Below are 57671 nucleotides of genomic sequence, written 5' to 3' on the forward strand. Positions count from 1 at the left end.
TCTCCACGCTGGTATGCATCATCCCATGCAGTCACATTCGGCGCATAAACCTTGGCACCACGTTCTTTAAGAGCACTTTTAACACCATAAAAGTAATCGATACCTAAAATATCGCTAAAGCCCGAAACACCATGAACTAGAACGATAGGGTATTTTGTTTCGTAGGCGTCGCAATCCTGCCACCACCAACAAATTGCACTTGCTTGAGCACTAAAGACCATCAGTGCCGTGAGTAAAAGCCAGCTTTTAGCTTGGCCAAATTTATTATTTTTAGCTTTCATATTGTTTTGCCTATTATTTGTTTTTATTAATCAGGGTCGCTTTATTCAATAGCGCTTAAGACTAGCTTGACAAAAAACCAATCAAAAAAGGTTCTACAAGATCACAAACGAACATTTTTTAACCAATTATTTTCTAAACCAAAGCTTCTAGCACTATAAATAATGCGCATTCAGTTTTTCTAGACCAGAACCACTAAACCAGAACTACTAATTCTTACCGCATATAAAGAATTATCTAAATCCAATAGTATGTATTGAGCTTGTTATATTTATTTCTCATGTTTTGTAGCAAAGTTTATTGAAAAACTATTTTTGCTACAGAAAACGTTTCTACAAACCAATCCTCTCACAGCTCAAAACCAGAGCTCAAGAAGCGCAACCGCTAACTTAGACCCCGTTATTATTTTCAACAATTCCCCCCATTTGGGTGATTGCTCTCAAATCACCAAACAATTATAAATAAGCACCCAAGCTAAAAATTTTCTGTAAATTGATCCCTGAACCTTAGTTCTTTAGAATTGCTCCCTGCGCTTAAACGACCTAAGCAATCTGACCACTAATCGATATACTTCCCTGCTTGGAGCTTCTATGACAACCCTCACGCTGTTTATCAGCGACAATTGGCTAAACCTACTAGCCATTATCTGGTTTTTAGTTTGCTTTAATGGCTATATGAAATACGCCAGTGCTCGAAGCTACCGAAGCACCGAAGACTCTCCGAGCCTTGCATCCGAACTTCACCAGTACCGGTTTCAGTGGATGCTCCGGGTCCTGACTAGAGAAATGAGAATCGCTGACAATGCTGCAATTGCGAACCTTGAAAAAGGTGTTTCTTTTTTTGCATCAACGACCATGCTTATTCTCGCTGGCTTAATAACCATCTTAGGCTCAACTGAAAAAGCAATACACCTCATAGAAGGGCTCCCCTTCGCAGTCCCCACCGATCGCTCGGAATGGGAGATCAAAGTCATTACGTTAATTTTTGTTTTTGTCTATGCCTTCTTCAAGTTTACCTGGAGCTTACGCCAATATGGTTTTGTAACCATTATGGTTGGCGGGGCGCCAACCCCTAGTGAAGACTGCAGTAATGAAGAGAGGGAGGCGCTTGCTTCACGCATGGCTTCCATGGCCTCCATGGCCGCTAACAACTTTAATAGTGGCTTACGCACTTACTATTTCTCTATCGCCATGCTGACCTGGTTTATCAACCCATGGGTATTTATGGTCGCCAGCACCCTTATTGTCTTTATTCTATTTCGTCGTGAATTTAAGTCATCCACACTTAAAATCCTGGTGGGTAAAGAAGAGCTGTCTCAAGCAATGCGCTAAAACTCAATAAAAAACAAAAAGTCACAAGTCTATTCTTTACCGATCGCGGGCTTTTTCTATACTCATTAGAACAAATATAAAACAAAGGCAATTGACCCGTAGGAGTTACAGGAATGTCTTTAGAATCGCTATTTAAAGGAAGCCCAAATTTACCCAACATCCCGAAAGTGGTGCAAGAACTGATCAAGCAGTTTAATGATCCTCATTCCAATGTTGATGAGATTTCAAAAAAAATACAGATGGACCAGGTCCTTTCTGCCAAAATTATGCGTCTAGCCAATTCCGCGCGCTATGGTGCAGGACGTAAGATCGCCTCAATCGACTCTGCAGTTGTGATGCTCGGCATCGATACCCTGAAAACCTTAGTCGTTGCCTCTGGTATTACTGGTGCTTTCCAAGACATCCCGGGCTTTGATAAAAAACAGTTCTGGCGTGATAGTTTCATGGTTGCCAGCATCAGCAAGCTAATTGCTAAACACACTGACTCAGACCCTGAAACAGCCTTCACAATCGGCATGATGCGTAACATCGGCGAGCTACTAATTCATATTTATCATGAAGAGTCTGCCGTTAAAATTGACAAGCTAGTTGAATCAGGCGCTAATCGAATTGACTTACAAGACAACCAGTTTGGCTATGACTTCACGCAAGCAGGCTCGGAACTTGCCAAACGCTGGAACTTCCCAACAGAAATTGTAAATGGAATACGTCAACAGGCTGCCCCTAACGACTTTGAAGAGTATTCCGCTTATTCAAGCATCGTTTACTTGGCCGACTACTTAAATGAAGCGTTTAAAGCCGAGCAAGAAAAGCAAGAAATTTTATCTCAGTTCCCGGTGGACATTGCTAAGCCAATTGATATCAATCTGGTATCTTTCTTCGAAGAGTTAGTTGAGCTTGCAGAAGCGGAAGATGATATTGAAGAGTTATTGAAAGACTAAGTCAGATAATCTCTCAAAAAGCGCTCATTTGAGCGCTTTTTCTTTGCCTAATAGAAAACCGAAAAGATCATTTTTTTGAATCGGCTACCATTAAAAACCATAACCTAAAGAAACATAAGAGGTTTCATCCATATGTAAGGCTATCAACTGGACCACCCAAAAACGCAAACCTAGCTCTAGACCTAAGCCTTCAATCTCGTTCTCATGCTGTCGTAGATTATCCTTGTCCAATATTAAATAAGACAAGCCCATATCAACTCCCATCAAAGAGAAGCCACTGGTGTAACTGAGGTTAATCTTTTCACCAAAATGCCCAAAACCACCTCGTAAAGTGATTCCTTCGTGCGCTGCACCCTGACGTTTAAAAAATGACATTCCCATATAATGGGTACGGCCAATCAAGTTATCATCAACAACATAGGTATAACGAGGCGTCCACCCCTCCAGGTCAGAGATATTTTTCCAGGAGAAGTCCTCCACACTTAAGTCGTCGAGCCCTAAGTGTTCCAACTTGAATTCAGCAAAAGCCAGTACCGGCGTAAGAACAAGAATCAGAGTAAGCAGTAGTTTTTTCATAAGATCTATTAGTGCATCCTTGACGCTAGCAAAGCCAGGGCGACTTAAATGCAAACGCTTTAAGCCAGCAACCCGAAACAACAAAGACTGAAAGACTACTATATAGTGAAGCCCTAAACCAAGAAGCAGCCACTCTAATTTTGAAGCAGTCGAAGTTTTAATAAGCATTGAGAGGGAAAACGGTAAGATTCAGGCAAAAAAAATCCCGGACAATGTCCGGGATAAATAAGTACACATGAAATCTAAACCTAAATTGAAGAAAGACGGGCCTGAATCGTCTCACCTAAATTCGATATAGTAATCATAGCCAATAAGTTATGAGCGGTCTGTTGGTAAACAATTGCAAAATGTAACGAATTGTTAACGTCTTCTATATTAATTTACTTGGTTTTATGGCAGAGAATAACGATAATGGTCGTTTCTTCTATTTGTGATAGACCTTCCATTATGGAAATAGAGCAGCTATTTACTCTAATAAAAAGCTTGACCAGCCAATCGAACATTAGAGAACTTGTCACAGCACTCGATGACATTCTTATCAATAATTTCGAACGCGTCGATTTGTCAGTTTATGAGCTACAAGCTACACGGCGCTCCAATCATAAAACGACCACACTTATCGGCATAGAGTGTAGCGGGAAGTCCAACGACATCTATTTAAATAACGACATGGACATGCTGTCGGCTTATATTTCTAAAGAAGAGGTATACAAGGTTGAAAGCAGAACGCGTTTTAAAATCGTCATTCCGGTAGTGTTATATGACAAAAGCGTGTCTCACCTGGTTGTTTTGCGCCACCGCTACGAGAACCAGGATATTAAAAACACTCTCGTAGGCTTTCTGCAAATCGCTGTCGATATCTTTCGCAACTTGCACGAAAAAGGCCATGACCCGCTTACACGCATCTTAAATCGTCAAGCTTTTGACCAAGTCTCTTCCGACCTTGCCTTTTCACAACACAATGTACTGCATGCAAAGGATACCAGCTTTAAAGCGATTGCCATTCTAGATATCGATAAATTCAAATCTATCAATGATCGCTTCGGCCATGCAATTGGTGACGAGACGCTAGTTCTATTTTCACAGACAGTCAGGTCCGTCCTCCGACAGCAAGACCTGTTTTTCCGCTACGGTGGTGAAGAGTTCGTGGTATTGGTAAAAGACGTTCAGAAAGAGCAAGCTTTGGTTGTTCTCGAACGCTGCAGAGCAGCGATAGAGGCTCGCCGCTTCCCTCAGGTTGGCCAGGTTACCGTTAGCATCGGCTTTGCCGACCTAAGCAAAAACGACCACCCTGTAGAAACACTCTCCAAAGCAGATAAAGCGCTCTACTACGCAAAACAAAATGGTCGTAACCAGGTTAACTCGTATGAAGTGCTATTAGAAAAAGGCTTACTTGAAGCCGTTGAACCCGTAGAGAGCTCTATCGACTTCTGGGATTAATCTCTGACGATCTAGACTCTGCCCCCAAAACAAACCATAACAACTAGAACAACTGTAACACTTATGCTTCAACCCTACTCTCTGATCAACTCTCACGGGAAGCCTCATTTAGGACGCTTCAAACACGCCGTCAATGAAATTAATATCAATGACGCAGATTATCGAACACCAATGAACAAACGCGCCAATAAGTGGCAGCGCCATTTCAATTTTAAACGCTTTCAATATTTCGGCGGCATAAGTGGTGACCTGATATTTGGCTGCGCATTAGCTGACTTACGCTATTTGGGCGCAGCTTTTGTCTATATCTATCGAACTTCAGATAAAAAAATGCTTACTTGGCAATTCAAAAAACCTTTTGCACTCGGGCTAGATATGACGAACCGTCCCGATAATGGCATATCAAGCTTCAAGTCAGGCAAGCATAGTATCAAAATGCGCTACCAACTTAACTCACAGGGCGAGCGGCGCAAAATACTCGAGATTGATTTTGGCTCGGAGCTCAACATTCAGGCCGAAACCATAGAGAAACCAAGCTTTGAGGAAATGGCTCTTTGTACACCGACCGCAGTCAATGGCTGGGTCTATGCTCAAAAAACGGCAGCACTTCCTGCTAGCGGTGAAGTTCACTGTGCTCTCGGCAAGTTCAAGCTAAATGAAATTGCTTGTTATGGGCATCATGACTTTTCGGCTGGGTACATGCGTCGAGAAACATTCTGGAACTGGGCATGCTTTTCCGGCGCATCTTACTCCACAGCCGATAGATCAGAAGATAAGCCACCGCTCGGGCTCAATGTGTCTTGGGGCGTCAATGAAACAGGCTATTCTGAAAACTGCTTTTGGGTTGGCGATAAGCTCCATCAACTACCTCAAGTTCAGTTCAGATATGACCGGGATGAAGAAAGCTCCGCGTGGAGAATCAGCTGTGAAAACGGACAGCTTGATCTAAGCTTTGTGCCTGAAGGAATGCATAAGGAACACCTCAATGCCGGTTTCATGGCCACAAACTTCAAACAAATATTCGGCAAGTTTAAGGGGCACTTAATCACCGCTGAAGGCAAACGCTACGAGATTGAATCTCAATATGGTTTTGTCGAAGATCAGTACTCTAAGTGGTAAACGTCCATACTAGACAATTTAATTACGACACATCAACAGCAAAAATAGACTTTTGATTTGACGCCTCTAGACATTAAGGGTACAACTGTAAGCTATATTACAGGAGTCTATTATGACTAAGCGCCAAGCAAACAAAACCAAGCACGACACAGCAAATGATAAAAGTGAGCTCCCCTCACTCTCAAAACAGCTATTAGAGCTACATTTAAAGCACGAACTTGAGTGCTTTAACTCCGATCGTTTTATTGAGCTATGCGATTCAGAGACTGAGTTTTTACTGAAAGCTGTAGGAGAAATCCATCTAAATAAGTTTGTCAGCGCTAAACAAATCAAACAAGTTATATACGAAAACGTCGTTAGCTCAAGTATTCCAGGTGCCATCGCCGAAGTTGCGGGTGAGGCAGCCGACACTCTATTTACATCAAAAAAACATCAAGAAACCTTACTGAACCAAATCATCAGCAAAAAAGACTTTGAAGAATTCATAGACAAAGCTTTAGAGCTAAAGGAGCAGCGAAACAAAGGCATAGACAAAGTAATTGAGCTACCGATATATGCCGAATTAATATCAGGCATTCTTTACCAAGCTATCCTTCGCTATATTTATGAAAGCAACCTAATCAGCAAGAACATTCCGGGCGTGTCCTCAATGCTCAAGATGGGAAGAAATGTAGTCAGCAAAGCTGCGCCAAAAATTGGCTCCGGAGTAGAGGAGAGCGTAAAAAGTTTTATTATCGACAGCCTCGACTTTATCCTGGACGAAAGCAAGAAGTTTCTAGAAGGCTCAGTAAGCGATGAGCAATTGCGCGACTCTGCAATGGAGCTATGGGAAGCGATTGAAAATAAACCCATGTCTGAATTTCAACAAGGTATGGACAGTTTAGATCTATCTGAATTTATCGCCTTAGGCTATGACTTCTGGCTTAAGTTTAGAAAAACAGATTATTTCATCAGCAGTTATGAAACCATCGTAGACTACTTCTTTAAGCGCTACGGCAGAAAAAACCTCGACGTCTTGCTCGAGGAATTTGATGTCTCAAAAGATAGAATTATTGCGCCCATAAAAATATTCGCACCCAAGGCTTTAGAAGCATTTAAAGAAAACGGCATTCTAGAGGAGCTTCTGAGACGCCATTTAGAAGATTTCTATAACTCTCAAACCGTCATAGATTTACTAGATTAGCCTATAAAATATTAAGGCGGGAAATTCCCGCCTTAATAGGTAGAAATAAGAAGCTCTACCCTACAACTTTTTTCTGTTGCTTAGATGCCTGACTAACTTATAGAAGAGAGGCGTTAAGAGTAAGCCAAAAACGGTAACCCCAATCATACCTGCAAATACAGCAACACCCATCGCCTCACGCATTTCTGCACCCGCTCCTGAACCCCACACCAAGGGCACCACCCCCATAATAAAAGCAAGCGAAGTCATTAAAATGGGGCGTAAACGCAAGCGGCTGGCTTCAAGCGTCGCCTCAAGCAACCCCATGCCACTATCTTCTTTCTCTTTGGCAAACTCAACGATAAGAATGGCGTTCTTCGCAGCCAGCCCAACCAGCACAATAAAACCTATTTGCGTGAAGATATTGTTAGTCAAACCCCACAAAATAATACCCGTCATCGCTGACAACAAAACCATTGGCACAATCAAGATAATCGCCAGTGGCAACGACCATGACTCATACTGCGCGGCCAACACTAGGAAGACCAGTAAAACAACCAAGGGGAAAATATAGATAGCCGTATTACCCGCTAGAATCTGCTGATACTTCAGATCTGTCCATTCATAAGCCATCCCATTTGGTAAAGAGCGGTCGAGAATAGCTGTGATGGCTGCTTCTGCTTGACCAGAACTATAACCGGGCTTGGCTTGTCCATTTAGGTCAGCCGCCGGATAGCCGTTGTACTTAGAAACGCGGTTTGGACCAGCGCCGTGCTGCACCGTTACAAACGAAGCAAGCGGCACCATTGATCCCTCACGGTTGCGCACTTTTAGCTTTTCCAGCTGCGTTTCATCTACTCTAAAGGCTTCATCGGCCTGCACATTGACCTGATAAGTGCGACCAAATAAATTGACATCATTGACATATACCGAGCCCATATAGGCTTGCAAGGTATCAAAAATATCTGATATCGCTACACCATGAACTTTAGCCTTCTCTCTATCAACGTTAATTTCTATTTGCGGTACATTAACCTGAAAGAAAGAGAAAACCTGTGTTAACTCTGGCGTTTGCCAGGCTTGGCCTACAACCTTTTGTGTTTCCTGAAACAAGCGTTCATAGCCCAGGTTTGCCCTATCCTCAATCTGCAGTTTAAAGCCACCAGTAGTGCCTAAACCGATAACGGGAGGCGGAGGAAAAATAACCGTAAAGGCTTCATCTATTCCCATAAACTGCCCCCATAAGGCACCAGCAATCGCGTCAGCACTCATATCAGGTGCTTGGCGTTCGTCAAAATGCTTTAGGGTGACAAAGACAACCCCCTCATTCGAGGATACCGTGAAGCCGTTAGGTGATAACCCGGGAAAAGCGACTGATGATTCTACTCCCGGATGCTCCAGGGCGATCGCTGACATTTTCTTAATCACCGCTTCAGTGCGATCCAAGCTTGATGCATCAGGTAACTGTGCAAAGGCAATCAAGTACATTTTGTCTTGAGCAGGAACAAACCCGGTGGGAGTTGTCTTAAATTGGTGCGAGGTTAATACCATCAAGCCTGCGTAAATCAAAACAACAATCACAGAAAGCCGGATTATGACTTTCAGTAAGGAGGTGTAACCTTCAGTCAAGGCACTAAAAAATTTATTAAACGGGCCAAAAATAATCTTACCAAACAAGGCGTCAATGATACGGCTCAGTCGGTCTTTCTTTGCATCATGGGGCTTTAATAACACCGCGGCCAAAGCCGGGCTAAGAGTTAGCGAATTGAAAGTCGATATAATTGTTGAAATAGCGATGGTTAGGGCAAATTGCTTGTAAAACTGCCCAGTCAAACCAGAGATGAAGGCTGTTGGAATAAATACAGCACTTAATACCAAGGAGGTAGCAATAATCGGCCCGGTCACCTCTCGCATAGCTTGCTTCGTGGCTTCAATAGAACTCTTTCCTAAAGCAATATTTCGCTCTACGTTTTCAACCACAACAATCGCATCATCTACTACGATACCGATAGCCAAGACTAATCCAAAAAGCGTTAGTGCATTTAAAGAAAAGCCAAACATGGCCATCACTGCAAATGTCCCAACTAAAGAAACAGGTACTGCAACTAAAGGAATAATTGATGCTCGCCATGTCTGCAAGAACAGTAAGACCACAATCACAACAAGCACCATGGCTTCAAGCAAAGTCATCACAACCGCTTCGATAGAACCTCGCACGAAAATGGTAGGATCATAGACGATGTTGTAATCAACACCCGCAGGGAAAGTCTTCTTCAATTCTTCCATACGCGCACGAACATCGTCTGAGATCTGGATCGCATTTGAGCCAGGGCGTTGAAAAATTGCAATGGCTGCGGCCTGCTTGTTATTTAGCAAGGATCTTAGCGCATAGGAATTTGAACCTAATTCAACTCGCGCGACATCTTTTAAGCGCGTGATGGCTCCGTTATCGCCAACACGCAGTACAACATCCTCAAATTCTTCTAAAGTCTCTAAACGACCTTTTACCTTTATCAACAGCTGAAACGGTGCTGCTTCCGCTCCGGGCGGCGCGCCAATTGTCCCTGCCGCGGCCTGACGGTTTTGTTCCCGTATGGCATTGATCACATCGCTGGTGGTCATACCCATCGCAGATACCTGCTCAGGATTCAGCCAGATACGCACAGAGTAATCCCCTGCACCAAATACTTGAGCATTTCCAACACCTTCTAGGCGAGCAAGTTCATCGCGCACTTTCAAGTTAGCAAAGTTAGACAGGTACAACATGTCATAGCTATCGTCAGGTGATAACAGATGCACGACCATCGTTAAGTCAGGTGAAGATTTGGTTGTGGTCACCCCCAAACGTTGAACGTCTTGCGGCAGCCTGGGAATCGCTCGCGAAACACGGTTTTGGACTTGTACCTGCGCATCATCGACATCAGTACCCAGCTCAAAGGTAACAGTAATTGCCAAGCTACCATCTGAGGTTGCTTGTGAGGACATATAAAGCATGCCTTCAACACCATTAATCGCCTGTTCCAATGGCGTAGCAACAGAGTCCGCCATCACTTCGGGGTTTGCGCCAGGATAGCTAGCATTAACCACAACGGTTGGCGGAACAACCTCTGGGTATTCTGTTATCGGCAATTGAAAGACGGCGATCAAGCCAGCTAGGAAGATCATCATCGAGAGCACGCCAGCAAAGATCGGGCGGCTAATAAAATATTGTGAAATACTCATTTTGGCTTGCCGCTCCTAGCCTTGGCTATTGTTAGTGGCTGGCGCCATATCTGCATCACTAGGTGATACCGGCATTCCAGGGAAAACATTTGGCAAGCCCTGCCCCTTGATAACAATCTTTTCACCAGCTTCCAGGCCACTCTTAATCGCCCTCAAACCCTTGAATTTAGGACCCAACTGAACAGGGCGATATTCCAAGATGTTGTTTTCTCCTAAAACCAATACATATTTATGACTAAGGTCTGTCACGACAGCTTTCTCATCAACAAGAATTCCTGGATAGCTCGCACCTATCTGCATATTAATCCGCGCAAACATCCCTGGCGTGAACTTACCATCTTCATTGCTAAATACTGCACGCAGTCGTATTGTACCCGTACTGATATCAACCTGATTATCAACAAAATCGATCACTCCCTGATGCGGATATGTAGTTTCACCCGCCAACCCCATAAATACAGGAATATTCATTTCATCCAAACGCTTGCCTTCTCCTAAGCTACGCAAACGAGCAAAGGTTTTTTCGTCAACATCAAAATATGCATGTGTTTTATCAGTAGAAACCAAGGTAGTCAGCACTGTGCTACCTGCAATGACCGAGCTCCCTTTTTTCACACGGGCATTAGAAACCTGGCCATCAAACTCAGCTTTTACGGTGGTGATTGCATCGAGGACTTTAGTTCGTTTCAAGTCTGCCTTCGCACTTTCTACTGCGGCAATAGCTTGAGTTAAGCGGGTGCGACTGTTATCGAGCTGCTCTTGAGAAATCGCGCTTTTCTTACGTAAACTTTCTGCTCGTTTTAAATCACGTTTAGATAATTCTATTTCCGCTACATTGCGTTTAACTTCCGCTTCCAGGCGCTGAACTTCTGCACGCACCGTTCGATAATCTACCTGAAATAGCAAGTCACCCTTCTTGACATAAGCTCCATCTTCAAAGCCTACCGATAGTATGTAACCAGAAGTGCGCGGCATGACGACAATACTGTCTGAAGCTTCTAGACGACCTGTATACTCCTTCCAGTCACTAACCTCGCCCTGTATTACCTCTGCAACGGTCACAGGAGGTGGCGGCATTGCGGCCATTGCTGCTTCAGGGTTTTCTTGATCTTTACCATTTTCACTACAAGCAACAACTGTTAAGCAAGTGACTATAACGACAAATAACCTGCTGATACCAAACCTTAAATTAAACGTACTCATTCGTTCTTCCATTACTTGTGTATTAATGTATTTGTTATAGAAACGGAGATACTACCAACTTCACCCAACGAATCCAGTACAGTGCTAGAATATGGCCTTTCAGAAAACTGATTTCTTTTTATAGAACAATCGTTATGCAAATGCCCGATACACAAGCTACTGAGCAATTATCCATTATCTTCCAAGATAAGTTCCTAATTGCTATACAAAAACCTGCAGGTTTACTGGTACACAAAAGTCCCATCGACAAGCATGAAACTAGCTATGCTATGAAAATATTGCGAAACCAGATTGATCAGTGGGTCTATCCGGTACACCGTTTGGATAAACCGACATCAGGGCTACTCCTATTTGCTCTGCATTCCGAGATCGCCTCTCAGCTTAGCTCAGATTTTGAAAACCGCTTGGTCAATAAGACATATCAAGCAATCGTTCGCGGGTATACTCCCACCAATGGAGAGATCAATCACCCTCTAAAAGAAATCGCAGTTTTCAAACACATGCAAAAACAACTTCAAAAAAAAGACCCTAAAGAAGCTGTCACACATTATGAACGAATGTGCAGTTTTGAGCTGCCATTCTCAGATGGGCGCTTCCCCAGTTCACGATACAGCCACATCCAACTGAAGCCCACAACCGGCAGAAAGCATCAAATTCGGCGCCACCTAAAACACATCAGCCACCCAATTATCGGTGATGTAAAATATGGGAAAGGTGAGCACAACCGTCTATTCAAAGAAAATTTTGATAGTCATCGTTTATTATTGGCAGCGACCAAACTTACGTTCAATCACCCAGTGACGGGGCAAAACGTGACATTAGAATGTCCGCTAGAAGAGAGCTTTACAAAGGCACTTACGAACTTGACACCTTACGAAGCAAAGCCTGATTAATAGTCAGGCACAAAAAAACCGATACACTTTCATGTATCGGTTTTTAGAACTTAGCTTTGCTTAAAGTGCAGCGTCCAATTCTGGAACAGCTTCAAACAAATCAGCAACCAAACCGTAATCAGCAACCTGGAAGATAGGAGCATCTTCGTCTTTGTTGATTGCAACGATTACTTTACTGCCTGACATACCTGCCAAGTGCTGGATAGCACCCGAGATACCAACAGCGATGTAAAGGTTAGGTGCAACAATCTTACCTGTTTGACCAACCTGCATATCGTTAGGTACGAAGCCAGCATCAACAGCGGCACGTGATGCACCTACAGCAGCGCCTAGCTTGTCAGCAACAGACTCAAGAATCTTGAAGTTGTCGCCATTTTGCATACCACGGCCACCAGAAATCACGATGTCAGCAGCAGTCAACTCTGGACGATCAGACTTAGCCATTTCTTCACCAACGAAGGTAGAGATGCCAGCATCCTGAACGTTATCAATAGCTTCAACAGCAGCAGAACCACCTTCAGCAGCAACAGGATCAAACGCAGTACCACGAACAGTGATTACTTTGATGCCGTCAGAAGACTGAACAGTAGCGATCGCATTACCTGCATAGATAGGACGAACGAAAGTATCAGCTGATTCAACTTTGATGATGTCAGAGATTTGCGCCACATCCAACAAAGCAGCTACACGTGGAAGGAAGTCCTTACCCGTAGTGCCCGCAGAAGTAACGATGTGAGAATAACCTTTACCAAGATCAGCAACTAGTAGAGATAAGTTCTCAGCTAGAGAGTGACCGTAGGCTGCATTATCTGCAACCAATACTTTAGCAACACCTTCAGCTTTAGCAGCTGCTTCAGCCGCCGCACCACAACCTTCGCCTGCAACTAGCACGTCGATGTCACCACCGATCGCTTTTGCTGCACTCAAAACGTTTAGGGTAACTGGCTTGATGCTACCGTTATCATGATCTGCAATTACTAGTATACTCATGTTAGATCACCTTCGCTTCAGTCTTAAGTTTGTCAACCAATTCAGCAACATCGGCAACTTTAATACCTGCTGAACGCGTAGCTGGCTCTTCAACCTTGGTAATCTTCAAGCTAGCAGCAACATCAACACCCAGGTCAGCTGGAGTTGTCATTTCAAGCGGCTTTTTCTTCGCTTTCATGATATTTGGAAGAGAAGCATAACGTGGCTCGTTCAAACGCAAGTCAGTTGTTACAACTGCTGGCAAGTTCAAACCAACTGTCATCAGACCACCATCAACTTCACGAGTAACATTTACTTTGTCGCCATCAACAACAACTTCAGAAGCAAACGTACCTTGAGGCATACCAGTCAATGCAGCAAGCATCTGACCAGTTTGGTTGTTATCAGAGTCGATAGACTGCTTACCAAGAATTACTAGCTGTGGCTCTTCTTTTTCAACAACAGACTTAAATAATTTTGCAGCTTGTAGAGACTGAACTTCTTCGTCAGTTTCAATCAGAATACCGCGATCCGCACCTAGCGCCAGGGCTGTACGAATTTGCTCTTGAGCAACTTTAGGACCAATAGAAACCACTACGATTTCACTTGCAACACCCTTCTCTTTCAAGCGAACCGCTTCTTCAACAGCGATTTCACAGAATGGGTTCATTGCCATTTTGATATTAGTAAGATCTACACCTGAATTATCAGGCTTAACTCGAACTTTGACGTTATAGTCAATAACTCGTTTAACAGCGACCAGAACCTTCATAGATTCCTCGTTAATTAACAATTGAATTTAGAGGTCTTATCATTCTTCAAAGTTTTACTTACCCAAGCATTCGCTAACTAATAAAAATTAACAATGACCGGTAAACCCTGAACAACGACCTAGATAGACCCAGATACAGGCGCGAAGCAAAAATATAATTTACACTACTTTAGTCCATTCGGGCTCTTAAGCGGTGTTTTATCAGCATTTAACCCTCGAAAAAACCAGCAAATACTCACTAGCCTTCCAAGATTAAATAAAATACAGCTTTCGCGAAGCGCATGATTCTGCCGATAAATCGCTTTTAGGTCAATAGTTGCACATTAAATCGCACCTATTTCAACACTCTTTTTCTATATTTTTATGCTCTAAATCAATTGCGAATACCAGGATAACAACTACCTTTTACATACATTGAATAAACAGGTAAAATTCAAACGTTTGTTTGAAACTCTCTTTGCAGCACAGGAAGCTAAAGTGGCTATATATTTAGTCAACATGCTAAAAGAGAGGTATTCATCACTACTTCCGTCACTGCCATATTGTGAATTAGCATAGTCAGAAAGACTGGGGGTGCGAATTTCAGCGAATAACTGTATAATTCGCGCGCCGTAAAAAAGCGGAAACTAAAAACTGCGCTCTGGTCCAGCTAAACAGGCTTAACATCAGGACGCTATATAACGTATATGCACGAGGAGACCTATTGTGGAACGTGAATCGATGGAGTTTGACGTACTCATTGTCGGCGGTGGCCCCGCTGGATTATCAGCAGCCTGTCGTCTAAGACAAATCGCTGAAGAGACTGGTAATGAAATCAGCGTATGCGTTGTAGAAAAAGGATCTGAGGTTGGCGCCCACATCCTGTCTGGCGCAGTTCTAGAACCAACAGCGTTAAATGAGCTGTTCCCTAATTGGAAAGAAATGGGCGCACCATTAAATACCGCTGTAACAGGTGATGAATTTTACTTCCTGACCAATCAGGAAAAGTCGGTAAAACTTCCAAACGCTTTTATCCCTAAACCTACACACAACGATGGCAACTATATTGTTAGCCTTGGCAACGTTTGCCGCTGGTTAGGCGAGCAAGCTGAAGGACTTGGCGTAGAAGTATACCCAGGCTTTGCTGCAGCAGAAGTTTTATACCATGAAGATGGTCGTGTAAAAGGTGTTGCTACTGGCGACATGGGCATCAGCGAAGACGGCCAACAAAAAGACTCTTACATGCCAGGCATGGAGTTACACGCTAAATACACAATGTTTGCTGAAGGTTGTCGTGGACATCTTGGCAAAGAAATCATCTCTAAGTTCAACCTAGATGAGGGAAAAGATCCTCAGCATTACGGTATCGGCATCAAGGAACTTTGGGATATCGACCCAGCTAAACACCGTGAAGGTACTGTTATGCACGGCCTGGGTTGGCCACTAAGCGAGTCTTCATCCACAGGCGGCTGGTTCCTTTACCACATTGAAAACAACCAAGTAGTACTCGGTTTAATTACTGACCTTAGCTATAGCAACCCACACGTATCACCTTTTGAAGAGATGCAACGTTGTAAGCTTAACCCTGTACTAAAAGATGCCTTAGAAGGCGGCAAGCGTGTTAGTTATGGCGCTCGAGCACTGATTAAAGGCGGCATCAATGCACTTCCCAAGATGTCATTCCCTGGCGGCATGTTAATTGGCTGTGACGCAGGAACAATGAACCCGCTGAAAATCAAAGGTTCTCACACAGCAATGAAGAGTGGCATGCTGGCTGCAGAAGCTGTTGCAGAGAAGCTTGCTGGCGGTGCAGAAGGCGAAGAAGCGACCAACTTTGAAGCGAAGTTCAAGAACAGCTGGCTACACGACGAACTGTACAACACGCGTAACTTCGTTGGCGTTATGCATAAGTTTGGCACTTACCTTGGTGCGGCTTATACATTTATCGACCAAAACATCTTTGGTGGTAAACTGCCTTTCAGCTTCAGCGATAAAACTTACGACCATGCTGCACTTAAGCCAGCAGCAGAATGCAAAAAGATCGACTACCCTAAGCCGGATAACAACATCACCTTTGACCGTCTTACTTCTGTATTCCTATCGAATACAAACCACGAAGAAGATCAAATGTGCCACTTAAAGCTTAAGGATGACTCTATCCCTCTTGGCCACAACCTGACTAAGTTTGATGAGCCTGCACAGCGTTATTGCCCAGCAGGTGTATATGAGATTGTAGAAGAAGATAACGGCGATAAGCGCTTCCAAATCAACTCTCAAAACTGTGTTCACTGTAAGACCTGTGATATCAAAGACCCTGCACAAAACATTACCTGGGTCACACCAGAAGGCGGCGGCGGTCCAAACTATCCGAATATGTAGATTCATATTCAAAGAAAAAGGCAGCCTAGGCTGCCTTTTTTATTTCCTTATGGGAAAGCGCTAACTAATGCAGCGACCCACCATCTGGCTGACCATCTTGAAGCGCAAGTTCTCTTCTTGCTCGCTCCATATCCAACTCATCAACGGGGCCACTCAAGTAATAAGGTAAGGTCGTCACACGCTGACTCAATTCTATCACTTTACTTTCAACCAAACGTTCAACTACTGAGTAAATAGTTTTCTCCAGGTTATCGGGAGGCGTCGAGTACTGAGCAGACAAGTGATCAATCAACTGCTGAAGGGTATGAAAGCCATCCGCTAACGAAACAACCAAACCTAGCCAGTCATCCAAAGGCGTTGTGTTGTCTATGTTTAAAATATCTACCAGAGCAACTCGCCCCTCTTTAGATGAGAAAGGTGCAATACGATAAAAAAACTGACTATTATCCATAAGTTCATATTCCAAGTAATCTTTGACGTATATTTAAACCTAATATCCACTTAACATATATACCCAATTTGAACCTTCACCTACCACCTCAGAACCTCAGTCTTCGAACACTGGTTCCTCAAACTCTTCAAACTCTTCAAACTCTTCAAACTCTTCAAACTCTTCAAACTCATAATGGTCTTTTTCATCCCTTTCATAATCAGATTACCGGCGACTCACCGTCCAAGAAATATAATAATCGATGGTATGGCAGAGCCTCTATACAGAGACTTATGGACAAAGGCTTCATGTTGGGCGCCAGCTATTACTTCAAGCAAGCATCTTCTATAACAAGAGAGCCGATCAGAAAGCTCGGATTGAGCACAACTTGGGTACCTAATCGAAAGCGCAGTTACAGCTTGCTCTCCGGATTTGGTTTGAGCGAATCCAGCTCAGACTGATCCCTGGGTATCCAAAGTAGCTTTAAGTTCTAAATTCAGTTGAGGTCCAAACAACTGAGCTCAACAAGGCAAAAATAAAAAACCCGCATAAGCGGGCTTTTGAATATCACATTAAGTTTGGCTTATTGCCAAATAATCTTCTGCTTACTGCCATACCATCCGTCTTGAGAAGGTGCGTAAACATCTTCGATTACATTACGCTTAATTTTCATTGTCGGCGTCAGGAACTCATTTTCAATCGTCCACTGCTGATTCACAACAACCATAAATTGCAGCGCCTCATGCGGGTCAACCGAAGCATTAACCTCTTTCATTAAGGCTTCCAATTCCGGCTCAACCTGCTTACGGAAAGACTCATCACCCTGCTTAGCAAAAGTTTCATCCGAAAGCATCAACAAAGCATAAGGCTGAGGCTGTTCAGCACCAGCAACACAGACCATCTCTAAAGAATCATGACCAACAATCTTGTTTTCAATTGGCGCTGGAGCAACATACTTACCTTTACTGGTCTTAAAGATTTCCTTAATACGACCAGTAATACGCAAGCGACCCATGCTATCAATTTCACCCTTATCACCAGTCAGCAAGAAGCCATCCTCGGTAAAGGTTTCTTTGGTCTTTTCTTCGTCTTTATAGTAGCCCATCATCGTAGCAGGGCTCTTGACCTCGATCTCACCAATTTCTGAAATACGCTGTTCAACACCCGGCATCGGCTCACCTACATAACCAACCTTTGAGCGGCCTGGCAATGAGATATGAGAATATGCAAAATTCTCAGACATACCGTAACCTTCTAGCAATTCCAGACCCAGGTTACGATACCAATTAATGATATCACCTGATAACGGCGCCGAACCACTTCCAGCAAAACGGCAGTATTCCAAGCCCAGAGCAGTCAATACTTTCTTCTTGACCAAACCAGACACAATTGGAATCTTAAGCAAACGATTTAGTTTCTTAGGAGGCATCTTCTTAAAGATACCTAGTTGGAACTTGGACCACAGGCGTGGAACAGAAATAAAGACCGTTGGTTTAGCACGACGCAAGTCGTCCAGGAAGGTATCCAAAGCATCAGCAAAAAATAACTGAGCACCTATATGGATAGAGGACTGCTCAACCGCAAAACGTTCAAACACGTGCGCCAGTGGCAAGTAAGATAACATTCTATCAGTAGGCTTTATATCCAAAGCTTGTGCAACACCGCTTGCTGCAATACCTAAGGCCTCAAATGACAACATAACGCCTTTTGGCTTGCCGGTTGAACCCGATGTATAAACAATCGTCGCTAACTCGTCAGCATCCCGAACAGTATCTTCTTGTATCGGAGCATGCTCAGCAACCAGGTTATCCCAGCTTGGGTAATCTGTTTTTGGACTTAGAGGATAAGAAACACAAGGTAAATCATCTGGCACACCAGGTTTCATCATTTCCCAGTCGTCCAGTTTACCAACAAATAACAACTGCGTTTCACTGTGCTCAAGGATATACTTAACCGTTTCAGCATTTAGCGTAGGGTAAAGAGGTACACATATATGACCCGCCATCCAGATCGCCAGATCACTCATGATCCAATGCGCACAGTTCTTCGAAAGAATACCGATTCGACTTTTTGGTGGTAAATCTAAAGATTTAATATAGCTAGCCATCCTTCTGGCCTCGCCAACTGCTCGGTTCCAGGTATATTCCTGAACCACGCCGTTACCCATTGGCTGAGTTAGATAAATATCATCCGCTTTTGCTTTTTCCCAGCGATATACCTGCTCAAGAGGCAGCTTTACTTTCTTCAAAGAGGTCATGGTGATGTCTGTAGCCCTATTGTATTTAGTTTAGAAATTCCGTCTTTCAACTTAGATTTATACCCGAAGCTGATCATAATAAAAGGTGTGAACAAAAATTAAAATAAAAAACTGTAAAACACCCGAAAAACTTAGTAATTTATGGCTCCTTTATGCAGATAGCCAATACTCACAACTACTCAGTAAACACATACGGAATGATCTGATTGTTTTTTGAGGTCTCATGAAAGCCGAAGTAACAGAAAACGACTCGGAGTCACGCTCCCATTCAATCAATAATAGTCAAAGCGTGCTATTCTGCAAGCAGTGCAAGCATGGCCACATGATACCCTCATCCGAAGAGGGCGACCCAGGAGCCCATAAAAGAACTTATTTATATATATAAGTCCAAGAAGCTTTTAATTGCGTCACGCACGTCACTGCCACTATCCCCTAGTAACAAGACATTCAAAACAATAGATACCACCATCACAACCGCAAGCAGTATCGTTAACCAATTCACTCGCTGATACTTTATTACTGTCTCTTTTTGAACAATTTCCGGGGCATCTTCTCGAGGAGATTCAATGACTTTCGTCTTTTCCTCCTCCTGAAGCGGCAAAAGCTCGGACAAGACAGACTCAACGCTTTGCGGTCTCTGTTCTCGGCGACGTGACAGCATGCGACCAACTATTTGCTGAATATCAACGGGTAATTTAATGAATATCTGGGTCTTAACCAGGTTGCCATCCTTAAATGCTGGAGGAACCCCCGTTAATGCATGATAAAAAATTGCGCCAAGCGAAAAAATATCAGATAACTCGTCCTTTCGATCATCAGCATCTCCATACCAGTTACCATCTCGCTCTTTGACACGATAATGCTCATCCAAACCAAAGTCTGTCAATTTAACCTGGAAATCTGAAGTCAACAAAACATTGCTAGGACGCAAATTGCCATGGCAAACCCTATTTTGATGCGCAAACGCCAAACCTCTACAAATTTGAACCGCCGTATTCAAAAACATCTGCATTCCCATAGGTTCAATCAAGCGGTCCTGCAGACTGCCACCCGAGACATATTCCATAACAACAATGAATACACTATCGTTCTTGGATGTTCCTAGAATATTAACCAGATTCGGATGCTTCAAACTGTGAAGCATTTTTGCCTCACGATACCCCGTAAAAGTAGAGGTACGCTTCTTAATTACCAGAAGCTTGTGAGAGGACTTATCTTCATACAAATAAACCGCGCCAAATTTGTCTTCCTGCATAACATCAAGTAAGCCAAATTTTTGCTGAATAGAGGCTAAGCCTTCTCCTGCCCGATTCACTTGTTCCTCAGCAATATGCTGACCTTTCATCGCCAAAAGCAACTGAGTCCGGACCTGCTCTACAGACTGAGGACGTTCAGCAGGGTCAACAGCAAGACACTGATGAATAAGGTTTTCAAGGGCTGGAGTTATATTGGCATCAATCTGAGCCATTGGAGGCGCATTGGGTAGTGGCAAGGTACTGGTGAATAATTCATACATCACCACTCCCAGCGAATAAACGTCACTCAAAGTAGAGGTAAAGGCGATGCCTTTGTGCTGCTCAGGAGCCATATAGGCTTCTGTTCCCATGATTAAGCGCGTTTCATCAGGGTTCATATCTTTATCGGCTTCAAAAAAAGAAGCGATACCGAAATCTAAAAGACGCGCAAAGCCCTCTCTATCGATGATGACATTTGCCGGTTTGATATCTCGATGAATAACATCAAATTTATGCGCATAGGCGATTCCTTTACACATTTGAATAGCGATATCGACTTTTTGGTTAAAATCAAACTTCCGCTCAGTAATCGCGTCCGCTAAGTTTATGCCCTCAACGAATTCCATCACGAATACAGGGCGCCCCTTGCTTGTCGTTCCACGATCGATAACATGTATTATGTTGGGGTGGTTCAAACGGGCGATAATTAAGCTTTCTCGCTTAAAACGCTTTATGACTGAGGGATTATCTGAAAGCGTTGCCGACAGAACTTTAATCGCAACTGGACGATTCAGCGACAACTGCATACCACGATATACCGTGGCCATGCCTCCTTCACCAATTTTGTCTTGGTACGCGTAACGACCCTCTTTCATATTGTTCTTCCGTCCTTAGAAACTAGATAAAGAAAATCAAAAACACTATTGCGAACAAGACCAAAGCCAACATCATCGACCTACCTTTGAGATGACGCAAATAAGCTCTTTTATCAAACGCGTGGCGGTAAGTACCTTCAAGCTTAGGCGGGACGATGCTTGCAGTTTTGTTTTTAGATTTAGAGTTAAAATCCGACGCCCGAATTTGACGGACATCTTCCTGAAACTGAATTAAAGAAAAGCTCACGTTATCTGGTGCGCCTGCCTCCAACACCAAATCTAATAGTGTCTCTCCAGCCTCATCCAAAGAAGGGCTATCACAAACTGTTTGAAAGATCGTACTTTCTTCCAATGGACCAGACAAACCGTCTGTACATAAAAGCAGGATATCACCTTCGTGCAATTCGCCTAAAACCTTGGGAATTTTTTCCAGATTCATCTGTCCCATCGCTTGAGTCAGCTCATGCTGCCCAGCATGAGTCCGAGATTCACCTTCAGAAATAATACCCTGTTGAAGTAACTCATTAGCAAGATTGTGGTCTGTGGATAATTGAGACAGACCCTCACTATCTATCAAATAGGCACGACTATCCCCAACCCAGGCTAGCTCAAATTGATGCCCATGAAACAGACTAACCACAACAGTGCTAGCCATTCCCTCCAATTCTTGCTGACTTCGTGCCGCAGATATCAGTGCAGAATTTGCATCTTCAACAGACTCTCGCAGCGACTTTCCCTGACGAATCCGTCGTTCAATTGTTTGAACGACTAATTGACTCGCGACATCACCATGCGCATTTCCGCCGACGCCATCAGCAACCACCCACAGGCCCAGAGTTTCATTGGCTACAACGCTATCTTCATTTCTTTCACGAACCAAGCCCTGATGGCATACGGAGGTTGATTTCAACATGATGGGTCAGTACACACCTTATTACTTTATGGATACCACACAGCCTCCGTAGTTATCCGAAGCTTATGGCATATATTTTTTGTTTTCCTTAGCTTCAGTATAGCCAGCTCACAAAGACTAAGCACCTGAAAATACTAAATTTCTATTTCGTATATTATTTTTTCAATCAGTTACATAAATCTTAAGGGGAAAATTCGAAGAGCTGGAACTTAAGACTATACTCAACATAACGTGGAAAATTTAATACTTATCACCAGTCAATAAACGAGTACAAGAGTTCTATGCTTAAGCTTCAGTTCAGGGATCGCCGAAGAGAGTCCGTATGGTTAGTTGATCAGAATTTTACGATCGGTAAAGCTGCGGACAACAGCCTAATGATAAACGAGAAAGATATTCTCGACCATCATATCCAAATTACCAACACACAAGAAAAACTGAGCCTAAATAATGTCTCGTCGAGCTCAAACGTGTTACTCAATGATAAGCCTGTCGCGACGAATACAAGCCTCAAAGCTGGAGACGTCATCACCATTGGCTCTATTGAACTGGAACTAATCGACCCAAAGTCTGTGAATGAACAGAGCAATGCAGGTTCCACGACAAACTACTCTGCGGGTTGGTCTATCTACTCTAGCGCAAGCTGGCTAGACCAAAGCCGTTTTGTCATCAATAAACGCGTCGTTATTGGTCGAGACCCAAGCTGCGACATAACGCTACCTCTGGAACACCTTTCCAGAAAGCACGTAGCATTAGAAGTTAAAAGTGGCCAGCTATACATGGAAGATCTCGACTCCTCCAACGGCACCTTTTTAAATGGTAGACAAGTAAAACAATCAGCTGTTAAAAATGGCGACAAAATCAAGCTGGACGTATTAACCTTCGAAGTAAACGGACCGGCTCACGACCCCAACAAAACGATTATTCGCAGTGCGTCTGACAGCACCCCGCCAAGCACTGAAAAGACATCCAGCTCGCGCTTGTCGACAAAGATAGAACAACCCGAAAAGAAGCCAGTTAAGAAACCGGCACCAAAACAGACAGCAAAACCGAAACCCAAAGCCGCAAAGAAACGATTGGCTTCGAACGGCAAACAAGAATGGATATCGGGAGATAGTAAACCCACGAATAAAAACAAGAGCAGCTCAATGACAGGAATCATCATTGCTTCGATCATTGCTATTGCCGCTATCACTGCATTTATTTACTTTCAGTGATAAGAGCTCGTCATCTATAGAGGGCCTTGAAAGTTGCTATAAATCTTGCTGTAAAGATTGTAGCAACTTCGTCATTGCATCCCGAAGCTCATCCACAACCATTTCATCGTAATCTATTTTGATCCAGCGTTGGTGCTTATCCGAAGGATGAAGCAACCAACAAGCATATTCTAGACTTGAGCAACCGGCGCCAATAAAAGGATCTAACCCGGCAACCTGTAAGCTTGTTGCACTTAGCATCGGGGCACCATCTTGATAGCTCTTTTCCTGAAGGGTCACTCCACCTTTCACCACACCAAGGTGATACACCAAACCTTCTTTTACTCCGTTTTTTTTGATCCTAGAGCCTGTATAGGGATGCGCATTCAAGAGACTATTTATCTGCATGCTTAGCGCTTCAACCGGATCCTGTGTTAAATATAAGGCTTGCAGTGATTTTATATAGCCGTCTCTTTGGGGCAATTCCACCATTTCTATAGACGTTTTGTTTTTTTGTCCTGAGCCCTCAAGGCTTTTCTCTGCCTCTTCAGCTTCTGTTATCAAGCGCAAAGCTTGCTCATAGAACTGCCCCTGACTACCTGAACTAATAACATAGCGTTCAAGCACCTGACGCGCACTGTGAAACTCTTGTTTGCGGATTTTAACCAAACCCTCGAAATAATGAGACTCAAGCGGTTGCGGCACGTCTAACTTACGCATAAGTACTAGCTGACTCGTCGCATGCTCCCAGTTCCCATTTTCCACCGACTCCTTTAAGGCCAACAAAAGACGCTCGACCTCATGCTCTGGCGGCAAACCTGAGCTATTTACAATCCCTACCTGCAAGCATAAAAATAAAAACAAACATAAGTTTCTCATTGATGACCCTGTCAAAGCATACAAGTTTATTGTCACGCATAGATAGCATAGCAAAGATCGAGATCCTTAGTGTCTACCACCAAGCAAATCTTTGTTTTTAACGCAATGAAAAACGGTTCAGGGGACGAGTACAAGAGCAAAAACACTCTCAAGCTTTTGCAAAAGCTGACTAAAGCAGAAAAGATGCAGAGACTAGGAAGTAAGCTAAACTACGAAGCGCATACGAGGCGTGCCTCGTCCAACATAGCGTGTACAACTTTATCAGACATAACCTTATCACTAGGGTCCGAACTGTCACTTTCAGGCCCAACCGTAATAATACTATCGTCTTCTACAAGCTCCTCAATAGAGGCCATTTCAGTTAACACAGGTAAGTTATCTGGTTCCGCTACGCCCTCATCAAGAATGACTGGCGTGATTTTGGTCTGTGATTCAACAACAATCACCTCATCACTCTCACTCTCGGGCACTAGCTGGTCAAGCCCTTTCGACGATGCAAGTGATTGAACGGTAGGCAGATCTTCAGGTTCAAGCGTCTCTTTAGCTGACGACACTTCTTGCTCAATTGGACGCTTATACGCCTGAATATCAACCTGGGCAGGCTCTGAAAAGAACTCACCAATATAATCATTCAAGATCTGACCGTTAGAATTTGCTTCTTGGGAGCTTAAGGGAGCATCGTCATCATTCTTATCTGAGGCGCTTGCTGAACAATGATCTACAATCTCAGTGCCTGCAGAGCTCATGTCCTGCTCAGCGACCAATAACTGAGGTTTCGGGGAAGCCCCCTGACTTGAAGAGGATATATTGATTCGCACACTCATTCTGCGCGCAGAAGTCTCGACCTGAGACAGTTCGCTCTGAGCTCGTTCCATGCGAGTAGAATTCAGATAACAGCGATAAACCTGAACAATCAAAACCCCCACTAAAATGAGGGTAGTCGCCTCAAACAAGTGGATAAGTGAATTCATGAACATCATCTTCCCTTTCTATAAGGTCTAGAAAGCCCGACAATCAAGTTGCTAGCGTTAGATCATCAAGCTCACGAGTACAAGTCTTATTTTTATATAGCTAATAGTTACTACCGATGACTAAAATATATCCAAATGCACTTTATCAAAAACTAGACAATAGGTCATGGGTGAAAACCGAACTTTTTTCACTTACATGTAAAAAAATTGATCTAAAGCAGATTACTTATTAAACAAACTTCATCTATTTCAGGTTTTTATTTGCTACCTTCAGGCAAACCATCTAACAGAACACGATCCAGGCGCTCTAGTTCGACATCCTTATTTAAAGGTTCCAATTGAGGCATACGCTTATTCGCTTCAATTGACATTTCTTGAAATCGTTCCACTTTCCCATGAAGGCCTTGTTGTCCGACAAGCGATATAAGTACGTTATTATAGTGATTATTCGAGCTAAGCAAGCTGCCACCCAGTTTCTGCAGCCTCTCTGCCACAACACACACATGGTTGTATATCTCACCCGCTTTTTCACTTAAGGCCAATGCATCATTTTGGCTGTTCTGAAGACGCCAGATATTTGAAACGGTTTTTAGTATCGGTAAAAGCGTTGTATGGGAAACTAGAATAATATTTTCGCGATAAGCTTCTTCATAAAGCTCAGGACTATGCTTAAGCCCTTCTATATATGCGGCCTCCAATGGCAAGAACATCAAGACAAAACTTGGGCAGTTAATTCCTTTAAGACGACTGTAGTTTTTCTCTGATAGCTCTTTAACATGCACTCTCAATGCTTGAATATAATTATTCATCGCTAATTCGCGTTGAGCTTCTGTTTCAGCCGAAATAGCAGATTCATACGCCACCAATGAGGCCTTACTATCGATAATCAAATGCTGATTGTCTGGCAGGTCTATTAAAAAATCTAAAAAATACGCTCGCCCTTTGTCATCTTTAAGGTGAACCTGCGTCCGATAATGCTGATCTTTTACTAATCCGGCGACCTGTAAACTTCTTTCTAGTTGCACCTCGCCCCAATTACCCAAGGTTTTCTTATCGCCTTTGAGTGCAGTCGTCAGGTTCTGGGCATCCTGAGACATCTGCGCATTAAGGTTTCGCAGAATCTCCAACTCCTTCTTTAGACTACCAGCCGATTCATGATTTTCCTTCTGGATACCGTCTACCCGATGACGGAACTCGGTAATTTGTTCTCTAAAAGGTTTTAGCACGCCTTCGATAGACAACTGGTTATCCTTGGTAATGCGTTTTCCCTTTTCGTCAAAGATGCGGTTCGCCAAATTCTCAAACTCTGACTGAAGTGATTTTTTCTGAGACTCAAATTGCTCTCTCTGTTGAATCATTGCGCGATCACGCTCTTCAATAACCGCCTCTAGACGGGCATTATTTCGATTCAAGTCAACCACCTGAAGCCTGGACGACTGAAGCTCGTCATGTAAGTTTAAACACTGTTCACCTTGAGCCTCTAAACGTTCCAGCAAAAGAGCCTTATCACTTTCTAGAGCTGAGTATCTGCTCTGTTCATCACTTAGCTTTCCAAGGTATAGCTTTCGAAAATAAGCCAGACCACCTATAACAATAAAGGATAAACAAGCGATAAATAACTCTAGGTTCGCCAGTAAGTGCTGTTCCATTTAGTTAGCCTTAGATAAGTGAAAACATTTGCCGCTACGTCGGCAAAAAGAAGTCTGTACGGTATCCCAAAAACCATACTATCAGAGTCTGAGAGACCAATAATCATTGCTATTCAATAGATTATAGAAGACACCATAAATTTTGGCCCATTTAATGCTTCCCTAGCTGGTAATCGCGCTAAAACCTTAGACAGCGCTTTGAATATACCTTTGACACTTTAGTATAGCTGCCATGAAAATTTTTCTACAACGATGCTGGATAGTGCCGCTAGTTCTATTACTCAGTGCCTGTAATGGAGGCTCGTCTGGCAAATCTTCGCCCCAAAATCATCAACCTGTAGCCAATGCAGGTGAAGACATGACGGTCACCGAAAAACAATTAGTGACCTTAGACGGTTCTGCCAGCCATGACCCAGACGAAGACGATATAAACTACAAGTGGATTCAGGTTGACGGTCCCTTCGTGGAACTCAGCTCAGACGAAGATGACTCACCGAGCTTTATTGCCCCTGACGGAAGTACAACCCTGCGCTACCAGCTACACATTAGCGACGGGATCAACTCATCTGTCCCTGATACCGTCACGGTAACTGTACTAGAACAAGCTGACAACAACACCCACTCTAATCCTGATAGCAGTTCTGACCCTGACACCGGCTCTGACCCTGACAGCGGCTCTGACCCTGACAGCGGCTCTGACCCTGACAGCGGTTCTGATCCTGACAGCGGCTCTGACCCTGACAACGGTTCTGATCCTGACAGCGACTCTGACCCTGACAACGGTTCTGACCCTGACAACGGTTCTGACCCTGACAACGGTTCTGACCCACAGACCTCAAATACACAGCCTATCGCCCATGCAGGTGATGACCAAAACGCTAACGGGAACAGCTTGGTCACGCTGGACAGTTCTCAAAGTCTTGATTCTGATGGCGACACGCTAAGTTATTTATGGACTCAAGTTAGCGGCCCAAGCATAACACTCAATGATACAAGCATCGCTTTTCCCAGCTTTGTTGCACCCAATATTGACGCTAACTACGTCTTTTCCTTGCATGTTAACGATGGTCTTGAAAGCTCCGAAACTGATGAGGTGAGTATTACAGTCACTGCAATCAATACTAATCAACCCCCTATGGCCGATGCGGGCCCTGACCAACAAGCAAACGGGAATGACATTGTCGTCGTTAGCGGCGCAAATAGCACCGACCCGGAAGGAAGCAGCCTGAGCTATACCTGGCAACAGGTTTCCGGCCCTGTGGTTACAGTTCTAGATTCAGAGCAAGCTCAAGCTTCATTCATAGCACCGGAAAATGGTGGCGAAATTGAGCTTAGCCTAACCGTCAATGACGGCGAGTTAAACTCTGTAAGCGATAGCATTATTATTTCTGTTCAAGCTATCAGCACTGCATTGGTCGCTCACGCAGGCGCTGACCAAACAGTCAGAAGCAATACATTGGTTTCACTAGATGCCAGTGAAAGTACTCATAGTGAGCACCTGAGTTTAAGTTACGCCTGGCGTCAGACAGGTGGCCCAAGCGTCATTCTAAGCTCGGTGTCAGAACTACAACCACAATTCCAGGCACCTGAAACTGATTCGACTAGCACCCTTATCCTGACTTTCTCATTGGTAGTCAGTGATGGCGAAGCAAATTCTGCGGCTGACGAAGTGGTAATCAGTGTCAGCAATGCCAATTCGGCACCTTTCGCCAATGCGGGCCTATCTCAAAGCACTGAAGGCGGAGATTCTGTAACACTGGATGGAAGCCAAAGCAACGACCCCGAAAATGACACGCTCACTTACGAGTGGTCACAAACTGCAGGGCCAGACGTTGAACTGAATGATAACACCTTGGTCTCACCCAGCTTCGTGGCGCCAACGGAGGGTGGAGAATTGCAGTTTTCACTTATTGTCAATGACGGTGAACTATCTTCGGAAATCTCATTCACGAATATTTCAGTGATGCCTGCAAACAATCCTCCTATCGCCAACGCCGGTGTCGACCGATATGTTGGCAGTCTCTCTATTGTGGCACTAAAGGGCAGCCGAAGCCTCGACCCTGAAGACGACCCCTTAAGTTATAGCTGGCTTCAAATAAGCGGCCCTGAAGTAAGTTTAAGTGATGAGACAGATGCTAACCCGGTATTTGAAGCTCACACTGATGGAAGATTGGTATTTTCATTAGTGGTTAACGATGGCCAACTCGATTCAGAACCGGACCTGGTTAATGTCGTGGTCGGCCCAATACCGGCGACTAATATTCGCGTAAATGGAACCGGTATTACCTGGGGAGCAAGCTACCCTAGCGGCAATAACCTAGACTGTTCCGGCGAAGCCATCGACCAACAGGATTGTTCCTTAGGTCGGGAGCTAACACATAACGATGATAGTGATGGTCGTGCTGGCTTCAGCTTTATAAAGTTCGATGAGGATGGCGTTGAAACGGATAGTTCAGATGCTGAATGGAGCTGCGTTCAAGACTCTGTCACAGGCTTAATGTGGGAAGTAAAAAGTGAAGGCAACGAAACACCAGGAGACGAAGGTTTAAATGACGCCGATGATCGTTACAGTTGGTACAATACTGACGCAAGCTCAAACGGTGGTTCGGAAGGTTTTGCAGATAGCAGAGGAGAGCAATGTTTTGCCTATAACGAAGACGAACCGGCTAGCTACTGCAACACCGAAGCCTTTGTTAACCGTATGAATGAAGCCGGCTGGTGTGGCTATGCCGACTGGCGACTACCTAATCGCAAAGAGCTGCTCAGTATCGTTGATTACGGTAATGCTAAACCCATGCTCGATACTGATTACTTCCCTTCCAATGCAGCCTTAACCTGGACATCTAGCCCTTTTGCACTCGGTACAAGCAGTGCCTGGGGAGTAAATTTTTCTCATGGTAACTCTTATAGCCTCGATAAACGCAATGTAAACCAGGTACGACTAGTAAGAGGTGGTTATGAATAAATATATTTGCTTAGGGCTTCTAACACACTCTTTGCTTTCACTTCCTGTCCTGGCACAGGAATGTAGTAGCGATACCATTGCCGAAACGACGCCTGCAACACAATTTGTTATTCACGGAGACGGCACCATTACCGATACCAGCACGGCACTAATGTGGAAACAATGCTTGGAAGGTTTAAGTGGCACTCAGTGTAATACCGGCATTCTCAACGAGCAGAACTGGTCAGGAGCTCTTCAGATCCCTCGTAATATAAACGCGACAGGAGGTTTTGCAGGCTACGCCGATTGGCGCCTTCCCAACCAGGCAGAGTTAGCCTCTCTGCTAGAAGACCAATGCGTTGAGCCAAGTATTAATGCGACGGTTTTCCCCAATACTGCCAACAAGTTTCTCTGGAGTGCGTCACCTGACTACAACAATGATACGGCCACATGGTTCGTGGACTTCAAACATGGCGCAACAGGTACCATCACCAGAGAGCAGGCTTGGCCAATTCGTTTAGTTCGAAGCGTTCAATAGTTTAATCTAATGGAATGAGGAACGATCACGCGATCAAAGCTAAGGGCAGCTGCCAACAGCCTTGCTTAAACCGTGTATTTAGATATTGTCTCAAGCAAGACCGCATTATCAAAAGGTTTACCAACAAAGGAAGTAAAACCTTGATTCAAATACTGTTCGGTTTGTTCAGGAAGAACATTTGCTGTAAGAGCAATAATGGGTAAATCTTGCCTTCGTAATTGTTCCCGAATAATCTGACAGGCTTGCTCGCCATCCATAATAGGCATTTGAATATCCATTAAGATCAAGTCGATATCTTTCGCCTCAACACTGGCAACAGCGTCTTCACCATTATCCGCTATCTCAACCTGATAACCCGCTTTCTTAAGAATTTCTTCAGCGATCATTTGGTTAATTTTATTATCTTCAACCAAAAGCACGCATACATCAGCAGGCGCCTTAACTTTTCTCAACAATCTTTCTGTCTCTTTGCCGAGTACTGTTTTCACCTCAAGCTTTGCTTCCTTAACAACAGGAAGATCCAAGGTAAATTCAAAAGTAGAGCCACTGCCCACTTGGCTTTCGACCTTTAACTCTCCTCCCAGCAAATCCACCAATCTCTTGCTGATAGATAACCCCAGACCTGTCCCGCCATATTTCCGGGTCGTAGAGGCATCTTCCTGCTTGAAAGGCATAAACAAGTCTTTCGTATCGTGAATACCAATGCCGGTATCACTCACCGAAAACCGAACACCGCACCGACCTTCACTTTCATCCAATTTAGCATCACAGCTAAGCGCTAAAGTCACCTCACCCTCTTCGGTAAACTTGACTGCGTTGCCGCATAGATTCAATAAGACTTGCGATAAACGAAGCTCATCCGTTCTAACATAAACGGGTAAAGCCTCATCCAAGACTACCTTAAAGGCGATTCCTTGCTGATCAGCAGCAGGTAACATTAGAGACTCAATATTTCTAGCCAGCTCACTCAATTCAAGCTCTACTTCCTCCAACTCAATCATATTCGATTCGATCCTATTGAAGTCGAGAATTTCATTGAGAATCTTCAGTAGCATTTCTGAAGATTGCATGACTTTTTCCAAGTAGTCTCTCTGCTTGTCATCTAAATCAGTTTCGAGGCACAGTGAAGTCAGGCCAATAATTCCATTCATAGGCGTCCGTACTTCATGAGACATATTGGAAAGGAATGTAGTCTTCGCCATGTTTGCCTGTTCAGCTTCTTTAAGCGCACTTTCCAAATCTTCAGTTCTCTGTAAAACCTTACCCTCCAGGCCTTTATTAAGTTCAATCACCTCTTGTTCTCTCGCGACCACATCAGAAATATCTGTATTCGATCCAATAATTCTCAGGGTTCTTTTCTTGTCATCGCGAACAGCCATACTGCGTGACAAAATTGTGACCAACGAGCCATCTTTTTTCAGCATTCGGAAACGGCACTGACTGGTGTCAGCCTTTCCCTTGATAAGGTCAGAAAAGAGCGTATTTATTTGATGACGATCTTCAGGGTGAACGTGTTTCTGAAAGGCCTTCGTATCATTTTCAAGCTCATCATCCTGATAGCCAATAATCGCCTTCCAACGAGGCGATAGATACAGAGAATTAGCCAATATATCCCAATCCCAAATACCGTCATTCGAGCCCTGCACAATAAGTGAAAATAGCTCTTTGCTATCGCGTATTTTCTTCCGCTGCGTATCGACGGTATCGTAAAGAGAAAAAATTGCTTTCGATAAAACCTGGAGCTCTTCTGTATTAGTAACAATGCTTCTATCGACTGACTCACCAGCAGCCAAACGGGAGATCTTGTCGAGAAGCTGAGCAACAGGCTGGGAAAAATACTTTACCAAGAAAAATCCGGCGGCAATAATTAGAATAAATGCCGAAAACAAAATAACGAAAGTGTTCTCTAAGGTTTTTCTAACAGGCGCTAACATCAAGTGGTCTTCAAGCGCGACACCGATGCTATATCGACTACCAGGAATAGGCTGGTGAGCCTCCCCTCCTAGATCAAGCGCCCTCATTCCGGCATTCCCCGTGATCATCTCGTTACCAAGAGCGTTTAATTTAGGGTTATGTTCATTTAGGATAGAGTACTTACTGACGGCCTTTTCACCCTGCTCATTTAAGACAAAGTCGCCTTGATCATCACGTAATAGTTGAATGATCTTATTTTCGTCCCAGTGATACCAGTAAGTTCCGTCATTCGCAACCAGCATCACCTTGGCACTTCCCTGGACACCAGAAAAACTTTCTTTAACCAAGGTTTGAACCCGATCATGGATATATTCCCAGGGAATACTCAGCCCCAACATCCCCCTTACTATCTTACCTTTATCCTGAATAGGAGCCGCAATAACAATCTGCTTAACCCCCGTCGTAAAGGAGATCATCGGGTTAGAAATATAGGCTTCAGGCGAATCAGGATCTTCAGGGTGAATACTCACCTGCCAATAGTCGCGAGAGCGAATATTTTTAGGCTTCGAGTCTGGTTATTTATCATCAAAGGTTCGAATCCCTCCTTGTAGCAGATTCGCACCAGAAGTGTTATAGAAATGTCCGTTGGGTAAACCAATAATGAACTTCTCAAACTTAGGTTTCAGGAAGGTCAATTCACGCTTTAGATAAGGCATGAAGGTTTCGAACTAAAGGCCAGAAAGCTCTGCAGAACGAGCGTATTCCTGCACCAATGACTCACCATGGTCAAACTCAAACTGAAGACCATTAGCAACGAGCATTAAGCTCTTCTGCGCAATTTCTACGGTAGACTCAGTAACTTGTGCCTTGCTGTGAAGGTAGGTTTGAAAGGATATCACCAGCGAAGGCAATAAGCCGACAACTAATAGAGTAAGTAGAAGCTGATCTCGAAACTTGTACATGTGACACTTTCCTTACCTGCTCTAAAACAACTCAATTGAAGACGGGTAACTTCCTTTCAAACATTGTGCTCACGTCCTAATACTTATCACTGTGCTGTGAGCGCTTGCCTATCACTGCTAAGGCTGCAACTCGGTATGCTTCGGCTAGTGTCGGGAAGTTAAATATGCTCTCGACAAAGATATCGACATCAGCATTTGAAAGCATTGCCATCTGACCAATGTGAATAAGCTCGGTTGCACCTTCGCCAACGATCTGAACACCGAGAATCTTTTCGCCCTGAGGGTCACATATGATCTTCAGCATACCATCACGTATTCCATTAATCTGACCACGAGAGATCTCTTCAAAATTGGCTTTACCAATCACAATACCGTCACCATGCTCTTTCTTAGCTTGCTGCTCAGTCATCCCAACAGCCGAGAGTTCAGGAATTCCATAGATACCCGAGGGGATCATCTTACTCATTGGACCCACTTCAATTCCTAAAGCATTACAACTCGCTCGTCGTCCCTGCTCCATTGACGCCGAGGCCAATGATGGCGGGCCAATGACATCGCCTGCCGCATAAATATGCGGGACTTGGGTTTGCAACATATCATCAACCGATATATTGCCAAACTCATTTAACTCCAAACCAGCATTGGCAATCTGCAGGTCCTTCACATTTGCTACGCGGCCAGCGGCACAAAGAAGCTTCGCAGATCTAACAATAGTCCCGTCATCGCATCGCGTGATGACTTCAGATAAGCCATCCCACTCAACAGTTTCAACGTTCTTCTCACCTAACCATGTGCCACCCATTTCCTGAAATGAGTCGACAAACTTGGAGGTTAAGTCACCATCCATAAAGCCCAAAGGCAAAGGATACCGGTCAATCATTGTTACCTTAACGCCAAGCGCCTGGAAGATAGAGGCATATTCACTAGCGATAACACCACCACCGAGAACAGTGAGGCTCTTTGGCAAATACAACATTGTTAGGATTGAGTCAGAATCAAAAATATTTTCATGATCGACAGGGATATTATCTGGCTTACGAGGGATCGAGCCGGAAGCAATAACAAAGCTACTGGCTTCAATTTGTTCAGCTTCGCCGCGCACTTTTGTTACCTCGATAACATTCGGCGATACAAACTTGGCCCGGCCGTGAATACGTTCGATATTATTGCGTTCAATCTGATTTACCATAAAACCGTCGTGCGCTTTCAATACCCGATTCAAGCGGTCGATCAGTGTCGACATCTCGGTATCTTCAGCTAATTCAAACTGACATAAGGCCGCATTCTCTCGCATCTTTTTAACACGTAAGGCGTTCTCACGAAGCGTCTTGCTGGGGATCGTTCCTCTGTGTACACATGCACCACCCAACCATTGATCCCGCTCTATAAGAGCGACACTCTTACCACCTTTGGCTGCCTGTACCGCTGCTTTTTGCCCTGCAGGACCACTACCAATAATCACTACATCAACTTGTCTCATGAACGAATTGCCTCCAGACCACTCTTCACGATGTCGTGTCTTTCCTTCAAAAGCTCCAATTCATCTTCATATAAATTCAGATCTGCAAATACGGTATCTTGCAAAGCTGTATCTATCGCAGCTTCTTCACCCGATAACATTGCTTGAGCTAACTTAGCAGCACCATTAGTCACCATCGCTTGGTCACGATTGCTTTGGGCATTTTGATAGTCAGCATAGTAATGAACAGATTCCTGAACGATTGCGGGCATTTTCCATTTTCTGACCACGACTTCGCCATATTTCACATGATAAGCAGATTCGATTACCCCTACTTCATCTAATGAAATAGATACGTCATGCCATTCCGAGTAGTCAAAGATGGTCTGAAGGATAACCGGTTTGCCAATGCTATGAAGCAAACCGCATAGAAAGGCGGCTTCGACATTTTTCTTGGCAACTCGCGCAACCTCTTTTCCCCAAAAGGCTGTACATAAAGCATGGTCCCATATTTCATTAATACGGTTTTCGTATGTGGGCGCTTTAAATATTTTCGTATTAAGAGAAGCTGCCAAAGCAATTTCTGTAATCAGAGACAGACCGAGCCTTGCCACAGCTTGTTGCAGAGAAACCATTGAGGCGTTGGGTGTATATGCGGCTGAATTAGCAATGCGCATCACATGGCCAGCCAAGGCCTGGTCACTTTGTATGAGTTTGGCCAACTGTGCGGCATCAGAATCTGGATCATTCGATAAAGCTAAAACCTGGTTTGCCACATCCGGCAGCATCGGCACTTCGATTTTGTTATCGCTTAGATTATCAATATATTTCGCAATAGCTTGCGCTTTTGGGCTTAAATCTGAAATCGGGCTGCTCACACAACTACTCCACTGATTATTGTTTTTATTTAGTGTAGACCAGCGTTGGTGGGATAGCAGGGATATTGGGAAATAACGAAGGATGTAACAGCTTTGTGTAATTAGTGAACAATTGCAATAGCTGAGCCTAATTCCTTGAGATTATAACTAGCTCGCCTATTATACGCGCTCATTCAAACAACCGTTTCAATTCCAGGAGCTCTATGAAGAAGTTTAGTATCTTGTCGTTGCTACTTTCTTTGCCCATTATTCTACCCTTCAGCTTGGCTTTATCTTTTTCAGCCTATGCGGATATTTCCCGTTCAGCCTTTATTGAACAACTCGACTCCGCCAATTGCACACAAGTCCCTCCCGAAATATACCTGGATACCCAAAAAGCTCATTTCGATTTCGCCAACGCTCTAAGTCTCTCCTGGATTTCACTTACGACGCTAGGAGAGAATTCTATTTCCGCTGAAGAGTTTGAACAACAATGGCAGCTACGCAACTTAGAGATCATCGACAACCCAGAGACCAACCTGCGTATATTGCTTGCTGATTATAAAGATACAATGCTCATTACCTATAGATACACGGATAGTAACAAGGAGTGGCTTTACAATTCCGATGGGACTTCAGACGATTTTGAACATAGCTTTACACTAGGTGAAAAAACGCATCACGGCTTCTCTCAAGTATTAAGCTCAGAGTGGGCATCGCTATTGGCAAGCGTTAGAGCACGAAAGGGTCAAAGCAACAAACTATGGGTATTTGGCCATAGCTTAGCCGGCGCACTGGCGCAACTAAGTGCAGCAGGCTTCGAGCAAGAAGGTATTCACGTTGATCAGGTCTACCTGTCAGGCTCGCCCAAAGTTGGTAGCCCTAAGTGGGTTGAAAAAGCTCAAGTTCTTCTCGCTAACCGAGTGCATAGAGTGGTGTATGAACAAGACCTTATTGCCCGCTTACCGGTAAATCAACAGGCACTGAACGAGTTTAAGTCGATATCCAGCATTGCTCCAGACTTTATCGCGAATTCGATGAACGAAGCAAACAGCCTGATGAACTTCGATACCCTAGGTAGGCAGATCTCACTCGACCACTATGCTAACTATGTTGAGTGGAACGAAAGTGACTCTGTTTCATTGGAACAAATATACTGGTTGAACCTAGCAGATGATCTTTCAATTGCTAAACATGCTTCCTTAAGCCCACTTGATCAGATAAATAATATGACAAGTGTCATTTCAGCTAATACAGAAGACCATTCACAACTAAAAGATGATGGCTACTTCTGTGCAATGATAGCCGCGCTGGAAAATGAACACTAAAGTGACTCGGCTCAAGCCAAAGTGCTTTGAATACACATTTGCGGCGATCTTCTACTAAACTAATAAGGATATAATTAGTTTTGGAGCCTATTTCTTGATTGCAAATCGTGAACAGCTTGTAGAGTCACTTGAAAAAAGTAAAAGCTATCAACACCAGCATCTTGGGCAGATATTACTGCAAACCGGCATTATCACGTCAAAACAGTTAAGCACCGCCCTGCATAAACAAATTGCTGAGGGCAAGAAAGAAATGCTAGGGCATATATTGCAGCGCTTGGGCTACGCTAGCGACCACCAGGTTCGCAATGCACTTTCCTGCTGTCTGGAGATACCTTTTATTCAGCTCGCCGGGTTTGACGTTGATGAACATGCGTTGCAACTAGTTCCTGCCGAGTTTGCCAGAGCACATGCTGTTATTCCCCTCATGGCTCACAAAGATCGCTTAGTCGTGGCGATGGAAGACCCGTCTGATAACGAAACCATCAACCTACTGCATTTTTTATCTGAACAAGTCATCGAGCCGGTATTGAGTACCGCAAGTGATATAGAGTACGCAATTTCTCAATATTATGGCTCAACCGATATTGATGATGTTCTAAAGGATATGCCCAGCACCAGCTTGAGCAATAGCTGGGAAGCTCAACAAGCTATAAAGCTCGCATCAGATAAACCAACCGTTAAGCTAATACATAATTTGATCGCCGATGCGGTAACCCGCAGAGCATCAGACATACATATCAGGCCCAAAGAAAAAAGCGTTGATATTCTCTACCGTATTGATGGCAGTCTGCTAAAAATACGCAACTTTGATATTAAAATGTTGCCTGCCGCTGTTGCCCGTATCAAGATTATCTCAGGAATGAATATCGCTGAGCATCGTTTGCCTCAAGATGGTCGGACCAAAATCACTAGCAAAGATAAATCGATTGATTTGCGCGTATCGATCATGCCGACTATTCATGGAGAAAGCGTAGTAATCCGTCTCCTCGATACTTCGACCAGTATCAATAATATCGATGCCATAGGATTCAATGAAAAAGACTCGGAACTGTTTACCCAACTCGTTAACAAAAGCAGTGGCCTGATTTTAGTGACCGGCCCTACTGGCTCCGGAAAAAGCACCACACTTTATGCGGCACTCGAATCCATCAAACAACGTGAAATCAATATCATCACCGTTGAAGATCCGGTTGAATTCCATATCGATGATATTCTGCAAATCCAGGTCAACAATGCCATAGATTATAGCTTTGCACGTGCACTCAAAAATATTCTTCGCCACGACCCAGACGCCATTATGATCGGTGAAATACGAGATGAAGAAACAGCTAAAATGGCAGTAGAAAGCTCACTTACAGGGCATTTGGTGTTATCAACCTTACATACCAACAGTGCCGCTTCGACCATTACCCGTCTACTTGAAATCGGCGTACAAGCCTATCTCCTAAATGCAACGCTACTAGCGGTACTGGCTCAAAGACTTGTTAAACGGAATTGTCCTCACTGCCTGGAAGAAGAGCAGGTATCCCCTATTGTACGGAAAGCTTTGGGTCTGAGTGAGGATGAAGTATTCTATCAGGGCGCTGGTTGTGATAACTGCCATATGACAGGCCATAAAGGCCGTGTTGCAGTATATGAACTGTTGACACTATCACCCGATATTCGAGACATGATCAAGCCAAAAGTAAGTGCGACAGATATCGAAAAAGCCGCAATCGAAAATGGCATGACGCCTCTTACTGATCATGCACTGCATATTGCCCGACAACAGCAAACCTCATTGTCAGAAGTGTATCGGGTAAGACTGGGATAACCTCAAACCTTACTCAGACGCCTCATCCAAAGACAACTTGCTCAAGACAATGACTGCTTGTGTACGGTTACTCACGCCTAATTTTTTAAATATCGCCGTAATGTGCGCCTTCACAGTTGCTTCAGTCACACCTATTTCATATCCAATTTGCTTGTTCAGCCAGCCTTCCCTCAGGAAGCAAAGTACTTTGTACTGTTGAGGGGTCAATGAAGCAATCTTGGTAGCCAGGTCCATCTCTTCTTCATCGATTCGCCTTAGGCGGCTGCGCACTTCTTCAGGCACCCACTTCTCACCCTCAGTCACGCACTGCAATGCTTCATAGATAGTTTTTGGCGACGCTGATTTAGGAATATAAGCGCTTGCACCATGACCAATTGAGCGACTTATCGTCTCGGCATCTTCACGAGCAGACACGACAGCAACCGGAATTGAAGGAAATTTCTCACGTACTGTCACCAAGCCAAATAGGTCTTGGCTGCCGGGCATATGCAGATCAAGTAGTAAAAGGTCTAGCTCCGGGTCTTCAGCAATGGCTGCCAGAGTCGTCTCCAGGTCAGACGATTCAGTGATCGTAACGTTTTCAAAGTGGGCGTTAATAATTTCTAACAAGGCACTGCGAAAAAGTGGATGATCATCTGCGATATGAAAATGGTACATAAGTTCTCCGAACAGGATTGAATGTCTGTTCAATGTTTATTATTAGAATACGTTCCTTGGAGAACAGCATAGCCTGACTGGTCATAATTTTCGAGGGGTAGATAATGCCTTTCATCTCCCCTCGAGCAACCCTATAGTTATGAGTCAGTGCGGTTCAAACGACCCTCGATCAGCACATCAACTACTGAAGGGTCGTTCAGCGTTGAGGTATCCCCCAAGTTGCCAAAGTCATCTGCAGCAATTTTGCGAAGGATCCTGCGCATGATCTTGCCAGATCGCGTCTTGGGTAAGGCATCGACCCACTGAATCAGCTCGGGTGTCGCAACCGGCCCCATTTCAACTCTCACATGCTGCTTCAGTAACTCTGTTGCATTGGCTGCAAGCTCAACACCGTCCATCGGCGTCACGTAAACATAAATCGCTTCGCCTTTGATATCATGTGGATAACCAACAACAGCTGCTTCCGCCACATCAGGATGAGACACCAAAGCACTCTCTAATTCAGCGGTTCCTAAGCGATGACCTGAAACATTCAAGACATCATCAACACGCCCGGTAATCCAGAAATAGCCATCAGCATCTCGCTTGGCACCGTCGCCTGTAAAGTACATATTGTCATGAGTTGAAAAATAGGTTTCGATAAACCGTGCGTGATCATTCCAGATGGTACGAGCCTGCCCCGGCCAGGAGTCCATAATAACCAAATGACCACTCGTTTCACCTTGGAGAATATCACTATTGGTATCTACCAACTCTGCTTGTATACCAAATAGTGGATGACAGGCAGACCCCGGTTTAGATTCTGTTGCATAGGGTAAAGGCGTCATCATCTGACCACCCGTTTCAGTTTGCCACCATGTATCAACAACCGGACATTTGCTATGGCCATACTCAGTATAATACCAACGCCATACCTCCGGGTTAATCGGCTCCCCTACGGTACCAAGAATTCTCAGTGAATCACGTTTACTAGACCCAGTCGCTTCGTCCGCTTTAGCCATTAAGGTACGAATAGCCGTCGGCGCTGTATAGAAAACTGTCACCTTGTGCTGATCAATTACTTCACCAAAGCGCCCCATACTCGGATAATTGGGAACGCCTTCATACATGAGCGTTGTGGCACCATTCGCCAAGGGTCCATAAACGATGTAACTATGGCCGGTAATCCAGCCAACATCTGCCGAGCACCAGAACACATCACCTTCTTTATGGTCGAATGTGTAGTAGTAGGTCGACGTCACATAAGTCAAATATCCACCACTGGAATGCTGTAAACCTTTTGGTTTACCGGTAGAACCAGAGGTATAAAGAATGAACAATGGATCTTCAGCATTTACCGGAACGGCTGTATGCTTGTCAGCTTGCTCAGCCACCAAGCGACGATAGTCAACGTCCCAGTTATGACGAGTTGAACCTGTGTTATGGGTTGTTTCAACAACCAGTACATTTTTGACAGTATTACGTTTGGATATCTCCAGCGCGTCGTCCACACTTGACTTAAGCGGGATAGATTTCCCACCACGCACACCCTCTGTCGCCGTAATCACGACTTTTGCCTCACAATCATCCAGGCGATCTGCTAAAGCTGTTGCCGAAAAACCACCAAATACCACTGAATGAATGGCACCAATACGAGCACACGCCAGCATCGCATACGATGCCTCGGGAATCATAGGCATATACAGTACGACACGGTCACCTTTACCTACTCCCATAGATTCCAGGCCATTAGCCAACTGACACACCTCTCGATGTAAGTCTCGATAGGTAATTGTCTTGCTGTGGCCCGGTTCATCGGCTTCCCAAATTATGGCTGCCTGGTCTGCTCGCGTTTCTAAATGCCTGTCTACACAGTTGTAACAAACATTCAGCTCTCCATCTTCATACCATGAAATATGTAAGTCATCTTTTGCAAATGAGACATCTTTGACTTTGGTGAAGGGTTTATCCCAATACAAGCGCTCAGCTTCTTTTCGCCAGTAGTCTTCATTCTTCTCTATCGACATTTGATACAGGCTCTGATAGCCAACTTTATCGATGTTTGGCACAAAATCACTGGTTGAATTAGAGGTAGTGTAGTTATTCTGGGCAGCTAAGCTCATGACAGGCTCCTTGAAGTCTATGTTACCGAGTAAGTAGATATAACTCTTATTGTCAACATATTCTGGCCGCCGCCAATTAGACCTTGGTCGAGCACTAGACTATGGTCTAAAGCTCTCTGGACAATAAACTAAAGAAATAGCACAACCGACTTCAGTGTTTGTTTCATCAATTGAACAAACAACCCAGACTAGTGATAATGTTCACCCATCAAATGACACTCGCAATAAACTCATACCACAGCTCTCAATTCCACGGTATTTTCGCTCTCATATAAGCATTAGTCTACTTTAGAAAGAATCTTCTTTCTCCGCCTGGTCAAATAGCTTTTGAAGTTCAGAATGATAGGCACCTTGAGAGGAATAATCACTTTCAGGACCTCGCTAAGAAAATATAAAAGCCGTATTTTCCGATACCAGAACAAGCGTGATATCTTCTTTGCGGTGAAGTCGTATCCATATTGGAATACCGGCGCAAACTGTTCGTGGTTACCAAACCGACTATATTTAGCCAAGTCAAATGACAAGACCAAATCAGCCCTCTTCAACTGCTCCTTGGTACGCTGATCAATTGCGATATCGATAGCATTCCCCATTATAGCGACCATATCTTTAGGTTCTTGATAGCGACTCACGCCATTCAAATCAACAGCGATAGTAATACCCGCACCCATCTGTTCAAGTGCTGAAACGGGTACGTTTTCAGTGATACCCCCATCAACCAACGACCTACCTTCAATTTCTACCGGCACAAAAATCCCTGGCACTGCCGCTGACGCACACACCGCATCGGCCAAGTTCCCTGATCTTAATATGACCTTCTCACCGGTATGAATATCGGTAGTACAAATCGCCAAAGGAATACGAGCATCCTGTATATCCACATTACCGATATCTTGCAAAATCATCTCGTGAATGGTTTTGGTGGTGAAGATACCTTTGCGTTGAATCGACAAACCGACCATCGAGCTGAAACTCATATCCTCGCCCACTTTCTTGATCTCGTCTATCGACTTACCGAAGGCATAGTAGCTCGCGACTAAAGCCCCAATACTGGTGCCGGAAATATAATCGATCTCTACATTTCGCTCTTCCAGTACCTGCAGCACGCCAATGTGAGCAATACCCTTTGCTGCGCCGCCGCCCAACGCAAGCCCGATACTCTGATTAAAAGGGTTCCATTTCATAAATTAAGTTTCTTATATTTGACCTGAGGCAATTCTAACCAGAGCGAGTTTCATTTACTATGATGTTTATCAGCTTACTAACAAGAATCGATATCCATGTGCACAACCTGCGGCTGCTCTACTCCCTCTCACTCTCATCAACATGAGCATGAGCACGACACTGACTCTAGGCTGATTGAGGTCGAACAAGACCTGCTTGCCAAGAATGATAGCTATGCGGAAAAGAATAGAGCCCTGCTTGCCTCAAATAAAGTGCTCGCTTTAAACTTGGTTTCAAGTCCAGGCTCCGGGAAAACATCCCTACTCACCGCTACGATCGAGCCCCTTAAGGGAAACAAAAGAGTCTGTGTTATTGAAGGCGACCAGCAAACAGATAATGACGCGCAGAGAATCATCGACAGCGGTGCCAAGGCAATTCAAATCAATACTGGAAAAGGCTGCCACCTCGATGCTCATGCGGTTGGACATGCCATGAAAAAGCTTGAGCTGGCAGAGCACGATATTCTTTTTATCGAAAACGTCGGCAACCTCGTTTGCCCCGCTGCTTTCGACTTAGGAGAACATAGCAAGGTCGTGGTCTTATCGGTCACGGAAGGCGAAGATAAACCGCTTAAATACCCTGACATGTTTAAAGCTTCTTCACTTATGCTAATCAATAAGTCTGACCTCCTTCCTTATGTCGATTTTGATGTCGATAAAAGCATCGAATATGCGCGTCGTATCAACCCGGATATTAAGTTTATCGTTCTATCCGCCAAAACAGGCGACGGGATGGAAGAGTGGTTAAGCTGGCTCAATCAACATGCACCAACAAGATAGTGACTCGGCAAGTATTCGCCTGAAAGTAAGCGGGCGAGTACAAGGCCTTGGCTTTCGGCCTTTTGTTTATCGGCTCGCTCACTCGCTTTCACTGACTGGTTCAGTACGAAATTCCTCCTCGGGCCTTGAAATTGTATTAACCGGGCAACAAGCCCAGCTTGATGAATTCCGTAATCAGCTTCTAGCAACAAAGCCCTCTGCGGCTCAGATGGAGAGTATTGAGCTTGAGCGTATTAGCCCTCAAATCTCAGCCACTAGCTTTTCAATCATAGAGTCAGAAACTGATTCCAATAGCCTATCATTATCGACAAATGCACCAGAAGTATCCCCTGACCTGGCACTGTGTTCCTCTTGTCTAGATGAACTATTTGACACAAATAACCGTCGTTACCTTCACCCTTTTATAAGCTGCACTCAATGTGGACCACGCTACAGCATTATTGCCGATCTGCCCTACGACCGAGACAACACCAGTATGGCAAAGTTCGACATGTGTAGTACCTGTCAGCACGAATATTCCACTCCCTCAAATGCCAAACGCTTCCACTCGCAAACCAATGCCTGCAATGACTGTGGACCACAATTAGCGCTAGTCGATAAGAAAGGTATTCGTTTGCCTCTAGAACAGAATCAGGCACTAATCGATTTTTGCGCCGAACAATTAAAGCAAGGCGCTATTATTGCTATAAAAAGCATCGGTGGTTTCCACTTAATTTGCGATGCCAAAAATTCTGAGAGTATTAAGCGGCTAAGAAAAGTTAAGCAACGCCCTGATAAACCCTTTGCCCTCATGGCCTTGAATACGCCTTCACTTGAGCCCATAGTCGAGCTAGACAGAGCAAGCCTTCACGAGCTGAATTCTTCTCACGCACCGATTGTACTTCTGCCTAAGAAAAGAACTTTAAAGCCTGACTCTAAGCAAGAAGAGGAAGATTGGCTCGCACCGAACCTAAGTGACTTGGGCTGCATGTTGCCTTATACCCCGCTTCATTATCTAATTTTTCATGCCCTGCTTGGCAGGCCAAAAGGAATAAATTGGCTTGAAGAAGCACAAAACTATCAACTACTCGTGACCAGCGCCAACCTTCCTGATGAACCCATAGTTTATGACAACGACAAGTGCATCGAGCAACTTGCCTCATTAGCTGACTTCGCCTTGCTAAACGACCGTGATATTCTCGCGCCGTCTGATGACTCAGTCATTCAGGCAGGTGAACCCAAAGCACTAATCAGACGCTCTCGCGGGATCGTTCCCACCTCGATAGCTTTGTTAGATAAGCAAGCTCACTCTCTTGCTTGTGGGGCCCATTTAAAGAATACCTTCTGCTTAACTCAAGGCGATAAAGCCTATATATCGCCCTATCATGGCGAGTTAGACAAGCCAGAGAACTTCCGCCGTTTCCAGGCTAACATCGCCCATTATCAACACCTTTTTGGCAATAGGATTGATCAATACTGCGCAGACCTTCACCCAGATTATGTAAGTACTCACTTCGCTGAAAAGAACTCGCAGAAAAGCAACTCGCCCCTAATAAAAGTTCAACACCATCACGCTCACCTGACATCCTTACTCGCAGAACAAACAGGCCAAGCAAAACTACCCGCGCTTGCTTTAATACTCGATGGAAATGGCCTGGGAGACGATAATCAAGCCTGGGGTGGTGAGCTATTCTATGTAGACTCGAAGCAGATAGAACGTATCGGACACCTTGAGAAAATAGCGATTCCTGGTGGCGATATCGCCACACGGGAAATCTGGCGAATTGGTGCAAATCTATTGGCAAAAACAAGTAGGGAACAGGCATTCGAAGCTTACGCAGATAGCCTCAAGAATGAGCTCACTAGTCATTTCATTCTGAATGGAACGCACCATTTTACGAGCAGTGCAGGCAGGTGGTTCGATGCAGCCGCCTCAATAATCGGCGTTCGCCAAGAGTGTACTTATGAAGGGCAAGCCGCTGCAGAGTTGGAGTCTTTGGCTCGATCAGCCTCCAGGGACCACGTTCAATCTCTTGTCAAAATCGATGAGAAAAACCAACTCTTACTTAGCCCGCTTCTTCCTTATTTAAGCGCTATGGAGAATAAACCTCAGGCTGCATACTTGTTCCATCGCGAGTTAGTCGATGGTCTCGTTCGTTGGTTAGAGAAATCAAGCAAACAGCGCCAGACTAAAGCGGTCTATTGCTCAGGAGGTTGCTTCCAAAATCGGCTTCTCAGAGAATCGCTTAACGAACACTTAACTTCACAGGGATTTAAGGTATATTTCCCTATCAAGCTGCCCGCCAACGACGGTGGCATCGCTCTGGGTCAAGCTTACTTGAGCCATTGGCAAAATAACTAAGGACTCTCAGCACCATGTGCCTTGCACTTCCGGTAAAAATTGAAACACTTCTCGATGATGAACAAGCGATCGTTGAGCTAAGCGGTGTGAAGACCAAGATTTCGACGGCACTAGTCGAAGATGTCCATGTCGGCGACTATGTTATTTTACATGTTGGTTATGCGCTCAATAAGCTGGATGAAGAAGAGGCCAAACGAACACTAGCGCTCTTTGCACAAGGAGAGACTGATGAGCGCTAAAACAAAAGCCTCACCAGAGTTAAAGTACATCAGCGAGTTCCGACAAGGTTCGCTGGCCAAGAAACTAAGCCAAAGCATAACCAATGAAGTACAGAGTGATAAACGCTATCGCTTAATGGAATTTTGTGGTGGGCACACGCATACCATTTTTCGCTATGGTATCCCTGACTTACTTCCTGAAAATATCGACTTGCTCCATGGGCCCGGCTGCCCTGTTTGTGTCCTGCCCATTAGCGCGATCGATAATGCTATCTCGCTCGCACTGCAGCCAAATACGATTCTCTGCTCTTATGGTGATATGTTGCGCGTACCCGGCAGCAAAACAATGAGCTTGTTAAAAGCACGCGCCCAAGGAGCTGATGTGCGCATGCTCTACTCGCCGCTCGAAGCACTAACACTGGCTCAAGATAACCCTGGCAAGGATATCGTATTCTTTGCTGTTGGCTTCGAAACGACAACGCCTCCTACAGTTGCTATGCTCGACGCCGCTGTCAAAGCCAATATTAAAAACCTATTTATCTACTGCAACCACGTACTGACACCTCCGGCAATCACCGGTATTCTAGAGCCAGCTAAACAAGCTGGAACTAGAGTACTTGATGGTTTAATTGGCCCTGGCCACGTAAGCGTTATCACTGGTGAACGCCCTTATCTTGAACTTGCCAAACATTACCAGACAGCCATTACCATTTCCGGCTTTGAACCCTTGGACATCCTTCAGTCTATTTTAATGCTTGTTCGCCAAATTAACCGAAACACCTGCCAGGTTGAAAACCAATATACGCGCGCAGTAAGCTTTGAGGGAAACCAGAAAGCACAGGCACTGACCAAGAAGTACCTAGACCTTCGACAGAGTTTCGAATGGCGAGGCCTCGGAGAAATGCCTGACAGCGCTTTAAAGCTGCGAGAGGAATATCAACAATTTGATGCCGAGTATATCTATAAGGATACGTTCGCAAAAAACGGCAATGACATCGCATCTGACAACAAAGCCTGTGAATGCCCTGCCGTTTTGACGGGGCAAAAAAAACCCTACGAATGCAAACTATTTAACAAGCCCTGCACCCCTGAAAACCCGCTTGGCTCATGCATGGTATCATCTGAAGGCGCGTGCGCAGCTTACTATCGCTATCAACCCAACACCCAGTAGACAGAGCCCCGCCAATGACTAACAAAACCTCAAGCACACTGGATTTCAAGGATGGGTTCATCGAGATGGCTCATGGAAGTGGTGGCCGAGCGTCAGCCACGTTAATTGATGAACTCTTTTTGCCAGCTTTCGATAATAGCTACCTACAAGAAAAGTCTGATCAAGCAACACTTTCACTACCACAGTCTCGCATTACCATGGCCACCGACAGCCATGTCATCTCCCCTTTATTTTTCCCTGGCGGGAATATCGGTAGTTTAGCGGTGCACGGCACAGTCAATGACGTCTGCATGTCAGGTGCCCAGCCCCTCTACCTAAGTGTTGGCTTTATTCTAGAAGAAGGCTTCCCGCTTTCTGAACTAAAACGCATTGTCGACTCTATGGCTGAGGCAGCCCAAGAGGCTGGGGTTAAAATCGTTACCGGTGATACGAAAGTGGTAGAGCAAGGCCATGGTGACGGTGTTTACATCAACACCACAGGAATAGGCGCATTGCCTGAAGACATCAACTTATCACCTGTGAATATAAAGGCTGGTGACAAAGTCATTATCAGCGGAACCCTGGGAGATCACGGCACCTGCATTATGTCTCAAAGGCAAGGTATGAACTTTTCATCCGCTCTAAAGTCTGATTCACAAGCGCTGAATGATCTGGTTGAAAGCATGCTGGAAGCTGCCCCCGCTATTCGCTGTATGCGCGACCCAACCCGAGGTGGACTCGCTGCGGTTTTACACGAACTATGCCAAGGCAGAGCTTTAGGTATTAGCCTGGAAGAGGCAAACCTTCCTATTAAACCTGAAGTCGCCGCAACGGCTGAACTACTAGGCTTAGATCCACTGCATATTGCCAACGAAGGTAAACTTGTTGCAATCTGCCCAGCTGAGCAGACGAAACAACTGCTGCAAGTGATGAAACAACACCCTAAAGGTCGAGATGCTGAAATCATTGGCGAACTAATCAAAGATGAAAACGAGCTGATTCAACTCACTACAAACTTTGGCGGTAAACGCCTGATTGAGTGGCGTTACGCTGACCAATTACCGAGAATTTGCTAGGTAACAGTTCACAACTCAAAAAAGATCTTGTTAATCAAATGTTACACATCGCAAAACTTTTGCTACAGACCCAAGGCATCACCTGTCATATGATTACATCATCGAAGTACGGAACAGCGATTCAGGCCCACGGTTTCGGAAACAGATTTCATGATTTTCTTTGACCCGACTCTTTAGTCGGGTTTTTTATTGGCTGCGATTTATTGCTTTGATGGTTATGTGTGACAAAGTAGTGCCAAAAGCTGACGTTTCTATATCAATAGGGTGCGCCGTGCGCACCAGCGGAGTTTGATCGTCTCCTCCGTAGGCATAGGATCCACCTCTCGCTTGATCAACCTCGTGCTAGCCCTCATGCGAGCCGTGGAAGGCTCTGCCTACAGGCCTGGGGGAATTGGTTTGGCCACCCCTATTTATGTTTGTTTGAGCCACGGAGTTCAGAGGTGCGCATGGCGCACCCTATTAGAGTTGTCAGAGTCTTAAATGCAGACTTTAACGTAGCTCAAGAAGTTCACTTCTTTCTTCTTTAACAAATGCTTTTTAATGAATAACCATAAGGCTCTAACTTGCTTAAGTCGTAGTATCTTGAGAAAACATCCTCTCCAGCTCTTGGCAACCATCTAACTCGCTAAGCAAATAAGACTTCTCTCGCCGGGCCACGTCTAGCCAATGTTCACCTTTAACAGCACCAACTAAAGCGTACAGAAAATTTAGGCTGACTTTATCATTCGAGGCTTTAAGCTTGAGAAATGCTTCAATGGGACCAATCCGATTTAACTCTTCTACAGAACAGACGCCAACAGCAAGCAAGTCCGCTTCGCTTTTTGGACCCAAGCCTTTTAGATCTCTTAAACGCATCATAAACCTACAAACTAAATCGTAGTTTTTGTTTGATCTCTTGCGCCGTGCGCTCAGGCTGTTCTTGCATAAAACAGTGCCCACCCGGCATTTCAATAAAATCGTAATTCAAATTTGCTTCGTGAACTTTTGCTTTAGAGCGTTTCACAAAGGGGTAAGTCCGATCACCATAGAGCATGGTCATCGGTGCTTCAATGCGGCGAATCGCTGGCCATAGTCCCTTAGCATAAGCAGAGAAGATAGATGCTTCAATACGAGGCGGGCATTTCAAGCGCATTGAGCCATCGTCACTTTCAATCAATGCATGGTCAATATAAGACTTAAGACACTCATCTTTCCAGCCCTTAAAAGTACCTCGTTGGTATAAGTAATCCCAAACGGCCTGGAAGTTTTCCCAAGACTCTGTTCGAGCCTTGGCTTGTCGAACGAGGGGCATCCGCTTTGACAAACCAAGCGTCTTTAGGCTTGTCGCGGTTCGCGCCATCACTGGAGGCATATAGACAGGGTCCATTAGGATTCCCATATCGAATAATTTCGGCTGCCTAGACATAATCAGTGTCGACATGATGGCACCATAGCTATGCCCCATCGCGATGCGTGGCACCTTGCCCCACATACCTTCAAAATTCGACCATACCTCTGCAAAATACTTGGCACTTCGATTCCAACCTGGGTATTTTCCACCAGCATCACTGTCGCCATGCCCCTGACCATCACTGATAAACAAGTCATAATCAGCTTGAAAGTGCGATAAAAGATTTTCAAAAGTCAGGCCACAGAAGCCATTACCATGAATAAAGTGGATCATAGGCTTACCGCTAGGCTCGGTGTAATGGCCTCTTAAAGTCATGCCTGAACCGGTTTGGTATTCCCAGGGAATCAAACCTGAAATCACACTCTGCTTTCCACTTCTGCTTAAGGTATCTGTCATCAAAACTCTCTTACCGGTCTATCTCGCTTGATAATTCAGGCAGCTCATTAAAACTAACATTCGGGTAGTGACTGTCACGCACTTCGTGAATAAAGCGCAGCGTGACGAAAGCATCAAACCAGATATGAAAAGCGCGTTGAAAGCTTATCGAATCACGTTTTTGGGAAAGATGTTTAAATTGCTTCTCTATCTTCAAATTACAGAGCGCTTGAATCACTGCTGCACTATCGACATCACTCATTGTATCTTTAATCGCTTCAAACAGAAGCTCAGCAGACGAGAAGGACTGTCCTGAATTTGAAATGATACTTAGAAGTTTTTTTAACAGTTTGAAGCACTGTGGATGATAGAAAGTATAAACCTTGTCAGGTTTTTCCATGCGGCTAATTTTTAGCAGCGCAGGTCCGGTGCCAAAGGGAACACGGTGACTAGGACGCCCGGAAATTTCTATCGTGGGAGCTTCCAAGGAATGAATACGCCCAACTTTCGCGAGCTTATTCAATAAATAGAAGTCTTCACCTGCTGAACGTTTCGGGAACCCCCTCACCAGCGCATAAGCGATAGGGCTAACAGCTATCAATGACCCGATTGTGTGGAAGGCATAAGGTGAACCAGCCTGCTGGAGTTGATCAACATAATAACGCAAGGAGTGATCATACAAGCTCATCGCTGTTTCATACCCGAGCTCAGCAATATGTTTGAAGGGGTAAATCGCAGCGGCAGCGCTTGAGTCATCCACTGAGATATTAAAATAGCTCTCAGGTAAACTCACATCCGCATCACTTGAATGCAGCCAATCGGCTAGTTTCCCGGTACTCAAATATTGTTGCTGCACGAGCTTTAGGCCGAGATCCATACCGAGTTTTCTGGCAAGCCCAACTCCCTGCTTTGGTGACAACAGGCGCTCCGCGTGACAATAGCTCATACAATATAGGGTCAGCGTGGAGGAAATATTAGCTCGAAATAGCTCAGACTCTTGCCTAGCCTGCGTTTGCTTTACCAGACTTTCAAGCGCCTCTCGTGTTCGCTGCTGCGCAGCAGCAACTTCAGGCTCATCAACATCCGGTGCATTGAAAACGAAAATCAAAACAGCCGAATGAGCGCTAACTTTATCGATAATCTTTAAGAGTTGAGTGATGGGCTCATCATAAACAGGAATAACCAGCACAGCGTCGAAAGGTCTTTCCAGGGAGCGTTGCAGAGCTTGGATATCAGGCTCTGCATAGGTATCCAGGTATTTGGAAACGGCTGAACTGTCGTACTTCATTGACAATAACTAGTTAGACCAGTCTTTATCAATAATACGCTTAAGCTTGAGCAAGGTAGCCTGGCGTTCATCTGTGCTATAAGACTGAGCAGGCAATTTACCCCAAATTGGCGCTGGCCATGTCGGGTCACCTTCAAAACGCACAACATGATGAATATGTAGCTGTTTTACAACGTTCCCCAAGGCGGCAATATTAAGCTTATCACCCGAGAATAGCTGCATTAGGTTTTGCCCAAGATACATCGACTCAAGATCTAACTGCTGACGTTGCTCATCACTTAAGTGATACAACTCCGTTGCATCACCCACGCGAGGAACAAGAATAAGCCATGGATACTGAACATCATTCATCAATAAGACTTCGCACAATGGCCAAGACGCTATGTGAATCGTATCGTTTTCCAGGCGTGAGTCGAGTTTGAAGTCTGCCATTAAGCGCCTGCACTCTCAGCTTTTTGTTTCTGCCACTTAGCTTCCCAATCCAAAGCAGACTTAACGATCACACCTAAGTCATCATGATCTGGCTCCCAGCCTAGTACTGCTTTGATTTTGGCATTATTTGCCATCAGCGCATCAGGATCACCTGCTCTGCGGTCGACATTTTCAACCGGAAAGTCTTGCCCTGACTTTTCCTTAACCGTATCGATTACTTCACTGACCGTAAAGCCACGGCCATAACCACAGTTTAGGATTTGCGATTCACCGCCTTTCGCCATGTAATCGAGCGCCATAACATGCGCTTTAGCCAAATCATCAACATGGATGTAATCGCGGATACAGGTACCATCACGTGTTTCATAATCCGTACCAAAGATCACCATACCATCGCGCTCACCTGTTACACATTCACAAGCGACCTTGATCAGATGAGTCGCTTCGGGGGTTGCCTGCCCCAAACGGCTGGTAATGTCAGCACCGGCAACGTTAAAGTAACGCAAAATCACATGATTCAAATCGCTGGCTGCCGACAGGTCACGAATCATTTGCTCGCTCATCATTTTCGATGCGCCGTAAGGGTTGATTGGCGCTAGTGGCATATCTTCGCTAATTACTTTCTCTTCCGGCATACCATAAACAGCCGCCGTTGACGAAAATACCATGTAAGGCGTTTTATACTTTTCAATAATAGTCAGTAAATTCAGGGTATTACGAGTATTGTTACTGTAGTACTTAAGTGGATTTACGACTGACTCGGGCACCACAATGTTCGCGGCAAAATGTAAGACTGCTTCAAACTTGTGCTTGGCAAAAACCTGATCAAGTTTTTCAACATCAGCAATATCACCAACAACAAGCTCACCATAGGTCACCGCCCACTCATAGCCGGTCGATAAGTTATCGTAAACCACTATGTCATGGCCTGCTTCACCCAACTGTTTTACAACATGGCTACCAATATAGCCCGCACCACCCGTTACAAGTACTTTCATTCTTTCTACTTTCCTTTGTTTCTGAATTTATCTATCCAACAGCCTAGCTTGATTATTATAAAAGATTGATATGAAAAAAATATTATTGTGAAGCATTCTGCCGGATCTGTTTTTTCTGTTGGCGGCGAAACGCGAAGAAGTCCCGTATTATCTGACTACATTGTTCCGCCAATATTCCTTCAGCATAGACTATTTCGGTATTCATGGAAGGGTGACTCAATAAGTTATTCTGACTCACTACCGCACCCGCTTTAGGCTCACGAGCGCCAAACACCAAACGATCAATTCGAGCATGAACCAGCATTCCAATACACATCGTGCAAGGCTCTATGGTGACATAAAGTGTCGTACCAGGCAGGCGATAATTTCTTTCGTGTTCTGCTGCTGCCCGAATAGCTCTCACTTCAGCGTGAGCACTCGGGTCACAGCTAGCGATGGGGCGGTTCCAGGCCTCACCTAAAACCTCTTCACCTCTAACCAAGACAGCTCCAACTGGCACTTCACCTTCAGCGCCCGCTTTTTCTGCAAGGTTCAAGGCGCGTCGCATCCAACGCTCATCAATTATGCGTTGCTCCTTACCAGAGTTTTTTGATGCGACCTTATCTTTCGTCATTTCTTACTAATTATTCCCACTCAATCGTCGCTGGCGGCTTAGAGCTGACATCGTATGCGACACGCGAAATATGCTCGATCTCGTTAATAATTCGATTCGATACCGTCTCTAGTAATTCATAAGGCAAGTGCGCCCAACGAGCGGTCATGAAGTCAATTGTTTCAACGGCACGTAACGAAACAACCCATTCATAACGACGACCATCCCCTACAACACCCACCGACTTAACCGGCAAGAAGACAACAAATGCCTGTGATGTTTTGTGATACCAGTCTGCCTTATGAAGTTCTTCCAGGAAGATAGCGTCGGCTTCGCGCAAAACTTCTGCATATTCTTTCTTCACTTCCCCCAAAATACGAACACCTAGGCCAGGCCCTGGGAAGGGGTGGCGATACACCATGTCGTAAGGCAGACCTAGCTCTAAGCCCATCTTACGAACTTCGTCTTTGAATAGCTCGCGTAAAGGTTCAACTAAGTCCATCTTCATATCGTCTGGTAAGCCACCTACGTTGTGGTGAGACTTAATAACATGCGCCTTACCCGTTTTCGCTGCAGCAGATTCGATGACATCCGGGTAAATAGTACCCTGGGCCAAGAAGTCAACGTCTTGAATCTTGGTTGCTTCTTCATCGAAGACTTCAATAAAGGTATTACCAATGATTTTTCGCTTTTTCTCGGGATCAGAAACACCTTCTAACTTACCCAAGAATAAGTCTTCAGCATCAGCACGAATGACTTTGACGCCCATGTTTTCGGCGAACATCTCCATCACCATGTCGCCTTCGTTCTTACGTAACAAGCCGTTATCGACAAAAACACAGGTTAACTGATCACCAATGGCTTTATGCAATAGCGCCGCAACCACTGAAGAATCAACACCTCCAGATAGACCTAGCAAGACCTTCTTATCACCCACTTGGGCACGAACTCGTTCAATCTGATCTTCAATAATCTTTGCTGGCGTCCAAAGTGATTCACAACCACAAATATCTTTTACAAAGTGACTTAAAATACGCTCACCCTGCAGGGTATGCGTTACTTCAGGGTGGAACTGGATACCAAAGAAATTCTTCTCTGCACAGTACATACCAGCAATAGGGCAAGATTCAGTTGAGGCCATCAACTCAAAACCTTCAGGCATCGCAGTAACTTTATCACCGTGGCTCATCCATACATCTAATAAGCGGTTTGCACCTTCAATGTGATCTGCAATATCTTTGAACAAAGCACTATCACCTTCAGATTTAATCTGGGCATAACCAAACTCTCGTACATCAGAGCTTTCAACCTTGCCGCCTAATTGTTCGGCCATAGTCTGCATGCCATAACAGATCCCTAAAACCGGCACACCCAAGCTATAAACAACTTCTGGTGCACGTGGAGAACCAGGCTCAGGCACAGACTCAGGCCCCCCCGCTAAGACAATACCCGTCGGCTTGTATTCACGGATCTCGGCTTCGTCCATATCCCAGGCACGAATCTCTGAGAAAACGCCCAGTTCACGCACTCGACGTGCGATTAACTGAGTGTACTGTGAACCAAAATCTAAAATTAGAATACGCTGTGCGTGAATATCTTGACGGTCTGTCATGGGATTAAATCAACCTCTTAGAAAGACAAAACGGGGCTCTACTAGAAGATGCCCCGCATAATATAAATAAAACTTAAAAAGTACTTAAAGCCTAGCCAACACGATAGTTAGGTGCTTCCTTGGTGATGGTCACATCGTGAACGTGGCTTTCTTTCATGCCCGCTGCGGTAATCTTGGTAAACTGCGGTACCGTGCGCATCGTTTCAATATCGCCACTACCTGTGTAGCCCATGCTAGAACGAAGCCCACCCATTAACTGGTGAATGATTGCAGTCATCGGCCCCTTACACGCTACACGACCTTCAATACCTTCAGGTACTAACTTGTCGACGCCAGATTTAATGTCCTGGAAGTAGCGATCACTAGAGCCTTGAGACTGGCCCATTGCTCCTAAAGAACCCATTCCCCGATAAGCCTTATAGCTTCGACCTTGGAATAATTCGATTTCACCAGGGGCTTCATCAGTACCGGCTAGCAAACTACCGATCATAATACTGTTTGCGCCAGCTACAATCGCTTTTGCAATATCACCAGAGAAACGGATACCACCATCAGCGATAACAGGCACATCAAGCTCTTTCAAAGCTGCACTAACATTAGCCACCGCAGAAACCTGAGGAACACCAATACCAGCCACAATTCGTGTCGTACAAATTGAGCCCGGGCCAATTCCGACTTTAACCGCATCTGCACCTGCTTCAGCCAATGCTATCGCCGCTTCAGCTGTTGCGATGTTACCACCAACCACTTGCACCTGCGGGTAGTTTTCTTTTACCCAGCGAACACGGTCAATAACGCCTTTAGAGTGTCCGTGTGCCGTATCGACAACAATCACGTCAACACCTGCCTGCACCAATGCATCAACGCGCTCTTCAGTGCCAGCACCCGTACCCACAGCAGCACCAACTCTGAGCTGTCCTGCTTCATCTTTACAAGCATTTGGATAGTCTTGCGACTTTTGGATATCTTTAACCGTTACAAGGCCGGTTAGTTCGAAACTATCGTTAACCACTAATACTTTTTCGATTCTGTGCTTATGCAGCAACTCGCGAATTTCGTCTGAAGTAGCGCCTTCTTTTACGGTCACCAGCTTATCTTTAGGTGTCATGATACTTGAGACTTTAGTATCCAAACTGCCTTCAAAGCGGATGTCACGGCCAGTGACAATACCGACCAAGTCTTTACCGTCAACAACCGGTAAACCTGAAATTTTGTTAGCTGCCGTCAGCTCTAACACTTCTCGTACCGTCATATTTGAAGCAACGGTAATAGGGTCTTTCACTACACCACTTTCAAATTTCTTAACAGCACGAACGGTTGCCGCCTGCTGCTCAGCGGTCATGTTTTTGTGAATGATACCAATGCCACCTTCCTGCGCCATGGCAATTGCCAAAGGAGCTTCAGTCACCGTATCCATCGCGGCAGATACCAGAGGAACATTCAAGGTGATGCCTTTCGTCAGGCGAGTTTTAAGAGAAACTTCGTTAGGAAGAACTTCGGAATAACCAGGAATCAAGAGAACGTCATCAAACGTCAGTGCGTCATGTGCGATCCGCAACATATGGGCCAACCTTTATGTCCAGATAAAACGCGGAATTATAATGCTTGAGGGGCTCTCCTTACAAGCATAATTGTAAATACCGCCAAAGCATTTTAAACTCGCCTCAACTTATCACCCAAATATGACATCGCAATGACTTACGCAGACTTCCCTTCCGACCCCAGTATTCCTGAGCATACACCTGCTAAACCCAAGGCACTGAGTGTCAGCGAACTTAACCGTCAAGTTAAACGAATGCTTGAAGTCAGCTACGCTCAAACCTGGGTAAGCGGAGAGATTACCGGGCTCTCAAGACCGCGCTCCGGCCATTGGTATTTCACGCTAAAAGACGACAAGGCCCAAATCCGCTGCGCCATGTTTAAAGGCTATAACCAACGCTTAAAGTTTATCCCCAAGGAAGGTGACCAGATAATTGTTCGAGCCAAAGTGAGCTTGTACGAAGGTCGCGGCGATTACCAACTTATCGTTGAAGGCATGGAACCGGCGGGTATTGGGCAACTACAAGCCGCTTTTGAAGCACTAAAGCTTAAACTGGCTGGCGAAGGACTGTTTGACCAGCAGCATAAAAAATCTATACCACAAATCCCCAAAAAAGCAGCCGTGATAACCTCTCAAAGCGGTGCCGTCATTCATGACATCATTTCAGTGACGCAGCGTCGCTTCCCTGCACTAGAGATCATTTTGCTACCCGTTCAGGTTCAAGGGGAAGGCTCAGCACAACAAATTGCCGACGCTATCGCTTACTGCAACAGCCACAACCTTGCAGATGTGTTAATTGCTGGGCGAGGAGGCGGGTCTCTAGAGGATTTATGGAGTTTTAATGAAGAAGTCGTCGCACGTGCTATTTTTGACAGCGAACTACCTATCATTAGCGCCGTTGGTCATGAAGTAGACTTTACGATTGCCGACCTGGTAGCAGACTACCGGGCACCAACGCCATCAGCAGCCGCAGAACACATTACGCCCGACCAATACGAATTAATGCAAAACCTGGATCAACAACAACGGCGCCTGGAGTTTTTGATCAACAATCGATTCAAACAACTCAGCCAAAGCATCGATGCCTTACAAAAACGACTAAGACATCCTGGCGATGCCCTTCAAGAAAAGGGTTTACGCCTTGAAGAACTTCAAGAGCGCATTAAACGGGCACTATCAAACACTATTGAAAATAAATCTGGAAGTCTGAATATACTTCAGCACCGCTTACTCAGATATAACCCTCAAGCGAAGCTTGAACAAAGCGCAGCAACACTAAACAACGCTTACGACAAACTAGTACAAGCGCAGCATGCAAACCTGGAACAACAGCAACACAGACTGGCGATTCTAGCCCAGACACTGCACACGGCAAGCCCTCTTGCAACCTTAGGGCGCGGCTATGCCATATTAAA

At 44.8% G+C, this 57671-nt stretch carries 46 protein-coding genes and 1 pseudogene (1 of these 47 running past the window's edge); 18 read left to right on the top strand and 29 right to left on the bottom strand.

The genetic code is table 11. From position 1 onward, the window contains the following. Positions 1-281, bottom strand: a pseudogene (locus tag A3763_RS14380) (triacylglycerol lipase); the annotation flags it as partial. A gap of 588 nt (positions 282-869) precedes the next feature. On the opposite strand from A3763_RS14380, the gene A3763_RS14385 reads away from it, so the two are divergent. Then, the gene (locus A3763_RS14385) at positions 870-1610 is read left to right on the top strand and encodes a DUF599 domain-containing protein (protein WP_068514659.1); all 741 of its coding nucleotides are present in this window, start codon (positions 870-872) and stop codon (positions 1608-1610) included. Positions 1611-1723: 113 nt separating this feature from the next. Then, positions 1724-2551 (top strand): HDOD domain-containing protein, encoded by an 828-nt coding sequence (locus A3763_RS14390; protein ID WP_068634391.1) that lies wholly within the window; start codon positions 1724-1726, stop codon positions 2549-2551. A gap of 90 nt (positions 2552-2641) precedes the next feature. On the opposite strand, the gene A3763_RS14395 is transcribed toward A3763_RS14390, so the two are convergent. Next, complete coding sequence (locus A3763_RS14395) at positions 2642-3295, bottom strand: hypothetical protein (RefSeq protein WP_068514657.1); 654 nt, start codon at positions 3293-3295, stop codon at positions 2642-2644. 243 nt (positions 3296-3538) lie between these two features. Here A3763_RS14395 and A3763_RS14400 point away from each other — a divergent pair, with 243 nt between their 5' ends. From A3763_RS14400 to A3763_RS14410, 3 genes are all read left to right on the top strand, one after another. Beyond that, the gene (locus A3763_RS14400) at positions 3539-4567 is read left to right on the top strand and encodes a GGDEF domain-containing protein (protein ID WP_068514654.1); all 1029 of its coding nucleotides are present in this window, start codon (positions 3539-3541) and stop codon (positions 4565-4567) included. A gap of 63 nt (positions 4568-4630) precedes the next feature. Continuing rightward, positions 4631-5686, top strand: coding sequence for a DUF2804 domain-containing protein (locus tag A3763_RS14405; protein WP_068508373.1), 1056 nt, complete (start codon positions 4631-4633; stop codon positions 5684-5686). A 112-nt stretch (positions 5687-5798) separates the two neighbouring features. Continuing rightward, positions 5799-6869, top strand: a complete 1071-nt coding sequence (locus tag A3763_RS14410; protein ID WP_068508376.1) for a hypothetical protein — start codon at positions 5799-5801, stop codon at positions 6867-6869. Positions 6870-6929: 60 nt separating this feature from the next. On the opposite strand, the gene A3763_RS14415 is transcribed toward A3763_RS14410, so the two are convergent. Continuing rightward, positions 6930-10070 (bottom strand): efflux RND transporter permease subunit, encoded by a 3141-nt coding sequence (locus tag A3763_RS14415; protein WP_068508378.1) that lies wholly within the window; start codon positions 10068-10070, stop codon positions 6930-6932. Between the two features lie 15 nt (positions 10071-10085). Beyond that, positions 10086-11273, bottom strand: a complete 1188-nt coding sequence (locus A3763_RS14420) for an efflux RND transporter periplasmic adaptor subunit (protein ID WP_068508381.1) — start codon at positions 11271-11273, stop codon at positions 10086-10088. 134 nt (positions 11274-11407) lie between these two features. Here A3763_RS14420 and A3763_RS14425 point away from each other — a divergent pair, with 134 nt between their 5' ends. Then, entirely contained in the window at positions 11408-12166 is a 759-nt protein-coding gene (locus A3763_RS14425; RefSeq protein ID WP_231872206.1) for a pseudouridine synthase, read from the top strand. Positions 12167-12226: 60 nt separating this feature from the next. On the opposite strand, the gene A3763_RS14430 is transcribed toward A3763_RS14425, so the two are convergent. Together A3763_RS14430 and A3763_RS14435 are read right to left on the bottom strand one after the other, a co-directional pair. Then, the gene (locus A3763_RS14430; protein ID WP_068508383.1) at positions 12227-13156 is read right to left on the bottom strand and encodes an electron transfer flavoprotein subunit alpha/FixB family protein; all 930 of its coding nucleotides are present in this window, start codon (positions 13154-13156) and stop codon (positions 12227-12229) included. Position 13157: 1 nt separating this feature from the next. Further along, positions 13158-13907: an electron transfer flavoprotein subunit beta/FixA family protein gene (locus A3763_RS14435; protein WP_068508385.1), complete on the bottom strand. Its 750-nt coding sequence runs from the start codon at positions 13905-13907 to the stop codon at positions 13158-13160. Positions 13908-14612: 705 nt separating this feature from the next. On the opposite strand from A3763_RS14435, the gene A3763_RS14440 reads away from it, so the two are divergent. Beyond that, positions 14613-16265 carry an electron transfer flavoprotein-ubiquinone oxidoreductase gene (locus tag A3763_RS14440; RefSeq protein WP_068508388.1) on the top strand — a complete coding sequence of 551 codons (1653 nt, stop codon included), beginning with the start codon at positions 14613-14615 and terminating at the stop codon, positions 16263-16265. 64 nt (positions 16266-16329) lie between these two features. Here A3763_RS14440 and A3763_RS14445 read toward each other — a convergent pair whose 3' ends face one another. The 4 genes from A3763_RS14445 to A3763_RS14460 form a co-directional block, all read right to left on the bottom strand. Beyond that, positions 16330-16716 carry a PqqD family protein gene (locus A3763_RS14445; RefSeq protein ID WP_068508390.1) on the bottom strand — a complete coding sequence of 129 codons (387 nt, stop codon included), beginning with the start codon at positions 16714-16716 and terminating at the stop codon, positions 16330-16332. A 562-nt stretch (positions 16717-17278) separates the two neighbouring features. Beyond that, a complete protein-coding gene (locus A3763_RS14450; RefSeq protein WP_068508392.1) occupies positions 17279-18952 on the bottom strand; it encodes an AMP-binding protein in 1674 nt (557 codons plus the stop codon). Between the two features lie 373 nt (positions 18953-19325). Next, positions 19326-21062 (bottom strand): serine/threonine-protein kinase, encoded by a 1737-nt coding sequence (locus A3763_RS14455; protein ID WP_068553013.1) that lies wholly within the window; start codon positions 21060-21062, stop codon positions 19326-19328. A gap of 22 nt (positions 21063-21084) precedes the next feature. After that, the gene (locus tag A3763_RS14460; protein ID WP_068508396.1) at positions 21085-21975 is read right to left on the bottom strand and encodes a PP2C family serine/threonine-protein phosphatase; all 891 of its coding nucleotides are present in this window, start codon (positions 21973-21975) and stop codon (positions 21085-21087) included. A gap of 281 nt (positions 21976-22256) precedes the next feature. On the opposite strand from A3763_RS14460, the gene A3763_RS14465 reads away from it, so the two are divergent. Continuing rightward, on the top strand, positions 22257-23189 hold the full coding sequence (locus tag A3763_RS14465) for an FHA domain-containing protein (protein ID WP_068508398.1): 933 nt from the start codon (positions 22257-22259) through the stop codon (positions 23187-23189). 36 nt (positions 23190-23225) lie between these two features. Here the strand turns inward: A3763_RS14465 and A3763_RS14470 are convergent, their stop codons facing one another. From A3763_RS14470 to A3763_RS14480, 3 genes are all read right to left on the bottom strand, one after another. Beyond that, positions 23226-24047 (bottom strand): hypothetical protein, encoded by an 822-nt coding sequence (locus A3763_RS14470; protein WP_068508401.1) that lies wholly within the window; start codon positions 24045-24047, stop codon positions 23226-23228. A 209-nt stretch (positions 24048-24256) separates the two neighbouring features. Further along, positions 24257-25018 (bottom strand): hypothetical protein, encoded by a 762-nt coding sequence (locus A3763_RS14475; protein ID WP_156490450.1) that lies wholly within the window; start codon positions 25016-25018, stop codon positions 24257-24259. A gap of 257 nt (positions 25019-25275) precedes the next feature. Next, positions 25276-26667 carry a DNA recombination protein RmuC gene (locus A3763_RS14480; RefSeq protein ID WP_068553624.1) on the bottom strand — a complete coding sequence of 464 codons (1392 nt, stop codon included), beginning with the start codon at positions 26665-26667 and terminating at the stop codon, positions 25276-25278. A gap of 232 nt (positions 26668-26899) precedes the next feature. Here A3763_RS14480 and A3763_RS14485 point away from each other — a divergent pair, with 232 nt between their 5' ends. After that, a complete protein-coding gene (locus A3763_RS14485; protein WP_082880475.1) occupies positions 26900-29632 on the top strand; it encodes a DUF1566 domain-containing protein in 2733 nt (910 codons plus the stop codon). After that, positions 29625-30149, top strand: a complete 525-nt coding sequence (locus A3763_RS14490; protein WP_068511867.1) for a DUF1566 domain-containing protein — start codon at positions 29625-29627, stop codon at positions 30147-30149. Before A3763_RS14485 ends, A3763_RS14490 begins: the two co-directional genes overlap by 8 nt. A 65-nt stretch (positions 30150-30214) precedes the next feature. On the opposite strand, the gene A3763_RS14495 is transcribed toward A3763_RS14490, so the two are convergent. The 5 genes from A3763_RS14495 to A3763_RS14510 form a co-directional block, all read right to left on the bottom strand. Beyond that, positions 30215-32593 (bottom strand): ATP-binding protein, encoded by a 2379-nt coding sequence (locus tag A3763_RS14495; protein ID WP_068634501.1) that lies wholly within the window; start codon positions 32591-32593, stop codon positions 30215-30217. A gap of 45 nt (positions 32594-32638) precedes the next feature. Next, positions 32639-32779 carry a hypothetical protein gene (locus tag A3763_RS27630; RefSeq protein WP_156490449.1) on the bottom strand — a complete coding sequence of 47 codons (141 nt, stop codon included), beginning with the start codon at positions 32777-32779 and terminating at the stop codon, positions 32639-32641. 12 nt (positions 32780-32791) lie between these two features. Continuing rightward, positions 32792-33025, bottom strand: coding sequence for a hypothetical protein (locus tag A3763_RS14500; RefSeq protein ID WP_068511862.1), 234 nt, complete (start codon positions 33023-33025; stop codon positions 32792-32794). A 76-nt stretch (positions 33026-33101) separates the two neighbouring features. After that, positions 33102-34505: a Si-specific NAD(P)(+) transhydrogenase gene (sthA, locus tag A3763_RS14505; RefSeq protein WP_068511859.1), complete on the bottom strand. Its 1404-nt coding sequence runs from the start codon at positions 34503-34505 to the stop codon at positions 33102-33104. Beyond that, on the bottom strand, positions 34502-35362 hold the full coding sequence (locus tag A3763_RS14510) for an HDOD domain-containing protein (RefSeq protein ID WP_068553621.1): 861 nt from the start codon (positions 35360-35362) through the stop codon (positions 34502-34504). The genes sthA and A3763_RS14510 overlap by 4 nt, the downstream gene beginning before the upstream one ends. A gap of 203 nt (positions 35363-35565) precedes the next feature. Here A3763_RS14510 and A3763_RS14515 point away from each other — a divergent pair, with 203 nt between their 5' ends. After that, positions 35566-36669, top strand: coding sequence for a lipase family protein (locus A3763_RS14515; RefSeq protein ID WP_068511852.1), 1104 nt, complete (start codon positions 35566-35568; stop codon positions 36667-36669). A 94-nt stretch (positions 36670-36763) separates the two neighbouring features. Then, a complete protein-coding gene (locus tag A3763_RS14520; RefSeq protein WP_082865379.1) occupies positions 36764-38482 on the top strand; it encodes a GspE/PulE family protein in 1719 nt (572 codons plus the stop codon). Between the two features lie 9 nt (positions 38483-38491). Here A3763_RS14520 and A3763_RS14525 read toward each other — a convergent pair whose 3' ends face one another. The 3 genes from A3763_RS14525 to A3763_RS14535 form a co-directional block, all read right to left on the bottom strand. Beyond that, positions 38492-39139, bottom strand: a complete 648-nt coding sequence (locus A3763_RS14525) for a response regulator transcription factor (RefSeq protein ID WP_068511850.1) — start codon at positions 39137-39139, stop codon at positions 38492-38494. 137 nt (positions 39140-39276) lie between these two features. Beyond that, positions 39277-41241: an acetate--CoA ligase gene (gene acs / locus A3763_RS14530; RefSeq protein ID WP_068554348.1), complete on the bottom strand. Its 1965-nt coding sequence runs from the start codon at positions 41239-41241 to the stop codon at positions 39277-39279. Between the two features lie 278 nt (positions 41242-41519). Next, the gene (locus tag A3763_RS14535; protein ID WP_068511847.1) at positions 41520-42425 is read right to left on the bottom strand and encodes a patatin-like phospholipase family protein; all 906 of its coding nucleotides are present in this window, start codon (positions 42423-42425) and stop codon (positions 41520-41522) included. A gap of 96 nt (positions 42426-42521) precedes the next feature. Between A3763_RS14535 and hypB the strand changes: the two genes are divergently transcribed. From hypB to hypE, 5 genes are read left to right on the top strand one after another with little or no spacing between them, the layout of a single operon-like run. After that, entirely contained in the window at positions 42522-43244 is a 723-nt protein-coding gene (gene hypB / locus A3763_RS14540; protein WP_068554351.1) for a hydrogenase nickel incorporation protein HypB, read from the top strand. Then, positions 43228-45585, top strand: a complete 2358-nt coding sequence (gene hypF / locus A3763_RS14545; protein WP_068634502.1) for a carbamoyltransferase HypF — start codon at positions 43228-43230, stop codon at positions 45583-45585. Before hypB ends, hypF begins: the two co-directional genes overlap by 17 nt. A 14-nt stretch (positions 45586-45599) precedes the next feature. Beyond that, the gene (locus A3763_RS14550) at positions 45600-45824 is read left to right on the top strand and encodes a HypC/HybG/HupF family hydrogenase formation chaperone (protein ID WP_068511835.1); all 225 of its coding nucleotides are present in this window, start codon (positions 45600-45602) and stop codon (positions 45822-45824) included. Beyond that, positions 45814-46974 (top strand): hydrogenase formation protein HypD, encoded by a 1161-nt coding sequence (hypD, locus tag A3763_RS14555; protein WP_068634503.1) that lies wholly within the window; start codon positions 45814-45816, stop codon positions 46972-46974. Before A3763_RS14550 ends, hypD begins: the two co-directional genes overlap by 11 nt. 14 nt (positions 46975-46988) lie before the next feature. Further along, positions 46989-48029 carry a hydrogenase expression/formation protein HypE gene (gene hypE, locus A3763_RS14560; protein ID WP_068511830.1) on the top strand — a complete coding sequence of 347 codons (1041 nt, stop codon included), beginning with the start codon at positions 46989-46991 and terminating at the stop codon, positions 48027-48029. Between the two features lie 567 nt (positions 48030-48596). Here hypE and A3763_RS14565 read toward each other — a convergent pair. The 8 genes from A3763_RS14565 to guaB all read right to left on the bottom strand — a co-directional run bounded on the left by A3763_RS14565 (position 48597) and on the right by guaB (position 56277). Next, the gene (locus tag A3763_RS14565) at positions 48597-48887 is read right to left on the bottom strand and encodes a TfoX/Sxy family protein (protein WP_082865380.1); all 291 of its coding nucleotides are present in this window, start codon (positions 48885-48887) and stop codon (positions 48597-48599) included. 4 nt (positions 48888-48891) lie between these two features. Beyond that, positions 48892-49815 carry an alpha/beta fold hydrolase gene (locus A3763_RS14570; protein ID WP_068511827.1) on the bottom strand — a complete coding sequence of 308 codons (924 nt, stop codon included), beginning with the start codon at positions 49813-49815 and terminating at the stop codon, positions 48892-48894. 10 nt (positions 49816-49825) lie between these two features. After that, positions 49826-51082, bottom strand: coding sequence for a hypothetical protein (locus A3763_RS14575; RefSeq protein WP_068511824.1), 1257 nt, complete (start codon positions 51080-51082; stop codon positions 49826-49828). Positions 51083-51091: 9 nt separating this feature from the next. Then, positions 51092-51514 (bottom strand): HIT domain-containing protein, encoded by a 423-nt coding sequence (locus A3763_RS14580; protein WP_068511823.1) that lies wholly within the window; start codon positions 51512-51514, stop codon positions 51092-51094. Further along, entirely contained in the window at positions 51514-52512 is a 999-nt protein-coding gene (gene galE / locus A3763_RS14585) for a UDP-glucose 4-epimerase GalE (RefSeq protein WP_068511821.1), read from the bottom strand. The genes A3763_RS14580 and galE overlap by 1 nt, the downstream gene beginning before the upstream one ends. An 82-nt stretch (positions 52513-52594) precedes the next feature. Beyond that, positions 52595-53125 (bottom strand): tRNA adenosine(34) deaminase TadA, encoded by a 531-nt coding sequence (gene tadA / locus A3763_RS14590; RefSeq protein ID WP_068511818.1) that lies wholly within the window; start codon positions 53123-53125, stop codon positions 52595-52597. 10 nt (positions 53126-53135) lie between these two features. Beyond that, positions 53136-54716 carry a glutamine-hydrolyzing GMP synthase gene (guaA, locus tag A3763_RS14595; protein ID WP_068511815.1) on the bottom strand — a complete coding sequence of 527 codons (1581 nt, stop codon included), beginning with the start codon at positions 54714-54716 and terminating at the stop codon, positions 53136-53138. A 91-nt stretch (positions 54717-54807) separates the two neighbouring features. Beyond that, the gene (gene guaB / locus A3763_RS14600; protein ID WP_068511812.1) at positions 54808-56277 is read right to left on the bottom strand and encodes an IMP dehydrogenase; all 1470 of its coding nucleotides are present in this window, start codon (positions 56275-56277) and stop codon (positions 54808-54810) included. A 132-nt stretch (positions 56278-56409) separates the two neighbouring features. Here guaB and xseA point away from each other — a divergent pair, with 132 nt between their 5' ends. After that, on the top strand, positions 56410-57671 hold the 5' portion of the coding sequence (gene xseA, locus A3763_RS14605) for an exodeoxyribonuclease VII large subunit (protein WP_068511810.1). Its footprint extends 127 nt past the window's final position; 1262 of the gene's 1389 nt are visible here — the first part of the coding sequence; the start codon lies at positions 56410-56412; its stop codon lies beyond the right edge, outside the window.

Source organism: Oleiphilus sp. HI0128 (genome assembly GCF_001635365.1).

Excerpts from the sequence above, each read along its gene's own strand:
- guaB (WP_068511812.1), bottom strand. The coding sequence starts at position 56,277 with ATGTTGCGGATCGCACATGACGCACTGACGTTTGATGACGTTCTCTTG.
- A3763_RS14415 (WP_068508378.1), bottom strand. The coding sequence starts at position 10,070 with ATGAGTATTTCACAATATTTTATTAGCCGCCCGATCTTTGCTGGCGTG.
- A3763_RS14575 (WP_068511824.1), bottom strand. The coding sequence starts at position 51,082 with ATGAAGTACGACAGTTCAGCCGTTTCCAAATACCTGGATACCTATGCA.
- A3763_RS14445 (WP_068508390.1), bottom strand. The coding sequence starts at position 16,716 with ATGGATAATAGTCAGTTTTTTTATCGTATTGCACCTTTCTCATCTAAA.
- A3763_RS14410 (WP_068508376.1), top strand. The coding sequence starts at position 5,799 with ATGACTAAGCGCCAAGCAAACAAAACCAAGCACGACACAGCAAATGAT.
- hypF (WP_068634502.1), top strand. The coding sequence starts at position 43,228 with ATGCACCAACAAGATAGTGACTCGGCAAGTATTCGCCTGAAAGTAAGC.
- A3763_RS14450 (WP_068508392.1), bottom strand. The coding sequence starts at position 18,952 with ATGACCTCTTTGAAGAAAGTAAAGCTGCCTCTTGAGCAGGTATATCGC.
- A3763_RS14395 (WP_068514657.1), bottom strand. The coding sequence starts at position 3,295 with ATGCTTATTAAAACTTCGACTGCTTCAAAATTAGAGTGGCTGCTTCTT.
- A3763_RS14435 (WP_068508385.1), bottom strand. The coding sequence starts at position 13,907 with ATGAAGGTTCTGGTCGCTGTTAAACGAGTTATTGACTATAACGTCAAA.
- A3763_RS14470 (WP_068508401.1), bottom strand. The coding sequence starts at position 24,047 with ATGAGAAACTTATGTTTGTTTTTATTTTTATGCTTGCAGGTAGGGATT.
- A3763_RS14535 (WP_068511847.1), bottom strand. The coding sequence starts at position 42,425 with ATGAAATGGAACCCTTTTAATCAGAGTATCGGGCTTGCGTTGGGCGGC.
- hypD (WP_068634503.1), top strand. The coding sequence starts at position 45,814 with ATGAGCGCTAAAACAAAAGCCTCACCAGAGTTAAAGTACATCAGCGAG.
- A3763_RS14420 (WP_068508381.1), bottom strand. The coding sequence starts at position 11,273 with ATGAGTACGTTTAATTTAAGGTTTGGTATCAGCAGGTTATTTGTCGTT.
- A3763_RS14525 (WP_068511850.1), bottom strand. The coding sequence starts at position 39,139 with ATGTACCATTTTCATATCGCAGATGATCATCCACTTTTTCGCAGTGCC.
- A3763_RS14465 (WP_068508398.1), top strand. The coding sequence starts at position 22,257 with ATGCTTAAGCTTCAGTTCAGGGATCGCCGAAGAGAGTCCGTATGGTTA.
- A3763_RS14385 (WP_068514659.1), top strand. The coding sequence starts at position 870 with ATGACAACCCTCACGCTGTTTATCAGCGACAATTGGCTAAACCTACTA.
- sthA (WP_068511859.1), bottom strand. The coding sequence starts at position 34,505 with ATGAGACAAGTTGATGTAGTGATTATTGGTAGTGGTCCTGCAGGGCAA.
- A3763_RS14570 (WP_068511827.1), bottom strand. The coding sequence starts at position 49,815 with ATGACAGATACCTTAAGCAGAAGTGGAAAGCAGAGTGTGATTTCAGGT.
- A3763_RS14550 (WP_068511835.1), top strand. The coding sequence starts at position 45,600 with ATGTGCCTTGCACTTCCGGTAAAAATTGAAACACTTCTCGATGATGAA.
- acs (WP_068554348.1), bottom strand. The coding sequence starts at position 41,241 with ATGAGCTTAGCTGCCCAGAATAACTACACTACCTCTAATTCAACCAGT.
- A3763_RS14455 (WP_068553013.1), bottom strand. The coding sequence starts at position 21,062 with ATGAAAGAGGGTCGTTACGCGTACCAAGACAAAATTGGTGAAGGAGGC.
- A3763_RS14565 (WP_082865380.1), bottom strand. The coding sequence starts at position 48,887 with ATGATGCGTTTAAGAGATCTAAAAGGCTTGGGTCCAAAAAGCGAAGCG.
- A3763_RS14430 (WP_068508383.1), bottom strand. The coding sequence starts at position 13,156 with ATGAGTATACTAGTAATTGCAGATCATGATAACGGTAGCATCAAGCCA.
- A3763_RS14515 (WP_068511852.1), top strand. The coding sequence starts at position 35,566 with ATGAAGAAGTTTAGTATCTTGTCGTTGCTACTTTCTTTGCCCATTATT.
- tadA (WP_068511818.1), bottom strand. The coding sequence starts at position 53,125 with ATGACGAAAGATAAGGTCGCATCAAAAAACTCTGGTAAGGAGCAACGC.
- guaA (WP_068511815.1), bottom strand. The coding sequence starts at position 54,716 with ATGACAGACCGTCAAGATATTCACGCACAGCGTATTCTAATTTTAGAT.
- A3763_RS14405 (WP_068508373.1), top strand. The coding sequence starts at position 4,631 with ATGCTTCAACCCTACTCTCTGATCAACTCTCACGGGAAGCCTCATTTA.
- A3763_RS14580 (WP_068511823.1), bottom strand. The coding sequence starts at position 51,514 with ATGGCAGACTTCAAACTCGACTCACGCCTGGAAAACGATACGATTCAC.
- A3763_RS14400 (WP_068514654.1), top strand. The coding sequence starts at position 3,539 with ATGGTCGTTTCTTCTATTTGTGATAGACCTTCCATTATGGAAATAGAG.
- A3763_RS14460 (WP_068508396.1), bottom strand. The coding sequence starts at position 21,975 with ATGTTGAAATCAACCTCCGTATGCCATCAGGGCTTGGTTCGTGAAAGA.
- A3763_RS27630 (WP_156490449.1), bottom strand. The coding sequence starts at position 32,779 with ATGCCTTATCTAAAGCGTGAATTGACCTTCCTGAAACCTAAGTTTGAG.
- A3763_RS14425 (WP_231872206.1), top strand. The coding sequence starts at position 11,408 with ATGCAAATGCCCGATACACAAGCTACTGAGCAATTATCCATTATCTTC.
- A3763_RS14475 (WP_156490450.1), bottom strand. The coding sequence starts at position 25,018 with ATGAATTCACTTATCCACTTGTTTGAGGCGACTACCCTCATTTTAGTG.
- hypE (WP_068511830.1), top strand. The coding sequence starts at position 46,989 with ATGACTAACAAAACCTCAAGCACACTGGATTTCAAGGATGGGTTCATC.
- A3763_RS14480 (WP_068553624.1), bottom strand. The coding sequence starts at position 26,667 with ATGGAACAGCACTTACTGGCGAACCTAGAGTTATTTATCGCTTGTTTA.
- galE (WP_068511821.1), bottom strand. The coding sequence starts at position 52,512 with ATGAAAGTACTTGTAACGGGTGGTGCGGGCTATATTGGTAGCCATGTT.
- hypB (WP_068554351.1), top strand. The coding sequence starts at position 42,522 with ATGTGCACAACCTGCGGCTGCTCTACTCCCTCTCACTCTCATCAACAT.
- A3763_RS14500 (WP_068511862.1), bottom strand. The coding sequence starts at position 33,025 with ATGTACAAGTTTCGAGATCAGCTTCTACTTACTCTATTAGTTGTCGGC.
- A3763_RS14390 (WP_068634391.1), top strand. The coding sequence starts at position 1,724 with ATGTCTTTAGAATCGCTATTTAAAGGAAGCCCAAATTTACCCAACATC.
- A3763_RS14485 (WP_082880475.1), top strand. The coding sequence starts at position 26,900 with ATGAAAATTTTTCTACAACGATGCTGGATAGTGCCGCTAGTTCTATTA.
- A3763_RS14490 (WP_068511867.1), top strand. The coding sequence starts at position 29,625 with ATGAATAAATATATTTGCTTAGGGCTTCTAACACACTCTTTGCTTTCA.